The 57,671-nt window shown below is 37.8% G+C and carries 45 protein-coding genes, 1 tRNA gene and 1 pseudogene (1 of these 47 running past the window's edge); 25 read left to right on the top strand and 22 right to left on the bottom strand.

Features of this window, described 5'->3' with window-relative positions; all coding sequences use genetic code 11:
- The 5 genes from pheT to nth all read right to left on the bottom strand — a co-directional run.
- Nucleotides 1–1,571 carry the 5' portion of a phenylalanine--tRNA ligase subunit beta gene (gene pheT, locus ACFIJP_RS02860; RefSeq protein ID WP_375625449.1) on the bottom strand. The gene continues 844 nt to the left of window position 1, outside the view, so only the first 1,571 of its 2,415 coding nucleotides appear in the window; its start codon is at nt 1,569–1,571; its stop codon lies off the left edge, out of view.
- Nucleotides 1,572–1,603: 32 nt separating this feature from the next.
- Complete coding sequence (pheS, locus tag ACFIJP_RS02855) at nt 1,604–2,686, bottom strand: phenylalanine--tRNA ligase subunit alpha (protein ID WP_375625448.1); 1,083 nt, start codon at nt 2,684–2,686, stop codon at nt 1,604–1,606.
- Nucleotides 2,687–2,779: 93 nt separating this feature from the next.
- Nucleotides 2,780–3,181 (bottom strand): 50S ribosomal protein L20, encoded by a 402-nt coding sequence (gene rplT / locus ACFIJP_RS02850; RefSeq protein WP_375625447.1) that lies wholly within the window; start codon nt 3,179–3,181, stop codon nt 2,780–2,782.
- Between the two features lie 33 nt (nt 3,182–3,214).
- A complete protein-coding gene (gene rpmI / locus ACFIJP_RS02845) occupies nt 3,215–3,418 on the bottom strand; it encodes a 50S ribosomal protein L35 (protein ID WP_012754516.1) in 204 nt (67 codons plus the stop codon).
- Between the two features lie 154 nt (nt 3,419–3,572).
- Nucleotides 3,573–4,313, bottom strand: a complete 741-nt coding sequence (nth, locus tag ACFIJP_RS02840) for an endonuclease III (RefSeq protein WP_375625446.1) — start codon at nt 4,311–4,313, stop codon at nt 3,573–3,575.
- 120 nt (nt 4,314–4,433) lie between these two features.
- On the opposite strand from nth, the gene ACFIJP_RS02835 reads away from it, so the two are divergent.
- From ACFIJP_RS02835 to ilvD, 4 genes are all read left to right on the top strand, one after another.
- A complete protein-coding gene (locus ACFIJP_RS02835; RefSeq protein WP_375625445.1) occupies nt 4,434–4,865 on the top strand; it encodes an Hsp20 family protein in 432 nt (143 codons plus the stop codon).
- A 26-nt stretch (nt 4,866–4,891) separates the two neighbouring features.
- Nucleotides 4,892–5,143: a DUF1150 domain-containing protein gene (locus ACFIJP_RS02830; protein ID WP_012754519.1), complete on the top strand. Its 252-nt coding sequence runs from the start codon at nt 4,892–4,894 to the stop codon at nt 5,141–5,143.
- A gap of 676 nt (nt 5,144–5,819) precedes the next feature.
- The gene (locus ACFIJP_RS02825) at nt 5,820–5,972 is read left to right on the top strand and encodes a hypothetical protein (protein ID WP_375625444.1); all 153 of its coding nucleotides are present in this window, start codon (nt 5,820–5,822) and stop codon (nt 5,970–5,972) included.
- Nucleotides 5,973–6,145: 173 nt separating this feature from the next.
- Entirely contained in the window at nt 6,146–7,984 is a 1,839-nt protein-coding gene (gene ilvD / locus ACFIJP_RS02820; RefSeq protein ID WP_375625443.1) for a dihydroxy-acid dehydratase, read from the top strand.
- A gap of 1,060 nt (nt 7,985–9,044) precedes the next feature.
- Here ilvD and mutS read toward each other — a convergent pair.
- Entirely contained in the window at nt 9,045–11,789 is a 2,745-nt protein-coding gene (gene mutS, locus ACFIJP_RS02815; protein WP_375625442.1) for a DNA mismatch repair protein MutS, read from the bottom strand.
- Between the two features lie 195 nt (nt 11,790–11,984).
- Between mutS and ACFIJP_RS02810 the strand changes: the two genes are divergently transcribed.
- Nucleotides 11,985–14,285 carry an NADP-dependent malic enzyme gene (locus tag ACFIJP_RS02810; protein WP_375625441.1) on the top strand — a complete coding sequence of 767 codons (2,301 nt, stop codon included), beginning with the start codon at nt 11,985–11,987 and terminating at the stop codon, nt 14,283–14,285.
- A gap of 67 nt (nt 14,286–14,352) precedes the next feature.
- Here the strand turns inward: ACFIJP_RS02810 and secB are convergent, their stop codons facing one another.
- Entirely contained in the window at nt 14,353–14,829 is a 477-nt protein-coding gene (gene secB, locus ACFIJP_RS02805; RefSeq protein ID WP_375625440.1) for a protein-export chaperone SecB, read from the bottom strand.
- A 142-nt stretch (nt 14,830–14,971) separates the two neighbouring features.
- Nucleotides 14,972–15,466: an FxsA family protein gene (locus tag ACFIJP_RS02800; RefSeq protein ID WP_375625439.1), complete on the bottom strand. Its 495-nt coding sequence runs from the start codon at nt 15,464–15,466 to the stop codon at nt 14,972–14,974.
- 173 nt (nt 15,467–15,639) lie between these two features.
- Between ACFIJP_RS02800 and ACFIJP_RS02795 the strand changes: the two genes are divergently transcribed.
- Together ACFIJP_RS02795 and ACFIJP_RS02790 are read left to right on the top strand one after the other, a co-directional pair.
- The gene (locus tag ACFIJP_RS02795) at nt 15,640–16,332 is read left to right on the top strand and encodes a Tim44/TimA family putative adaptor protein (RefSeq protein WP_375625438.1); all 693 of its coding nucleotides are present in this window, start codon (nt 15,640–15,642) and stop codon (nt 16,330–16,332) included.
- A gap of 52 nt (nt 16,333–16,384) precedes the next feature.
- Nucleotides 16,385–16,975, top strand: coding sequence for a Smr/MutS family protein (locus ACFIJP_RS02790; RefSeq protein ID WP_375625437.1), 591 nt, complete (start codon nt 16,385–16,387; stop codon nt 16,973–16,975).
- A gap of 136 nt (nt 16,976–17,111) precedes the next feature.
- Here the strand turns inward: ACFIJP_RS02790 and ACFIJP_RS02785 are convergent.
- Together ACFIJP_RS02785 and ACFIJP_RS02780 are read right to left on the bottom strand one after the other, a co-directional pair.
- A pseudogene (locus tag ACFIJP_RS02785) lies at nt 17,112–17,432 on the bottom strand (integrase arm-type DNA-binding domain-containing protein); the annotation flags it as partial.
- Between the two features lie 443 nt (nt 17,433–17,875).
- On the bottom strand, nt 17,876–18,409 hold the full coding sequence (locus ACFIJP_RS02780) for a GcrA family cell cycle regulator (protein WP_375625436.1): 534 nt from the start codon (nt 18,407–18,409) through the stop codon (nt 17,876–17,878).
- A 486-nt stretch (nt 18,410–18,895) separates the two neighbouring features.
- Between ACFIJP_RS02780 and ACFIJP_RS02775 the strand changes: the two genes are divergently transcribed.
- Genes ACFIJP_RS02775 through ACFIJP_RS02765 form a run of 3 tightly spaced genes read left to right on the top strand, consistent with a single transcriptional unit; the run spans nt 18,896 to nt 22,080 of the window.
- Nucleotides 18,896–20,110 carry an aspartate aminotransferase family protein gene (locus ACFIJP_RS02775; RefSeq protein ID WP_375625554.1) on the top strand — a complete coding sequence of 405 codons (1,215 nt, stop codon included), beginning with the start codon at nt 18,896–18,898 and terminating at the stop codon, nt 20,108–20,110.
- The gene (argF, locus tag ACFIJP_RS02770; RefSeq protein WP_375625435.1) at nt 20,107–21,042 is read left to right on the top strand and encodes an ornithine carbamoyltransferase; all 936 of its coding nucleotides are present in this window, start codon (nt 20,107–20,109) and stop codon (nt 21,040–21,042) included. Before ACFIJP_RS02775 ends, argF begins: the two co-directional genes overlap by 4 nt.
- Nucleotides 21,043–21,078: 36 nt before the next feature.
- Nucleotides 21,079–22,080, top strand: a complete 1,002-nt coding sequence (locus ACFIJP_RS02765; RefSeq protein ID WP_375625434.1) for an Hsp33 family molecular chaperone — start codon at nt 21,079–21,081, stop codon at nt 22,078–22,080.
- A 1,102-nt stretch (nt 22,081–23,182) separates the two neighbouring features.
- On the opposite strand, the gene ACFIJP_RS02760 is transcribed toward ACFIJP_RS02765, so the two are convergent.
- From ACFIJP_RS02760 to ccmA, 5 genes are read right to left on the bottom strand one after another with little or no spacing between them, the layout of a single operon-like run.
- Complete coding sequence (locus tag ACFIJP_RS02760; RefSeq protein WP_375625433.1) at nt 23,183–23,776, bottom strand: DsbE family thiol:disulfide interchange protein; 594 nt, start codon at nt 23,774–23,776, stop codon at nt 23,183–23,185.
- Nucleotides 23,751–24,002, bottom strand: a complete 252-nt coding sequence (locus tag ACFIJP_RS02755) for a hypothetical protein (protein ID WP_375625432.1) — start codon at nt 24,000–24,002, stop codon at nt 23,751–23,753. Before ACFIJP_RS02755 ends, ACFIJP_RS02760 begins: the two co-directional genes overlap by 26 nt.
- Nucleotides 23,990–24,769: a heme ABC transporter permease gene (locus ACFIJP_RS02750; RefSeq protein ID WP_375625431.1), complete on the bottom strand. Its 780-nt coding sequence runs from the start codon at nt 24,767–24,769 to the stop codon at nt 23,990–23,992. The genes ACFIJP_RS02755 and ACFIJP_RS02750 overlap by 13 nt, the downstream gene beginning before the upstream one ends.
- 46 nt (nt 24,770–24,815) lie before the next feature.
- Nucleotides 24,816–25,481, bottom strand: coding sequence for a heme exporter protein CcmB (gene ccmB, locus ACFIJP_RS02745; protein WP_375625430.1), 666 nt, complete (start codon nt 25,479–25,481; stop codon nt 24,816–24,818).
- An 11-nt stretch (nt 25,482–25,492) separates the two neighbouring features.
- The gene (ccmA, locus tag ACFIJP_RS02740; protein ID WP_375625429.1) at nt 25,493–26,104 is read right to left on the bottom strand and encodes a heme ABC exporter ATP-binding protein CcmA; all 612 of its coding nucleotides are present in this window, start codon (nt 26,102–26,104) and stop codon (nt 25,493–25,495) included.
- A gap of 296 nt (nt 26,105–26,400) precedes the next feature.
- Here ccmA and acnA point away from each other — a divergent pair, with 296 nt between their 5' ends.
- From acnA to gpsA, 11 genes are all read left to right on the top strand, one after another.
- Nucleotides 26,401–29,088 carry an aconitate hydratase AcnA gene (gene acnA, locus ACFIJP_RS02735; RefSeq protein ID WP_375625428.1) on the top strand — a complete coding sequence of 896 codons (2,688 nt, stop codon included), beginning with the start codon at nt 26,401–26,403 and terminating at the stop codon, nt 29,086–29,088.
- 237 nt (nt 29,089–29,325) lie between these two features.
- Nucleotides 29,326–29,592 (top strand): 30S ribosomal protein S20, encoded by a 267-nt coding sequence (gene rpsT / locus ACFIJP_RS02730; RefSeq protein ID WP_375625427.1) that lies wholly within the window; start codon nt 29,326–29,328, stop codon nt 29,590–29,592.
- Nucleotides 29,593–30,292: 700 nt separating this feature from the next.
- Complete coding sequence (gene dnaA, locus ACFIJP_RS02725; protein ID WP_375625426.1) at nt 30,293–31,864, top strand: chromosomal replication initiator protein DnaA; 1,572 nt, start codon at nt 30,293–30,295, stop codon at nt 31,862–31,864.
- Nucleotides 31,865–32,050: 186 nt separating this feature from the next.
- Nucleotides 32,051–33,172, top strand: a complete 1,122-nt coding sequence (dnaN, locus tag ACFIJP_RS02720) for a DNA polymerase III subunit beta (protein WP_375625425.1) — start codon at nt 32,051–32,053, stop codon at nt 33,170–33,172.
- Nucleotides 33,173–33,192: 20 nt separating this feature from the next.
- Nucleotides 33,193–34,326, top strand: coding sequence for a DNA replication/repair protein RecF (recF, locus tag ACFIJP_RS02715; RefSeq protein WP_375625424.1), 1,134 nt, complete (start codon nt 33,193–33,195; stop codon nt 34,324–34,326).
- A 56-nt stretch (nt 34,327–34,382) separates the two neighbouring features.
- A complete protein-coding gene (aroQ, locus tag ACFIJP_RS02710) occupies nt 34,383–34,835 on the top strand; it encodes a type II 3-dehydroquinate dehydratase (RefSeq protein ID WP_375625423.1) in 453 nt (150 codons plus the stop codon).
- A 130-nt stretch (nt 34,836–34,965) separates the two neighbouring features.
- Entirely contained in the window at nt 34,966–35,937 is a 972-nt protein-coding gene (cyoA, locus tag ACFIJP_RS02705) for a ubiquinol oxidase subunit II (protein ID WP_375625422.1), read from the top strand.
- A 75-nt stretch (nt 35,938–36,012) separates the two neighbouring features.
- On the top strand, nt 36,013–38,031 hold the full coding sequence (gene cyoB / locus ACFIJP_RS02700; protein ID WP_375625421.1) for a cytochrome o ubiquinol oxidase subunit I: 2,019 nt from the start codon (nt 36,013–36,015) through the stop codon (nt 38,029–38,031).
- On the top strand, nt 38,028–38,696 hold the full coding sequence (locus ACFIJP_RS02695) for a cytochrome (ubi)quinol oxidase subunit III (protein WP_375619284.1): 669 nt from the start codon (nt 38,028–38,030) through the stop codon (nt 38,694–38,696). Before cyoB ends, ACFIJP_RS02695 begins: the two co-directional genes overlap by 4 nt.
- On the top strand, nt 38,696–39,187 hold the full coding sequence (cyoD, locus tag ACFIJP_RS02690) for a cytochrome o ubiquinol oxidase subunit IV (RefSeq protein ID WP_375625420.1): 492 nt from the start codon (nt 38,696–38,698) through the stop codon (nt 39,185–39,187). Before ACFIJP_RS02695 ends, cyoD begins: the two co-directional genes overlap by 1 nt.
- 399 nt (nt 39,188–39,586) lie before the next feature.
- Entirely contained in the window at nt 39,587–40,594 is a 1,008-nt protein-coding gene (gene gpsA, locus ACFIJP_RS02685; RefSeq protein WP_375625419.1) for an NAD(P)H-dependent glycerol-3-phosphate dehydrogenase, read from the top strand.
- Nucleotides 40,595–42,480: 1,886 nt separating this feature from the next.
- Here gpsA and fabI read toward each other — a convergent pair.
- From fabI to fabA, 3 genes are read right to left on the bottom strand one after another with little or no spacing between them, the layout of a single operon-like run.
- Nucleotides 42,481–43,299, bottom strand: a complete 819-nt coding sequence (gene fabI, locus ACFIJP_RS02680; RefSeq protein ID WP_273787460.1) for an enoyl-ACP reductase FabI — start codon at nt 43,297–43,299, stop codon at nt 42,481–42,483.
- Between the two features lie 48 nt (nt 43,300–43,347).
- Nucleotides 43,348–44,568 carry a beta-ketoacyl-ACP synthase I gene (gene fabB, locus ACFIJP_RS02675; RefSeq protein WP_375619287.1) on the bottom strand — a complete coding sequence of 407 codons (1,221 nt, stop codon included), beginning with the start codon at nt 44,566–44,568 and terminating at the stop codon, nt 43,348–43,350.
- A gap of 57 nt (nt 44,569–44,625) precedes the next feature.
- Nucleotides 44,626–45,135, bottom strand: a complete 510-nt coding sequence (gene fabA, locus ACFIJP_RS02670) for a 3-hydroxyacyl-[acyl-carrier-protein] dehydratase FabA (RefSeq protein ID WP_375625418.1) — start codon at nt 45,133–45,135, stop codon at nt 44,626–44,628.
- A gap of 231 nt (nt 45,136–45,366) precedes the next feature.
- Between fabA and irrA the strand changes: the two genes are divergently transcribed.
- Nucleotides 45,367–45,879 carry an iron response transcriptional regulator IrrA gene (irrA, locus tag ACFIJP_RS02665; protein ID WP_273787458.1) on the top strand — a complete coding sequence of 171 codons (513 nt, stop codon included), beginning with the start codon at nt 45,367–45,369 and terminating at the stop codon, nt 45,877–45,879.
- A 46-nt stretch (nt 45,880–45,925) separates the two neighbouring features.
- Here the strand turns inward: irrA and ACFIJP_RS02660 are convergent, their stop codons facing one another.
- The 4 genes from ACFIJP_RS02660 to ACFIJP_RS02645 all read right to left on the bottom strand — a co-directional run bounded on the left by ACFIJP_RS02660 (nt 45,926) and on the right by ACFIJP_RS02645 (nt 50,939).
- Nucleotides 45,926–46,486, bottom strand: coding sequence for an SH3 domain-containing protein (locus tag ACFIJP_RS02660; protein ID WP_375625417.1), 561 nt, complete (start codon nt 46,484–46,486; stop codon nt 45,926–45,928).
- A 1,620-nt stretch (nt 46,487–48,106) separates the two neighbouring features.
- Nucleotides 48,107–48,340 (bottom strand): 30S ribosomal protein S21, encoded by a 234-nt coding sequence (gene rpsU / locus ACFIJP_RS02655; protein ID WP_012754552.1) that lies wholly within the window; start codon nt 48,338–48,340, stop codon nt 48,107–48,109.
- A 188-nt stretch (nt 48,341–48,528) separates the two neighbouring features.
- Nucleotides 48,529–50,202, bottom strand: coding sequence for a formate--tetrahydrofolate ligase (locus tag ACFIJP_RS02650; protein ID WP_375625416.1), 1,674 nt, complete (start codon nt 50,200–50,202; stop codon nt 48,529–48,531).
- 660 nt (nt 50,203–50,862) lie between these two features.
- Nucleotides 50,863–50,939: transfer RNA gene (locus ACFIJP_RS02645), tRNA-Arg, on the bottom strand.
- A gap of 365 nt (nt 50,940–51,304) precedes the next feature.
- Between ACFIJP_RS02645 and ACFIJP_RS02640 the strand changes: the two genes are divergently transcribed.
- The 3 genes from ACFIJP_RS02640 (at nt 51,305) to pgi (ending at nt 57,417) form a co-directional block, all read left to right on the top strand.
- Nucleotides 51,305–52,441 (top strand): efflux RND transporter periplasmic adaptor subunit, encoded by a 1,137-nt coding sequence (locus ACFIJP_RS02640; RefSeq protein WP_375625415.1) that lies wholly within the window; start codon nt 51,305–51,307, stop codon nt 52,439–52,441.
- Entirely contained in the window at nt 52,441–55,578 is a 3,138-nt protein-coding gene (locus ACFIJP_RS02635; protein ID WP_375625414.1) for an efflux RND transporter permease subunit, read from the top strand. The genes ACFIJP_RS02640 and ACFIJP_RS02635 overlap by 1 nt, the downstream gene beginning before the upstream one ends.
- Nucleotides 55,579–55,752: 174 nt before the next feature.
- Nucleotides 55,753–57,417 (top strand): glucose-6-phosphate isomerase, encoded by a 1,665-nt coding sequence (gene pgi / locus ACFIJP_RS02630; RefSeq protein ID WP_375625413.1) that lies wholly within the window; start codon nt 55,753–55,755, stop codon nt 57,415–57,417.
- The last annotated feature ends 254 nt before the right edge of the window (nt 57,418–57,671 follow it).

Raw genomic sequence — 57,671 nt, 5'->3', positions numbered from 1 at the left:
AGAGCTTGATTTTCAGAAATAAAAGACCATGTTACCGCTTCTTTCATACCACGTTGCACTAAAGCCAAACGTGTAGCACGTGAACGAATTTGTGCGCATGTTAAAATTTGATCTTTTCCTTCTGCGAAGTTTTCCAAAGGAATAGGTTTAATTTTATCTAGCCCATAAATCCTCATGACTTCTTCCACCAAATCGGCTTTCCCCATAATATCAGGGCGCCATGATGGTACTTTTACTGTAACGACATCTCCTTTTCCTTCAACGAAAAATCCAAGTTTTGTTAAAATAGAGATGACTTTTTCAGGCTCTATTTCCAAATTGGTTAAACGTTTAATTTCAGAAAAAGGAAAAACGATCTGTTTGATTTCTTGTTGCTGATAGCCAGCGATCCTCTTCTTAGATACTTCACCACCACAAAGACTTAAGACCAATTCTGTTGCAATCTCAAGCCCTGTTTCCATAAAAGCCGGATCAACACCTCGTTCAAATCGATAACGCGCATCACTGATAAGACCTAATGCTCTTCCTGTTTGTGCAATGTTTTTCGCATCCCAAAGCGCCGATTCAATAATAACACGATGTGTTGTTTCATCACAACTCGTTCTTTCACCGCCCATGATACCGGCAATCGAAACAATCCCATCGTCATCTGCAATGACACAATTCTTAGCGCCCAAATGATAGATTTTTCCGTTCAGTGCTTGAAGCTGTTCTCCTTCACGAGCACAACGTACACACAAATTACCTTTAATTTTATCTGCATCAAAAACATGGAGTGGACGACCAAGGTCAAAACTGATGTAATTGGTCATATCAACAAGCGCATTAATCGGTCTCAAACCAATTGCATTCAAACGCTGTTGCATCCACTGTGGCGATGCTCCATTTTGAACATTGCGAACTTCACGCCAAGCAAAACCTAAACATAATGATGAATCTTGTGAAAAATCTAATGAAATATCGAGAGGTGTTTCAAAGGAAGGTTCAAATTTTGACAAGGATAATTCTTTTAATTTTCCCATTCCGGTGGCAGCAAGATCACGGGCAATACCACGAACACCTGTACAATCAGAGCGATTGGGGGTCAAACCAATATCAATAATCGGATCATCTAAACCAGCATAAGCTGCAAATGAATCTCCAATAGGTGCATCTTTTGGAAGTTCGATAATCCCGTCATGTTCATTTGATAATTCAAGTTCCGCTTGCGAACACATCATCCCAAAACTTTCAACACCGCGGATTTTTCCTACAGATAATGTCACATCGAGTCCTGAAATATAAGTGCCTGGTAGTGCCAGAACACCAACAAGACCTGCACGCGCATTTGGTGCTCCACAGACAACTTGAACAGGTGTAGAAGTCCCTGTATCGACGGACAGAATCTGGAGTTTATCTGCATCAGGATGTTTTATTGCAGTTAAAACTTTTGCAATCACAAAACCTTTTAAAGAAGACCGATCATCAACGTAATCAACCTCAAGACCTATAGCTGTTAGTTTCTCACAAATTTCATCCAAAGATGCATTTGTCTCTAAGTGATCTTTTAACCACGACAATGTAAATTTCATTTTAAAACCTCACATGAAAGCGATGACTAAGATCACATATTTCTATTAGGAAAAAAAGCAGGCATATCAAAGCAACGAAAGCCATAATGGTCTAACCAACGCAGATCGGCATCAAAAAAAGCCCGTAAATCAGGCATACCGTATTTCAACATGGCAATACGATCAATGCCCATTCCCCAAGCAAAGCCTTGATATTCATCGGGATCTAAACCAACATTTTTCAACACATGAGGATGCACCATTCCGCATCCTAAAATTTCCAACCAATCCTGTCCTTCTCCGAATTTTACTTCTGAACCAGAACGATCACATTGAATATCCACTTCCATAGATGGTTCGGTAAAAGGGAAAAAAGAGGGACGAAAACGCATTTTTACAGAGGGAACTTCAAAAAATTCTTTACAAAAGGTTTCATGTAACCACATCATATGAGCAATGGTGGAGGTTTTATCAATGACAAGACCTTCTACCTGATGGAACATGGGAGAATGTGTTGCATCCGAATCCATGCGGTAAGTTTTTCCAGGAATAATGATCCGTATCGGTGCTTTTTGTTTTTCTAGTGTGCGAATTTGTACGGGTGATGTATGGGTCCGCAATAATTTTCGTTCTCCCATTTTATCGACATCAAAAAAGAAGGTATCATGCATTTCGCGTGCTGGATGCCCTTCAGGAAAATTCAATGCCGTAAAATTATAATAATCTGTTTCAATATCAGGTCCCTCTGCAAGAGAAAAACCCAACTTCGTATAAATGACAATAATTTCCTCAATCACCTGTGAAATAGGATGAATGCGTCCCCGTTCTATAGGTGAAGAGCGAACAGGCAAGGTAACATCAACCGTTTCACGAGAAAGACGGGCATCCATTGCCTGTCTTTTCAGAAGATCACGCTTTTGCGCCCATAATTCTAAAATACGATTTTTTAATCCATTAAGAACTGGTCCAACTTTATGGCGCTCGCTAGCATCCATTTTTCCTAATGCTTTTAATTTTTCAGAGATGCTACCTTTTTTACCCAATGCTGCAATACGCACTGCTTCAAGTGCCTGTTCATCACCCGCTGCCTCTAAGGCTAAACAAATTTCTTGTTCCAGACGCTCAATATCGTTCATATTTTTGCCTATTTTTTTAATAAAAAAACCCGCACTCGCAACAGCCAGCACGGGACCTCGAATAAATAAATGCTTTAAGAGAACACGACTGGCTTACTTGACAGCGCCTTCGAAAGCATTAGGTGTCGTATCTTTTAAATATTCCAAAGCCTTTTTTGCCGAGGCAATTAAAGCAGAAAATGCTTCTGTCTCATAGATCGCTATATCTGAAAGAACCTTACGATCAACCTCAATACCGGCTTTTGATAAACCATCAATAAAACGTCCATAAGTTAAACCTTCTGCGCGAACAGCCGCATTAATTCTCTGAATCCACAAAGCACGGAAAGTACGTTTCCTATTTTTGCGATCACGATAAGCGTATTGCTTTGAACGATCAACTGCTGCTTTAGCCGCACGAATGGTATTTTTACGACGACCGTAAAAACCTTCAGCCTGTTTAAGAACTTTTTTGTGCTTAGCGTGTGCTGTCACACCTCTTTTCACACGTGCCATATTATAATCTCCTCAAAATCAAAAGCGTAAGGTTTAAACACCATTCGGCAAATAATGCTGAACGACTTTTTTAGCATCTTGTTCACACAAAACCATTGTTCCACGTGCATCGCGAATAAATTTATTCGAACGCTTAATCATGCCGTGGCGCTTACCGGCAGCTGCTACTTTAATTTTGCCTGACGCAGTGATTTTAAACCGCTTTTTAGCGGATGATTTGGTCTTCATCTTGGGCATTTTGCTACTCCATACATTAATTTATTCAATCAAACATCTTATTCACTCAAGCGGACCAACGCTTGAACAAGCATTTAAACAGCCACGGCATGCCCTGCCGGGCGGTTCTAATAGTGTTTCCATAAGCTAGTATACACAAAATAGCAAGACCGTATTACAAAAAAATCGGAGCTCCATTGCCTTGAAGCTCAACTAAAGGTGCCGGAATAGCATTTGTTTTGATAGCTGCTTTACATAGATCAGCAATAATGCATTGCCTACATTGTGCTTTACGTGCTTGGCAAACATAGCGTCCATGTAAAATCAGCCAATGATGTGCATGACGAAGATAATGGATTGGTATAATCTTTAATAATTTTTTCTCAACAATCTCTGGTGTTTTGCCAGGCGCTAAACCAAGACGATTGCTTAAGCGAAAAATATGTGTATCCACTGCCAATGTAGGCTGACCAAAAGCAACATTCAAAACAACATTAGCTGTTTTGCGCCCCACTCCAGGAAGGGACATAAGTGCTTCACGCGTATCAGGTACTTGACCGCCATAACAATCAATTAAACAGTTGCAAAGTGCATAAACATTGCGTGCTTTTGCTCGCCAAAGACCAATTGAACGGATATGATGTGCTATTTCTTCTTCTCCTAATGCAACCATTTTTTCCGGTTGATCAGCAAGGCGAAATAATTCTTTTGTCGCTTTATTAACGCTTACATCTGTCGCTTGAGCCGAAAGCACAACGGCAACCAAAAGCGTAAAAATATTTGTATAGATAAGATCACTCTTAGGCGCTGGGCGTTGCACAGAAAAACGGCGAAATATTTCTGCAATTTCATTTTCATTATATAATATACCAGATAAATTTCGCACTTTTGACAATTTTATGGTACTTTGAGGCATTGAACTCTCTTAAATCTTCTCTCTTGAAGTTATCATTTACGCTCGCCATATGAGAGGAATGCAGCGAACACTTTTATAGAGTTTGGTCAAGTAAAGCCGTTTTAAAGAGGATACTCATGAATGACACATGTGACACCTTTCTCCAATCCCTTTCTTTTAGGGTTTGAAACCGTAGAAAAAATATTGCAACGTATCGGTAAAGCTGATGAGGCTTACCCAGCCTATAATATTGAACGTTTACATAAAAATGATGATGCAAATCATATCCGGATAACTTTGGCTGTTGCTGGATTTAAGGTTAACCATCTTAATATTTTGCTCGATGATAATCAATTGGTTATTCATGGTAAACAAACAGACAACCAAAATCATCAATATTTATATCGCGGTATAGCTGCGCGACAATTTCAGCGAACCTTTGTTCTCGCGGAAGGGATGCATGTTACAAATGCAGAGTTGAAAAATGGTCTTTTATCAATTAATCTGTATCAACCAAAGTTAAAAAAAGAAATAAAACAGATTCCAATTAAAGTCAGTAGTGGTGAGTCATAAAAGTTAAGGCGTAAAGGAACAGTGAAATGGGAGAACATAAACAGAACTTGTCGTTTCAGAACACATCCTACTCTGATGCGGGACAGATTGCCTATTTAAAAAAAGTTTGTACAGATGATTTGGCTAAAAATTTTCCAGATCTTCCACCAATGACCCCAGGAATTACGATATGGGCTCTCTTTGGTGAAACAGGTTATCCTATCATTTTATCCGATGAGCGTTCTATCGCTCTTGCTGGAGCCAATGAGCATGAACTACAAATTGTAACTCTGCACTAGATTATCTTACGAGAAAAAGCTGTACTCTTTATAAATTCTATCTGTTTTTTCGTAAAGGGTGTAATGTGAGTTATAATGAGATAAGTATTGGTTTATATTCATAATTAATTTTTTACAACTGGAATGAGAGTCCCGAATATCATAAGGTTCTCTCATTTTAGATCCTCTTGTATTAAAACAATTAAAGTCACTTGCTTGTATGTCACACGCAGGGAAAGCCATTTAGATAAAAACGCTTGAAGGAAGGAATAAAAATATCTCTTGTTAATTGTCTTAATTACCAAGGATGTTCGCAATATTGGGGATGAAAAAATGTATGATGGTGTCAGTTTGCTTCTTCATAAATGTGAAGATGTCCCTTATAGATTTATATTATTCACGGGGGCTGTTATACCATTCATGGGCGCTATCGTGAAATGGGCTCGAGCGCATTGAAAGATGTTTCTTTAAAATGAGTACATGAAGGCTATAAAAGTGTATTTTGTTTGGGGTGTTCTGTTCTTCCTAAGGGGAGTAACTCCATTGAAGAGTGTAAAAACAAAAGCATGAGATAATGCGTCATCATTATTAAAAAGATATTGCTATGAATGCTTTTGAAAAGTGTAAAGCTGAATTGTAAGGAGATGATAGATTTTTACATGATGCTTTTATATTCTTTCCAAATTAGGCTGTCTTCTTGTTCCAGAAATTACGCAAACAGATAGATGCAATATACTTACCAAATCTGGCCAAATCTGGCATACAAAAATCTGGAACAGTTCGTGCCACACTGAAGCGTTTTGATATTTGTCTCAAACGTGGAATTGCACAGGGATTAGATGTTGATTAACAGGTAATAAGAAAAACAAAGGCTTTATGAAAAAGTTTATGCAGAGCTTTTAATTTTGTGCTTCAAATGCCTCAGTACAAGGTATTTTTCTCTTTTGAATATTAAAGCTCTTGTTTTTATAATGAAGTTACAGCACAACAAGCAAAATGGAATTATTTGAGGGGAAAAAAATAATGCCTTCTTACCGTTCAAGAATATCGACCCACGGGCGTAATATGGCAGGAGCCCGCGGACTTTGGCGTGCAACAGGGATGAAAGATACTGATTTTGGTAAACCCATTATTGCGATTGCGAATTCTTTTACACAATTTGTACCAGGGCATGTCCATTTAAAAGATCTTGGGCAATTAGTCGCACAACAGATAGCAGTTGCCGGTGGTGTTGCGAAAGAATTTAATACCATTGCTGTAGATGATGGAATTGCGATGGGGCACGATGGAATGCTCTATTCTTTGCCCTCACGTGAAATCATTGCTGATTCTGTAGAGTATATGGTTAATGCACATTGTGCGGATGCACTTGTCTGTATTTCTAATTGTGACAAAATTACGCCTGGTATGTTAATGGCTGCTTTACGGTTGAATATTCCGACAATCTTTGTTTCTGGCGGTCCTATGGAAGCAGGTAAGATTAAATGGAAGGATCAAGATCTAAGGGTTGATTTGGTCGATGCCATGGTCGCAGCAGCTTCAGAACAGAATTCAGAAGAAGAAGTTGCTGAAATGGAGCGTGCTGCTTGTCCTACATGTGGTTCTTGTTCAGGAATGTTTACAGCCAACTCCATGAATTGCTTAACGGAAGCATTGGGGCTTTCGCTTCCCGGAAATGGATCAATGTTAGCAACACATGCAGATCGACGGATGCTTTTTGAAGAAGCTGGAAAACAGATTGTTGCATTGGTTAAACGTTATTATGAAAAAGATGATGAAACAGTCTTGCCGCGCTCTATTGCTTCACGCAAGGCTTTTGAAAATGCAATGACCGTTGATATTGCTATGGGGGGATCAACCAATACAGTACTGCATCTTTTAGCCGCGGCGCAAGAAGGTGAAGTGGATTTTACCATGACGGATATTGATCATCTTTCACGTCGTGTTCCTGTTTTATGTAAGGTTGCTCCTGCTGTCGCGAATGTACATATGGAAGATGTTCATCGCGCTGGTGGTATTATGGGGCTTTTAGGTGAACTGGATGCGGCAGGACTCATTGATACGTCAACTTATACGGTTCACGCAAAAACAATGAAAGAAGCTCTTTACCGTTGGGATGTGAAACAAACTAATGAACCAACAGTTCGTACATTTTATCGTGCTGCTCCTGGTGGTATTCCAACACAGACAGCTTTTAGCCAATCTTGTCGCTATGAGACCCTTGATCTTGATCGTGAAAAAGGTGTGATTCGCGATAGGGAACATGCATATTCACAAGATGGAGGATTGGCAGTTCTTTATGGAAATCTTGCAAAAGATGGCTGCATTGTAAAAACAGCAGGCGTTGATCAATCAATCTTAACTTTTAAAGGTCCGGCAAGAATTTTTGAAAGCCAAGATTCAGCTGTTTCAGCTATATTAACTGATAAGATTAAAACAGGTGAAATTGTTTTAATCCGTTATGAAGGTCCACGTGGTGGACCTGGAATGCAAGAAATGCTTTATCCAACAAGTTATCTCAAATCTAAAGGATTGGGCAAGGTTTGTGCACTTGTTACAGATGGGCGTTTTTCAGGGGGAAGTTCAGGGCTTTCGATAGGACATATTTCACCAGAAGCTGCTGAAGGAGGAGAAATTGCGTTGGTAGAGGAGGGGGATATCATAGAAATTGATATTCCAAATCGTAGAATTCATATGTTGGTGGATGATATTGAGATGAAGCAGCGCCGTGCTAAGATGGAAGCAAAAGGAAAAGGTGCTTGGCAACCGATTGAGAAGCGTCAGCGTAAAGTTTCAAAGGCTCTCAAAGCCTATGCAGCGATGACCACATCTGCTGCAAAGGGTGCAGTACGTAATATTTGATGAGATGAATGACGCGTCTTATAAAAGAGAGATAGTATTCTGATTTTTTGCATCTTTTGCACGATATTCTAAGCTAATTATTTTATGAGTTTATGAACTTAACAGAATATTTCGAGTCATGATGAGTATGATTAAAAAGCTATCAATACAACTAAAAGCTGCTGAGGATTGCTTATTTTAGCAGCTAGGTAAGACAGATAAAGATAGATATGGTATGATTACTTTTCATATCATATTCCAATTTTATGCGAAATTACGATTTCTTGTTACTCATATTTATGAAAGATATTTATTGTAGTGGTGGCATTATCTTGCAGTACCGTAAAACACTGTCATTTAGAGCTGTGATATATGGTATTCTTCTTAATATATTTAAGTATTTTTTTAGTGTGTGGTGAATATTCTTAAACTTGTTTATCAAACTTTGAGTTTAAGTGAATCACATGACTAGGAAGTCAAGGTAAATCTCTTAGAATCTGGACTGTTTGCAGACTTGATTCGAATGAAAATCCTTATCCTTTGAGGTGCGGGAAGGAGTTCAAAGGATGTTTAGGAAAATAAAATGCTGCTGCGATATATCTGATTATATGATTCATATGAAAACAGTAAAAGAGCTCTTTATAACTTAAAATGTGAAGAAAATGCGAGACCCATTATCTGTGAAGTTATTATGCAAAATGGAGTGGCATCCCAACACCGACAGCTTTAAACTAAAACTGTTGCTATGATAACAATAATATTGATTATGAAAAAGCATAATTCATTAAATATTGCGTATTTGCAAGGTGGAGGAGATTTCATGACAATCTTTGCAAAAAACGACTATCTTGTAAAAATATTCGACATTGACCAATTTTTTGTATACGGGCCAATATTGATCTAAGGAAATATGAAATATAATACATAGGATTTTGCCTCTATATGCATTACACTTATCAAAATATATTGTGTAGAAAAGCGATGGGAATACGGTAAACAACAGTTTATGCTGTGGCATATCAAAAAGGGATACTTTATCTCCTATTAAGAAAGCTTTTTAATAAAAAATAACATCCGTTTTCTATAAAGGGTTGCTCTTTTCAAGCTGTTTGAGGTGGTAAATTGCTTCTAAAGCTTGTTTAGGAGAGAGTTCATCGGGATGGATATTTTTTAAAGCTTCGTGAAGTACACAATGTTTGTTTCTTGCTTCATTGATGGGAGATGTTGCTTTAAGAGAAAAGAGCGGTAAATCATCAATGAGTTTATGTCCTTTTCCAGCCATTTCACCTTGTTCTAATTGATGGAGTACATCTGTTGCTCGTGTAATAACTGCTGGGGGAAGTCCAGCAAGCTTTGCGACTTGTACACCATAGGAACGGTCAGCAGCTCCTGGTGTGACCTCATGAAGAAAAACTACATCACCATCCCAATTTTTGACTTTCATGGTTACATTATGCAGTCTGTCAAGTTTTTCGGTAAGTGCAGTCATTTCATGAAAATGGGTAGCGAGAATAGCACGACAATGGTTAACTTCATGGAGATATTCAACGGCAGCCCAAGCAATAGAAAGTCCATCAAAGGTTGATGTCCCACGCCCTATTTCATCAAGAATAACAAGGGAATGGTGGCTAGCATGATTGAGAATCGTTGCTGTTTCAACCATTTCCATCATAAAGGTTGAGCGTCCCCGTGCAAGGTCATCGGAAGCCCCAACACGACTAAACAAGCGATCAACGACACCAATATGTGCTGAACTTGCTGGAACGAAGGACCCCATTTGCGCCATAATAGCAATAAGAGCATTTTGCCGCAAAAAAGTTGATTTTCCTCCCATATTAGGCCCTGTCAACAGCCAGATTGCTGCATATTGCTGATTTTCTTGCACAGAGAGATCACAATCATTGGCAATAAAAGGTTCTGCTGCTTGTTTGCGAAGTGCTTGCTCGACGACAGGATGGCGTCCTGCTGTGATACGAAAGGTAAGTGAAAGATCAATTTTAGGGCGGCAATATCCTTGTTCTTCAGCAAGATATGCTAAAGCGACAGAGACATCTAAAATAGCAAGTGCTTCAGAGGCTTTACGAATAAAATCAACTTGTTCGGTAATTTCATGAACGAGAATATCAAAAATCTCTAGTTCAAGTGTTAATGCGTGATTGGCGGCATGGGCAATACGGCTTTCAAGGTCAGCAAGCTCTGTTGTCGTAAAACGCATAGCATTTGCCATTGTTTGCCGATGAATAAAACGTGCTTTAGCTTGTGGATTATTTGTAAGAGCAGATGCTTGTGTACTGGTTACTTCAATGAAATAACCTAGAATATTATTATGCTTTATTTTAAGCGTCTTAATATCTGTTTCTTGAGCATATTGCGCTTGAAGTTCAGCAATAACACGGCGCGATTCATCACGTAAAGCACGCATTTCATCGAGCTCTTTATGATAATTTGAACGAATAAAACCACCATCACGTTTAAGGAGCGGGAGATCATCAGCTAATGCTTGTTCTAAATGAAAATATAACGCTGTGGGTAAGTTTGAGAACATCTGTTGTACATCACTTATTTCTTGAGGCAGAAGCTCATTATCAAGAAGTTGATGCAATTCACGAATGATTTCAAAGCCGCGCTGGATTGTCGCCATATCACGGGGACCTCCTCGTCCAAGAGCCAAACGTGAAACGGCGCGGGGCATATCTGGTCCCCCTTTTAAAATAAGCTTTATCGCTTCTGCAAGAGAAGGATTACGTAGAAAAAAATCGATAGAATCCAAACGCGTATCAATAGCTGAAGGAGTGGTGAGGGGAGCAATAAGGCGGTCAATAAGAAGGCGTGATCCTCCTCCTGTTACAGTGCGATCAATAGCTTTTAATAAACTTCCATCCCGTTGACCTGATGTCGTACGAATAAGTTCAAGGCTTAATCTGGTTGCGGCATCAATAAAAAGAGTTGCACTTTCATTTTGGCGCTCAGGCTGCATGAGGGGAGGACGATGCGTTATTTGTGTTTTTTCGATATAACGAATAGCAGCTACAATTGCAGAGAGTTCGGAACGTGAATAATCAGCAACACCTTCAAGAGTTGAGAGTTTAAAATAATTGCAAATATCGCGTTCAGCGGTTAGTGCATCAAAGAGACAAGCAGGTTGAGGTGAAATGATACGGTCAAGAACATTAAAAAGTGATTTGTGAGATTTATCATGAAAGAATGAATCAGCAACAATGATTTCTTGTGGATCCACACGCATAATATCTGCTAAAAGTTTTTCTTGGCGGCTTTCTGTTACACGAAATATGCCTGTTGAGATATCAATCCAAGAAAGAGCAAATTCCTCTCCATCGCTAGTTTTTATACGGGAAAGTGTCATCAAATAATTTGCGCGTGTTGGATCAAGGAGTTTTTCTTCTGTTATAGTTCCAGGTGTTACAAGGCGAACAACATCACGCCGAACAACAGATTTTGAGCCACGTTTTTTTGCTTCAGCAGGATCTTCTATTTGCTCACAAACAGCAACTCGGTAACCACAAGCAATCAGTTTTTGTAAATAATCATCAGCAGCATGAACGGGAACACCGCACATAGGAATATCTTGTCCTAAATGTTTTCCGCGTGCTGTGAGTGTGATTCCTAAAGCCTGAGCAGCTTCAATCGCATCATTAAAAAATAATTCATAAAAATCCCCCATTCGGTAAAAGAGAAGAGAATCATGATGTACGGCTTTGATTTCTATGTACTGCTCCATCATAGGTGTCAGACGTTCTTGAGAGGAAGCAGATGAGGAGGCAGGCTGTGGAATTAAATTATTTTTATGGTTGTCTTTTTTATCCATTTGTATGAGGCCTGTTTCCTTTAAGTGAAGTTTTTACTCTTTTTTGTTTACTTCAATATCTATTTATCTCTAAATTGCAACGCATCATCAGATTTGCTAAGGCAAGAATAGCGATTTCTAATATATGAATCAAATTTAATGACTATACGCATTATCAAGCAAAATTTACACTGTTTTTGGAGAAAATAAAGTGAGATGAAAGAGAGCGAGCAGGATCAGAAAATGTCTCAAACTGTTTACAGTGCGAGCGAACGAGAAGCTCTAGATTTTCATAGTCGTGGTCGACCAGGAAAGCTTGAGATTGTTGCAACAAAGTCTATGGCAACACAGCATGATTTAGCACTTGCTTATTCACCAGGTGTTGCAGTTCCAGTTAAGGCAATTGCTCAAAATCCAGCGTTAGCTTATGATTATACAGCAAAAGGCAATCTTGTTGCTGTTATTTCAAATGGAACCGCTATTTTAGGGTTAGGTAACTTAGGAGCCCTTGCCTCTAAGCCGGTCATGGAAGGCAAAGCAGTGCTGTTTAAGCGTTTTGCGGATATTGATTCCATTGATTTAGAAATTGATATAAACGATACAGAAAGTTTTATCAATTTGGTGCGTCATTTAGAACCTTCTTTTGGTGGAATTAATCTTGAAGATATTAAGGCGCCAGAGTGCTTTATGATTGAAAGCCGCCTACGCGAGGTGATGAATATACCTGTTTTTCACGACGACCAACATGGTACAGCAATTATTGTTGCTGCTGGTGTTCTCAATGCTTTGACTTTAACAAGGCGCGATATGCAAAATACGCGGTTAGTCTGTAATGGTGCTGGTTCTGCAGGGATTGCTTGTATTGAACTGATTAAAGCGATGGGCTTTCGTTCCGAAAATATCATATTATGTGATACAAAGGGTGTGGTCTATGAAGGCCGCAAAGAGGGAATGAATCAATGGAAATCTGCGCATGCTATTCAAACAGATAAACGTACGCTTATGGAAGCAATGGAAGGAGCAGATATATTTTTTGGGGTTTCTGCTAAAGGCGCTCTTACTCCTGAAATGGTAAGATCCATGGCACCACAGCCGATCATTTTTGCTATGGCTAATCCTGATCCAGAAATTACGCCGGAAGAGGTTATGCAAGTGCGTCATGATGCCATTGTCGCAACAGGGCGTTCCGATTATCCAAATCAGATTAATAATGTTCTCTGCTTTCCTTATATATTTCGTGGTGCACTTGATGTGCGTGCAAGAGTTATTAATGAAGACATGAAGATTGCTGCGGCAAAGGCTCTTGCTAATTTAGCGCACGAAGAAGTGCCTGACAGCGTTGCAGAAGCTTATCGTGGAAAGCGATTAAAATTTGGTCCTAATTATATCATCCCTGTTCCTTTTGATCCGCGTTTATTAACGGTTGTTTCAATAGCGGTAGCAAAAGCAGCAATGGAAAGTGGTGTTGCGCAAAAGAACATAGATGATTTAGAGGCCTATGAGCGCGATTTGAATGCGAGACGTGATCCTACTTCCTCGATGATGCGTGGGATTTATAATCATGTTCGTCAAGCGCCAAAACAAATTGTCTTTGCAGAAGGTGAAGAAGAGCAAGTTATGCGGGCGGCCGTTTCCTATGTTCATCAAAAATTAGGACAAGCGATTTTGGTTGGTCGTGAAGAGCAAGTAAGAGAAGCGGCTGTTATCGCTGGAATTGATCTGGAGCGTGAAGGTATTTCTATTATGAATGCTAAGCTTTCTTGCCGTACAGATGCTTATGCGAATTATCTTTATAAAAAGATGCAGCGTCAAGGCTGGCTGTTGCGTGATTGTCATCGTCGTATCAATAATGATCGCAATTATTTTGCTGCGTGTATGGTGGCACTAGGAGATGCTGATGCAATGGTTACAGGGGTGACACGCAATTATGAAACAGCGCTGATCGATATACGTCGTGCGATTGATGAAAAACCAAAAGAACGATTGATTGGTATTTCAATGGCTATTTGCCGTGGACGAACTGTGTTTATTGCGGATACAGCCGTTTATGAAAATCCTAATGCTGAAGAACTTGCGGATATAGCGGAACAAACCGCTTCGTTTGTACGTGGATTTGGATATCAACCACGGGTAGCATTTCTAGCATTTTCTACGTTTGGTTATATGAAAGGGCAGATCATACAGCAAATTCAGGATGCGATTAATATTTTGCATGAACGCAAGGTTGATTTTGAGTTTGATGGAGAAATGAGCGCTGATGTGGCACTCAATTCCAAATTGATGCAGCAATATCCATTTATGGGATTAACAGAGCCCGCTAATATTTTGGTTATGCCTGGATATCACGCGTCTTCCATTGCAAGCAAAATGTTACAAGAACTTGGTGGAGCAACCATCATTGGTCCTATTTTAATTGGATTGGAAAAATCTGTCCAAATTGTACCGTTTAGTGGAAGCGATACAGATGTTGTCAATATCGCAATGGTTGCGGCTTATCATGCCGCAAAAGTCGTCTAAAGAAAAAAAGCCCCTAATATACCAATAATATATTAAGGGGCTTTATGATAGCAAAAGAATAAATTTTTTAAGAGGGTTGTATTTGATTGTCGTTTTGTTCTTCAGCGAGACGCTTTTGGAAGAGGGCTGCAAAATCAATAGGATCAATCCATAAAGGTGGAAAACCACCATTTTGAGTAGCATTAGATATAATTTGGCGAGCAAATGGGAATAAAAGACGGGGACATTCAATAAAGACCAATGGCATAACATGTTCTTGTGGAATGTTTTTAAGGTGGAAAACACCACCGTAAATCAGTTCTACATGAAATAAGGTTTCAGTTTCATCATTGGCTTTGACGGAGAGAGACAAAACGACATCATAATTGTCATCACCAATTGGGTTAGCATTGACGTTAATATTGATATCAATTTGTGGTGATTTTTCACGTGTACGCAATGAACGAGGAGCACCCGGGTTTTCGAATGATAAATCTTTTAAATATTGAGTTAATACAGCAAAAACCGGCTCTCCACCACTGTTATTCATTTCATCTTCGGCCATACGACGAACCTCTCTCATTATAATATGTATATTTATTTTAGATCTAAAGACCAAACTGGTTATCACGCCTTGCAAAAGGTTGCAAGAAATGCGCTCTTTATCTTGAATATTTTTTTAGTTTGTTACAGGTTTTTTAGGCATTTCAATGGTTATCATCATTTTTGCGCCATGGAGATTCTGTCGTATCATAAATTGTGTAATCTTCTGCGTTAAGATCAATTATTTTTTCAGCGTCATTTTTTCTTTTAGTATTGAGATTCATTTTGTTTTGTAATGATGTAAAAAAATGCCAAACAACAGAGCGAATTGGTTTAATAAGAAGTAATATTCCCAAGAGATCACTTACAAAGCCAGGAAGAATAAGTAAAATTGCACTAAACATGATGAAAACATCATTAATAATATTATTCTCTAATGTGCGTCCTTGGATAAGTTCAGTTTGTATGTTTTTTAAAAGGCTAAACCCTTGAACTCGCAATAAAACAACCCCAACTATGGCTGTGAGAATAACCAAACTCAAAGTTGCTAAAATACCAATTTCTTGACCAACAAAGATAAAACCAGCGATCTCGATTAAAAGACTGCAAAGAAAGATAACAACAAAAAAACGAGGATTTATAGAATAAAATTTTATCACATGCAAATTTCCTTCTGGATGAGTAAGGGGAGAAATTCTTAAGAGCACTCCATTTAATATAAAATCTATAAAAATATTTGAATGGTAGGATTCCTTATTTTACATATTTATTGATAAATGGTATTGACTGCAATGTTTATTAGAGATTTAAGCTTTGGAGATTGACAGCGCCCATGGAATTTGACGTTATACTTGTCATAGCTCTTGTCGTTATGGTTGTTATTTTTGTGCAGCTCCGTAATGTATTAGGGAAACGAATTGGGTTTGAAAAGCCCCCCTTTGATCCTTATTCACGTCGTTCTAAAAAACAGGTTGAAGCAGAAACGACTGATAATATTGTTTCGTTCCCTCATCAGAAAAATTCACAAAAAGACGACTTTAGTGAAATTGATAAAATTGCACCGGAGGGGAGTATTTTGAATAAAAATTTGCGGGAATTGCATAAAATTGATCCTCAATTTTCTCCTCAATTTTTTATAAAAGGTGCACAAATTGCTTATGAAATGATTGTAACAGCTTTTGCCAAAGGTGATCGCAATCAACTTAGAAGCTTGCTTTGTCAGGATGTTTTTGAGAGCTTTTGTACGGCTATTGAGCAACGAGAAAAAAATAAAGAGAGAATAGAGTTCACTTTTGTTGGAATTAATAAGATCGAATTTGTTGCGGCGGCAATACAAGAAAAGGATGAACTTCTAACGATACGTATTGTCAGTGAGATGATTTCTGTTACTTATAATGAACAGGGCGAGCGTATAGACGGTGATCCTGATGCTATTGTAGAAATCAGAGATATTTGGACTTTTGTTCGCAATAGTTTATCATCAGATCCAAACTGGAAGCTTTTTGCTACAGAAAATGAAAATTAAAATACTTTTTGTTTTTCTTCCATAAGCATTCAATGATTTATGAGAAATTAAAATGTCCTCAAGTAAATGGAGACAAAAAAGAGATTTATTGGCTTCACAAGATCGCCTTTTATGGGAGATGGTTTGTCGTACGATAACACCGCTTCACGGTAAGATGCTCTCTTCTACTTCAGAAACTATTGCAAATATTAATGATAAAAAACAGCCAGTAACTCAAATCTCCTCATTGTCTCAGGAAAATCAACAACCCTCGACAATTATTAAAAGCGAAAAGAGGGCAGTTACACAAGCACAAAAGATTCATTTCTTTGATCATGTTGCACATCGTAAAATTTCCCAAGGTCGTTATCCTCTTGAGGCGCGCCTTGATCTCCACGGTTATATGCAGGAAGAAGCTTATTTTTTCTTAAAAAAATTTCTACAATCCTCTCAGCAGAGAGGATTACGTTATGTCCTTGTGATTACAGGAAAAGGACGATCCGTTGGGAGCGATGGAACTTTGTATAGATTTGTTCCGTATTGGTTATCAACACCAGCTTTTCGATATTATGTCCACGCGTTTGAGCAAGCAGGGCGTCAACATGGCGGAGAAGGTGCACTTTATGTTTGGTTGCGCCGTTTTGTGTCGGGAAAAGGAAAGTGATGTTATTGTGGTCGTTCTAGGTTTAATATTTATTTATACGTAATAATTTATTGTTTTCGTATATTTCGTAAGAGTCTTGAATACAATATCCCCTTATTTATAATTTTTTATAAATAATTATAAATATATCATTTTACATTCTACGTATTGCTTCACGCTTTTGTTTATCGCGTTCTTTAATGGAGCACATCCCTCACGCAAAACAGAATGACATTGTTGCATATATTCACAGGCTTGTTTTAAAGAAACATTTCTCAACGCTCCCAAGCCTATTTTGCGACAGCATCCGTGAAGGGTATAACGATAAATCCATTAAGCACTCCTATCTTTATACTTAATAAAAGAGCAAGATGGCATCATCACACACTTTGCTAGCTTCCAATGTTGCGACACCCCTTGAAGCCCTTGTTCCTTGAAAGCATTTATAAAAGGCATGCTTTTCTTTAAGTGTTTTTATTCTTCGCAGCTCTCATCTTGCTCGTGACGCTTAAACGAAAGATTTTGATTGATTCAATATAAGAGGCTTAAAATGAAAGAGATATTGATGGGTCTCATTTAGGTTGCAACGCGATAAATTATTTTTATAAACCACAGCATTACTCTATTAAATACATGAAGAATAAAAACATGAGAAATTATCTTATTCAAAAGATATTGCTATGGATAGTGTTAAAAGTAGTGCAACTAAATTAAAGAGAATCTTGAAAATAAACAGGAATATAACTTTACAATACACAATTGTGCAATAGCGCCAAAAGATACAATTTCGTTGAATAGTTTCATGAAGAAATTTTTTCACTCATTAAAAGCTTTATTAAATTTCTTTCTCATAATAATTCGATAATTAAAATTTAATAACGAAGCGCAGAAGGTTTAGAATATGAGATTCAGTCGAGGATATTACACTCTTATCCGACGTCTTTCAGATATTGGTTGAAATGCTAGCTTAGCATGAAAGGCACAATAGGGGCTATTTTCATCAGAATCTGCACCACAAAAATGAAAATCTGCTGATAATGGATCGCCAACCGGCCATCTACATGTATTTTCACTCAATTGTAAAAGATTAAGTTGACGTGATATAGGCACAACTACATTGGATTTTGTGGACATATCAACTTCTTTTACATCTTCTGCTACAAATTCTGTCTTTAAAACTGGTTCTTCAATACCTACAGATGATGTGTTTATTGGCGATACCGTGGATGTGTTGCGACGCACACGTGGAGATGATGGGCTGCTTCCCACGGGGGTTTTTTGCGTATGCGCACTTCCTTGTGGTGTTTTACCGCGTCCTGGCAACTTTAATCGGTGTACTTTGCCGATGACTGCGTTTCTGCTGACCCCACCTAATTGAGCAGCAATTTGACTTGCACTTAACCCTTCACTCCAAAGCTTTTTAAGAAGCTCAACGCGTTCACATGTCCAACCCATACCAGCACTCCATTCCGATCACGTCACTAAGATGCTCTCCCCCTTTGCATCTTCAAATGTTTTAATAATGTTTTCACTACGCTGAATGAAAGAATTTTACACTCTAAGCGAGCATAAGAAAATCATCCAACCTTTGGACTTACAAACCAAAACACATCATCTTGCTTATTATATAATAAATTACAATATGCACTCACTCTATGACAAGAGTCTTTACCTCTTGGAGAGTTTATTTAGAATGTTTTCCCCAACTTGCAAATCAATCATAGGTTAAACTTTTACTTTTGTTTAAGGATTTTTCCAAAAATGCTTATTTGTAGAACCTTCATTGACTTTTTTTCAATTGGTGTAATGATCTATTCCATAGGTGTAATCATTAATCGTAATGAAATGTTGAAAGCACCGTAACGAAATGTACCATGTTATTTTATTTGTAGTGTTGCTTTGTATATATATTGAAAAGGTTAAAATATAAAGGAAATTATGATGGATTCCGTCTCTATACAACCACTTTATGAATGCTTCGCACGACGAGATTTGCATTTTGAACAGGGGCATGGTGTATGGCTTATTTCCGATAAGGGAGAACATTATCTTGATTTCACATCTGGCATTGCTGTTAATGCATTAGGGTATTCACATCCAAAATTAGTTGATGCGCTCAAAATGCAAGCTGAAAAACTTTGGCATGTTTCTAATATTTTTCAATCCCCTGAACAATCAGCTCTTGCTACGCGGCTTTGTGCAAATAGCTTTGCGGATAAGGTTTTTTTCTGCAATTCAGGCACTGAAGCATTGGAATGCGCATTCAAAACGGCGCGTCATTATTACTATGCTGCGGGTCATTCAGAACGCATTGAAATAATTACTTTTGAAGGGGCATTCCATGGACGTACACTTGCAGCACTTGCTGCGACTGGGCATGAAAAATATCTTGAAGGCTTTGGACCTAAAGCTGGTGGATTTATTCAAGTACCTTTTTGTGATGAAATCGCTTTGCGTAACGCTATTAATAAAAATACCGCCGCTATTCTTATTGAACCTATTCAAGGAGAAGGAGGAATACGAACGGTCCCTCATGAATATTTAAGATTTTTGCGCAAAATATGCGATGATAATGGTCTGTTATTGATTTTGGATGAAGTCCAAACGGGTATAGGACGAACAGGAAAGCTTTTTGCTTATGAATGGAGTGATGTCTTTCCTGATATACTTACCCTCGCAAAAGGATTAGGAGGAGGATTTCCATTAGGTGCTTGCCTTGCAACTGATAAAGTTGCAAAAAGCATGACACTTGGGACCCATGGTTCAACCTTTGGAGGAAATCTTCTTGGAATGGCTGTAGGAAATAGTGTTCTTGATATTTTGTTAGAGCCAAATTTTCTCAACCATGTTCAGCGCATGGGGGATAAACTAAAAAGTGGACTTTTGCACATTCTCAATATCTATCCTGATATTATCTGCGCAGTTCAGGGGATGGGCCTAATGGTGGGTATTCAGTGTGTTGTGCCTTCAAATCTTGTCGTTAATGCTTTAGAAAATGAATATCTCTTAAGTGTTGCTGCCAACAACAACGTTGTGCGCTTATTGCCTCCTCTTATCATTAGGGAAGAAGAAATAGATGAAAGTTTGCATCGTATTGAAAAAGCAATAGCTTATCTTTCGCAAGTAAACAAAGAAAGACAAATATTACACACATGACAAATGCTCTTCGTCATTTCACGGACTTATCCATTTTAACGCCAGCAATAGCGCGCGCACTGATCGATTATGCAAAAATCCTTAAAGCGTCTTTTAAAGCAGGGAAAGGTTCAAAACCTTTTATGGGTAAAACACTTGCGATGATTTTTGAAAAACCATCCACACGAACCCGTATTTCATTCGATATCAGTATGCGCCAGCTTGGGGGAGATACAATCATGCTCACGGGTTCAGAGATGCAGCTTGGTCATAGTGAAACTATAGCTGACACAGCTCGTGTTTTATCCCGTTTTGTGGATATCGTGATATTACGAACAACAAAACATCAACGTATGCTCGAATTGGCACAATATGCACAAATTCCTGTCATTAATGCCCTTACAGATGATACACATCCTTGCCAAATTTTAGCAGATATATTAACCTATGAAGAGCATCGGGGGCCAATTGCTGGCAAAATATTCGCGTGGATGGGGGATGGTAATAATGTGCTCCATTCCTTAATTGAGGCCGCAGCTCTTTTTGATTTTCATTTGCGTATTGCTACTCCAAAGGGCAGTGAACCACAAGAAAAATTTATACATTGGGCACGTGAACGAGGAGCACACCTTACACTAACTCATAGTCCCCAAAAAGCAGCTCAAGATGCTGATTGTATTATGACCGATACATGGGTCTCCATGGGACAAGAATTTCGTGCTCGCAGTCGTTCTATTTTTCAGCCTTATCAAGTCAATGAAGCTCTCATGAAATTAGCAAAATCTGATGCTCTTTTTATGCATTGTCTTCCTGCTCATCGTGGTGAAGAAGTGGTTGATTCTGTGATTGATGGACCGCACTCCGTTGTTTTCGATGAGGCTGAAAATCGTCTTCATGCTCAAAAAGCAATTCTTTCTTGGTGTTTACAAGATGCGTTTTTCTCTCCACAATAGCTCCTCTACAACAAATTATATAAAAAAGGCAAAGCTATGAGTAAACAAGCTAAAGATGAAGCCTCTCTCGACAACAACTTCTTGCATGAAGATGATACTGTTATTCCCTTTCAAGTCGAAGAACTTGATATCCGTGGACGTGCCGTACAACTTGGGGAAACTTTAAATTCTATTCTTAACAGACATCAATACCCTGAACCGGTTTCTTATCTTCTAGCAGAAGCTTTACTTTTAACTGTTCTGCTTGGAACTTCTCTAAAGCTTACGGGAAAATTTATTTTACAAACTCATTCCGATGGACCGGTTAATATGTTGGTATGCGATTTTTCGCCTCCTTCCAGTTTACGTGGATACGCTCGTTTTGATAAAGAACAGCTTAAACAAGCCATAGACAATAATCAAATCTCTTCAGAAACCCTTTTAGGGAAAGGCACTTTAGCCTTCACAATTGATCAAGGTCCCCATATGCAACCCTATCAAGGGATAGTTGCATTAGATGGATCAAATTTACAAGAAGCTTCTCGTATTTATTTTGATCAATCAGAACAAATTCCTACCGATATCCGTTTGGCTGTTGCTATATTAATTAATCGTGACCAACAAGGAAAAACGCAGAAAAGCTGGCGAGCTGGAGGTATTTTGATCCAACTTTTACCTCAAGAATCCTCTCATCATAAAATAGATGTCTCTCATCAAAAGCGAGAAGAAACGAAAACCCACACCCAATTGGATAACCAATGGCAGGAAGCTAAAATACTCATGGCAACGATTGAAAGTTCAGAATTAACAGATCCCCAAGTTGGTAGTAAACAGCTCTTGTTCCGTCTTTTTCATGAACAAGGTGTTAGAGTTTTTAATCCTTTTTCTCTTGTCGATCAATGTTCTTGTTCACACGAAAAAATTAAAGGAATCCTAGAAGGATTTTCTATTGATGAACGCAATAAAATGGTTAAAAATAAATATATTTCAGTCACATGTGAATTTTGCTCAAAAACGTATTGTTTTACACCGCAAGATTTTTTAGAAGAAAAAACATAATCAAATATTTTTCATAAAAAAATGATGATTGCAACAAAAGCCTATTTTATTTGCGTTATAAAAGTTTACCCATAAGCTCATATAAACTTCTAGAATATTTCTTGTCTTAGAGTTTTTTAATGTATACGAGTGATCTTTCTGTTGAAATCAGTAATCACGTCACAGAGTGCTTAAAAAAGAGTTCTCTGTAAAATATATTTTCTCCTCTCGAAAAAGCTTCTTGTTTATTTTTTTCATCTCAAAAGCCTATTTCTTACAATGAATTCTTTTATAATATTCATTGATAGATTGATCATGTACTCATAACTTATCTTTTCTGTTAAATGAGATTTTTTGATTATAGTCATATTTGCTTACTCGAATTTATCTTATTAAGAGTCAAAAAAGCTTATTAGTTATAATCATAAGATAAATTATCGAAAGAATAAGAATGTATAGACTCAATATGGAATTTATGGAGTCTATTACGAACAGATAGTATAATGGGAATAAATATACCAATAACGCTGCGAAGGAATGGATTTGTTATTTTATAAAGATGAAAATAGTGGTGAAGTCCCCTCATAACAATGTGCATTTCAGATAAAAAAGCGGAGACAGAACACTATATGATTTTGAAAATAATAGTTGGTTTCTTTCACTAATCTAACGATGTTTCTATAACAATATTGTTTTGTCCAAATAATCAAAAATAAAGCTCCTAAACAGATATTTAATCGATAAAAAAATGAAAACTACTTAAATTTTTGTCATACTTGGGAGGTTTGCTCTACAGATATTTCTTTGCACATGTTTTTGAATCAACAATGGTAATGCTCTTGTCAAATTTTCCTAAGAAGAATGAGGATCCATATAAATAAAATAGCATACATAGCATGATAAAACGTTATGTTTTTACAAACCTGCATTATTATATTTTTCAACTTAAAATATTGCCAATTATTTTCACGTTTAGACAATTCATAAAAGGTATTTTTAGTCTTTATCTTAAATGTTTTTTTGATTCAACATATAGAAATTTTAAAAATCTCATAGTATAGGGCATTTTCATTTAATAGATAAAAATGGTAAATTATTATTTATAAATCAATATGTTGATATTTTATTTTTCTTCTGTCATGAGCGCTTGTTCAATTTTTGGTAGAATTTTTTTTTGATAAATTTTCCATGTTAAGGGACCAACATGTTTGACAATAATGATGCTCTCTTTATTCAAGAGAAAGGTTTCTGGGGGTCCATATATTCCCCAATCAATGGCTGTATATCCTGAAACATCAAAGCCAATAAATTTAAAAGGATTACCAAAATTGTTTAAAAAGCGTAGGGCGTTTGTTTTGTTATCTTTATAATTAATACCAATCAGATCAAAACGTTTATCTTGTGCAATTTTCATAAGAATAGGATGCTCTTCGCGGCATGGCAAACACCAAGAGCCCCAAAAGTTAACCAATGTGACACGTCCTTTAAACTGTTTTGAATTGAGATAACTTTCTTTATCAAGAAGAGGAAGATGAATATTGGGAGCAGATTTTTCAGCTAATGCGTTTGGGAGAAGAGAAGAATCTTGAAGGTATTTTTTATCCATAAAGTTGAAAAAAAACACCATGAGAAGAAGAAAAAGCACAAATGGTCCAAAAAAAACAAGCAGAACAGGCAAAGATATATTTTTTTTAAGTTTTGGAGGGATGTTTTTCATTATACTTTTCTTTTTGTGGCAGCTCTTTTTTGTTTAGCTGTTGGAGAATTTTTTTTTGGTATAGGGCTTTACAAAGAATATATCCAATAAGACATAAGAGGGATATTGCAGAAAGCACATAGCTTAAAACAACAATTTGCTCGTGTTTAAGGGTGCTAAGGAAAAAATCAATTTTCTGAGATAGATTTCCTAAAAGTCCGCCCTGGATGCCATTTAGGTCGAGCATGATGAAGAGTCCTGTTGTTGTGCACGGCGGGATTTTTTAATCTGAAGTATTCGGATATAATGACTATTGATTTCATTTCGCATAGCCATCAAATAGAGCGCAATAAACATAAAGATGAAACAAAATAGCATTGTTATAAGAGGCCATAACATAGCATTGTCGATTGTTGATCCTCCAGCACGTAACAATGATGCTGGCTGATGCAATGTATTCCACCAATTAACGGAAAATTTAATAACAGGGATATTAACAAATCCAACAAGTGTAAGAATTGCAGTAGCGCGAGCACCTTTTACTTGGTTTTCAAAAGCACGTCCGAGCAGGATAATGGAAAGATAGATAAAAAGCAGAATTAAAACTGATGTTAAACGTGCATCCCAGACCCACCATGTTCCCCATGTAGGTCGCCCCCAAAGTGCTCCTGTCATGAGAGCCAAGGCGGTAAAAATTGCCCCAATAGGCGCCCCACATTTAAGGGCCGCATCAGCAAGATGATATTTCCAAATCAGATTTCCTAATGCTGCTGCACTCATCGTTACATAACAGAATGTAGACAACCACGCAAAGGGTACATGAAGGTACATAATCTTAACAGTAATGCCTTGTTGATAGTCATCAGGGGAATGCATCACCAGAATAAGCCCTAAAATAAGGAAACACAATGTTATACCGGCCAACCAAGGTAAGACGACACTGCTTATTTTCATAAAAAGGATAAAACTTTCAGGGAGTGACCTGATTTTATATGGACGAGATAGTTCATTCATGAAATTCATAATAGGCAGAGTTTTTCAATGCGGCAATCATCTTTTATTATTCTGATAAAAGTTTAAGCGTTATCGCAGCAACAAAAGAGCCAAAGAGACTCAAAAGAAGTGAAAAAGCGCTGAGAAGAGCCAAGGACGTGAGAAAAGAAATATTTGGATTTATTGGGGCTGTAGCAGTCGAAACACCAAAAATCATAATTGGAATGATCCACGGCAAGATAATGATAAAAATAAGCAGAGTACTGTGCAACAATGAGGTTGCGAGTGCAGCACCTATGGCGCCAATAAAAATAATGGCTGGTGTTCCGCATAAAAGGGTAAGTATTGTTGTAAAAGTTATTGCTACATCTAAATGGAGCATGAGGGCTAAAATAGGTGTAGCAAAAATAAGAGGAAGCATTGTTCCTACCCAATGGGCAAGACATTTGGTAAAGACAATTAGTGTAAAACTTTGTCTTTTTCCTGAAAGGATAAATTGGTCGAGATTACCATCATCGCGATCGATTTGGAAAAGTTTGTTCAGATTGAGGAGTCCTGCAAGAAGGGCTCCAAACCACAATATACCAGGCCCTATTTGTGCAAGAATTTTGGGATCTGGTCCAATGGCAAAGGGGGTTATGACAACAAAAGCGATAAAAAACAATAGTCCTGTTAGTGAAGAGGCTTGTGGCGCTAATAATAGTTTAAGGTCACGCCAGAACAGTGCTTTCATTTTATTTTCTCCTAGAGAGGTAAAAATTTTTCCAGAGCGATTTTATGGTTTTCTGGAATACCTAGGGAATTATGAGTTGCAGCGATAATCATACCACCTTGATTGAGATGACGCTGGAAAATACGAGCAAGGAGTTTTTGAGCATGGTTATCAAGCCCAGATATTGGTTCATCTAAAATCCAAAGAGGACGATAGGAGAGCAAAAGGCGAGCAATAGCTACGCGTCTTTGTTGTCCAGTTGATAGAGCTTTAAAGGGTAAATGTTCAAGGTTAGAAAGACCAATATCGGCAAGAACCTCATGCACAAAGCGTAAATGTTGACCGTAAAAATCTGCCCAAAATTGCAAATTGTCAATGACAGATAAGAGAGGTTTCATAGCATTTTGAGGACCAAGATAATGACACGCAGTTGCAACAGGGTATATTTGATCATGGTCTTTAAGTATTATATGACCTTCAGCAGCTTCAAGAAGACCGACAATGATTCGGAGTAATGTAGACTTTCCGATACCATTAGGACCGGTGATTGTCATCAGTTGCTGTGAAAATAAACAAAAAGAAAGACCTTTAAACAGAATTTCCTCGTTTCTGTAAGCGGCTAAATCTTTGCCTGATAACACCATGTGATTACCTATTTTGTTTTTATTTTCATATTCTTTATTGCATTATAGAATAAAAAACACATTTTTTGTGCAATTGTACCTAGAATAGTTCTAGAAATAGTTCTATAAGGGATACCTTACATCAATATCTGGTGTAAAATGGTTTCTGGCGCTGATTTCCGCATTTGCCTATGAGAGGTGGAGGGGGAAATGGATAGCGGAGGTGATAGCGTCTGCGCTCAAGCTGCGACCTTGAATCGTAGTTTGTGTTGTTCATTCCTGGAAATTGGGTGGTTATAGTATGAGGGTGGACAGTCATGACTCAAATTGATAGCTTTAATTGTCGCAGAGTATTAAATGTTGGTGGCAAAGAATATACTTATTATAGCTTGATCGAAGCGGAGAAGAATGGGCTTGAAGGTGTTTCTCGTTTACCGTTTTCGATGAAAGTTATTCTCGAAAATTTATTGCGATTTGAAGATGGTCGCACAGTTAAAAAAGAGGATGTCCTCAATGTTGCTAAGTGGTTAAACGACAAAGGGAGCGCTGGGGCAGAAATTGCTTACCGTCCTGCACGTGTTCTTATGCAGGATTTTACAGGTGTTCCAGCAGTTGTTGATCTTTCTGCAATGCGTGATGCTATGGTTAAACTTGGCGGTAACGCTGAAAAAATCAATCCTCTCATTCCCGTTGATCTCATCATTGATCACTCAGTTATTGTTGATGCTTTTGGCAATTCCATGGCTTTTAAGGAAAACGTTGAGCATGAATATGAACGCAATGGTGAACGCTATCGTTTCCTTAAATGGGGGCAGCAAGCCTTTCAAAATTTTCGCGTTGTTCCTCCAGGAACAGGGATTTGTCATCAGGTTAACCTAGAATATTTAGCACAATGTGTATGGATGAAGAATGAAGAGGGCTGTGAGACGATTTATCCTGACACCTGTGTGGGAACTGATTCGCATACGACTATGGTGAATGGTTTAGGGGTTTTAGGTTGGGGTGTTGGTGGTATTGAAGCAGAAGCAGCAATGTTAGGTCAACCTGTTTCTATGTTGTTACCTGAAGTGATTGGTTTTCGTCTAACAGGTAAACTTAAAGAAGGTGTAACAGCCACCGATCTCGTATTGACGGTGACTCAAATGCTACGCCGGAAGGGTGTTGTCGGTAAATTTGTTGAGTTTTTTGGTCCTGGTTTGGAGCAGATGACGCTTGCTGATCGGGCAACGATTGGAAATATGGCACCTGAATATGGAGCGACGTGTGGTTTTTTCCCAATTGATAAGGAGACAGTGCGTTATCTCAATATGACAGGACGTGATGAAAATCGGATTGCCTTAGTAGAAGCTTACACCAAAGCACAAGGGATGTGGCATGACGAAATGGTGGCTCATCCCATTTTTAGTGATACAATTGAATTGGATATGGGAACTGTTGTTCCTTCTATGGCTGGTCCTAAACGTCCTGAAGGACGTATTGCATTGGAAAACGTTGGGCAGGGTTTTGAGAAGGCATTGGTCGAAGACTATAAGAAGACTTCTGAACAAGATAAGCGTTATCAGGTCGAGGGTGAAGAATATACGCTTGGTCATGGTGATGTGGTGATCGCTGCGATTACGTCGTGTACGAATACATCGAATCCAAGTGTTCTTATTGCAGCGGGTCTTTTGGCACGAAATGCTGTGGCAAAAGGTCTCAAGAGCAGGCCATGGGTAAAAACTTCTCTTGCACCTGGTTCACAAGTCGTTGAAGCTTACCTTCAAAATTCGGGTCTGCAAAAAGATTTAGATGCATTAGGATTTAACTTAGTAGGATTTGGGTGCACAACATGTATTGGGAATTCTGGTCCTTTGCATCCAGCTATTTCCAAAACGATTAATGACAATGGTATAGTTGCATCTGCAGTTCTTTCAGGAAATCGTAATTTTGAAGGGCGTGTTTCCCCTGATGTGCAAGCGAATTATTTAGCTTCACCACCGTTAGTTGTTGCACATGCGCTCATCGGGACGGTGTGTAAAGATTTAACCCAGGAACCTCTTGGTGAAGATTCAAATGGCCAACCCATTTATTTGAGAGATATTTGGCCAACTTCTCAAGAAATACAGGAATTCATCGAAAAAAATGTCACGCGTAAGGTTTTTGCTGAAAAGTATGCAGATGTTTTTAAGGGAGATGAAAATTGGCAAAAAGTTCAGATTCCTACGGGTTCTACCTATTCTTGGGATGAGCAATCCACCTATGTACGCAATCCACCTTATTTCGATGATATGCAGAAAACACCTGATATCTTACCAGATATTAAAGATGCACGGATTTTAGGTTTATTTGGTGATAAAATCACGACGGATCATATTTCTCCTGCTGGTTCTATTAAAGCAGCTTCTCCTGCCGGAAAATATTTAATGGATCATGGTGTTAAAGTGGCTGATTTTAATCAGTATGGAACGCGTCGTGGGAATCACGAAGTTATGGTGCGTGGGACCTTTGCCAATATTCGCATTCGTAATTTCATGTTGGGAGAAAATGGTCGAGAAGGAGGTTATACGGTTCATTATCCGTCAGCGGTAGAACAAGCCATTTACGATGCGGCAATGGCGTATAAACAAGAAGGTACTCCACTCGTTGTTTTTGCTGGTATTGAATATGGCAATGGATCATCGCGCGATTGGGCAGCCAAAGGCACCAATCTTCTTGGTATAAAAGCAGTGATTGTACAGTCTTTTGAAAGGATTCATCGCTCTAATCTTGTTGGTATGGGCATTGTTCCCTTTGTCTTTGAGGAGGGTGTAAGTTGGACATCTTTAGGCTTAAAGGGAGATGAAAAGGTGACAATTGAAGGAATTCATAACTTGAAACCTCGTCAAAAGACAGTAGCGAAAATTACTTTTTCTGATGGTACGATAAAAACCGCTCCGTTATTATGCCGTATTGATACTGAAGATGAGCTAGATTATTTGCATCATGGGGGGATTTTGCAATATGTCTTGCGTAAGTTAGCCGTTTAAATTCTTTTATTTGTTAAGGAATGTCTATTATTAAGCTATAAAGCTGCGGATCAAAGAGTTTGGCTTCGTTTTTTTATGACTATCTTTGAAAATCTAATTGACGTTAGCTTTGGGATTGCGCTATAAGCCACACAGTTATAGGCAGCTTTATAGTTTTGCTTGGGTTGAATTTATTTATATTGGTAGAGTTGTTCTTTAGACTCATTTTACCAAGGTGTTGAAAGAGAGATTATATTTATGGCGAATACACCTTCTGCTCGAAAAGCGGTGCGCAAGGTTACGGCGCGCACACAGGTTAATAGGGCCCGCCGTTCGCGCGTTCGTACCTTTATACGTAAGTTTGATGATGCTTTAGCGGGTGGTGATAAGGCATCTGCAGAGATTGCATTTAAGAATTTTGAGCCTGAAATTATGCGTGCGGTTTCTAAAGGAGTTTTTCATAAAAATGCTGCTGCGAGGAAAGTATCGCGTTTAGCTAAACGTTTGAAGGCTCTCAGCGTTTAAGCTTTTTCTCCTTTATTGAGAATCAAGCCAGTATCCATGAGGATGCTGGCTTTTTGTTTATTATTTCAAAAAGTTTCTATCGAAAATAAGAATCGATAATGATTCTCCTCTTGAAAAAGGAGAGAAAGTTTATAGGAGGGGTATGGTTATCCACAAGCTTTGTGGATTTTTACCGAGTCTTTTTTGTCAAGCATTTTATTTTTTTTTTAAAATCTGAAGAGATTCTTTAATTGTTGGTAAATTTAGAGAAAAAAAATGAATTGAATCAATATTTTTTTCATTCCTCATTGATACAAGCATTTTTTTCGGGTTTTTTGATTTTATTTTGACCTCTTGCATTTTACCTCTGCTGTTTTGTATGGTTCTTATGAAGACTAAAAAGCATGAAGGGGTCACACCAGCACATTGTTCTGTATTTTGTTGAGTACAAGATGTTTTGACTTAGGCTTTTTGAAGCTTTTGTGCTGGGGAGGTTTTCTGACGATTTTTTAGTTTTCTGAATAGATATGTTTACCATTTTAGAAGGGTGGGTCATATCATGAGTGCAAGTAAATCTTATTGGTCATCTTTGTTAGTGGGGTTGTGGTGAGGCTATCCTAGGGGAGGGTGAGTAATCTTATTTGGGGTAGGGCGTTTTGCCTTCGCTAGATTTATTTTAGCTGTTTGGCAGGACAGAATTTTATTTTTATCAGGATGAAAGATGGTGGATAAATTGAACTCTAAAGCTAGTTCCTTTAAAAGGGTTTCGGTGAATATCCTGTCGGCAGAGAACATAATAAAGAATAGGATGACAGAGAGTGATGAGGACGTTTGTAGAAATGCTTTTATAGGGCATTCTATTGTTTCAGAGGAGGAAAGTGCGGCGGCTTTTATACGTGTTATGGCGCAATTAAAGGTGCAGGTTGGTGTTGAGGCTTATACCAGTTGGTTTGGACGTGTGAAGCTTGCTGAATATAGCCATACTCTTGTAAAGCTTTCTGTTCCTACAGCTTTTTTACGTTCATGGATTAATAATCACTATGGTTCTCTTTTGACTCATTTATGGAAACAAGAGAATTCAGCAATTCTTCGTGTTGAAGTTATTGTTCGTGGTATGGAACGCGTTTCAAGAGACGTCGTTTGTAAAAGAAGTGTTCCTTCTGCTGTGCTAGAGGAGCAAGCGACTTCATCTTTTGTTGAAAGTTGTGCAGAGCATTCAGTTAAGAGTTCTCAAACGGGAGTTTTTGGATCTCCACTTGATTCTCGCTATACTTTTGAAAGTTTTGTTGAGGGGGCTTCTAATCGTGTTGCTTTAGCAGCTGCGCGTTCAATTGCGGAGGGGCATAAAAGTGCTTTGCGTTTTAATCCTCTTTTTATTCACGCATCTGTTGGTTTAGGAAAAACACATTTGCTTCAAGCAATTGCTGCTTCTGCATTGAAGCGTTTAACGTCTGCGCGTGTTATTTATTTAACTGCTGAATATTTTATGTGGCGTTTTGCAACAGCTATTCGTGATAATGATGCTCTTTCTTTTAAAGAGCAGCTTCGTGATATCGACCTTTTGATTATTGATGATATGCAGTTTTTGCAGGGTAAGTCGATACAACATGAGTTTTGCCATTTGCTTAATATGTTGCTTGATAGTGCAAAACAAGTTGTTGTCGCTGCAGATCGTCCGCCAGCAGAATTAGAATCGCTTGATCTTCGCGTTCGTTCTCGTCTTCAGGGAGGGGTAGCTCTTGAAATTGAAGCACCAGATTATGAAATGCGTTTGCAAATGTTGCGCCAGCGGTTGAAGGTGGCACAACAAGATGATGGCATGGTATCAATTTCTGATGATATCTTGGAATATATTGCGAAAACGGTTTTAGGGTCGGGGCGTGATATTGAAGGTGCATTTAATCAGCTCTTGTTTCGCCAATCTTTTGAGTCTGATTTATCTTTAGAGCGGATTGATGAGTTATTAGGTCACTTGACACGTCCTGGTGAACCTAAGCGTATTCGGATTGAAGAAATTCAGCGTACGGTAGCACGTCATTATAATGTTTCTAAACAGGACTTGTTATCTAATCGTCGAACACGTACGGTTGTGAAGCCACGGCAAGTTGCAATGTATTTAGCAAAAGTATTAACTCCTCGCTCGTTGCCAGAAATTGGGCGTCGTTTTGGTGGACGTGATCATACAACAGTTTTACACGCTGTGCGTAAAATTGAAGATTTGGTTTGTGGTGATCAGACCTTGGCTAAGGAACTTGAATTGCTTAAGCGTTTGATTGGAGAACAGGCTGTATAGTGTTTATCGTTTCTTTCTTTGGAGAAACTTTAAAGAATTTAATGAAAAGATTTATTTTCTTCTTATGCAGGAGTGACTTGCCATTTTAAGAGAGGTTTAATAAAGTCTAGCAGGCGATTCTTTGAAGAGGATCTATTTTAATGCTAAGGAATTCTTATAGTTTTTAGTAAATCATACGGGGCTTTTATGCGTATTACAGTTGATCGCAGTCAATTTCTCAAGTCTCTTGGTCGGGTTCACCGTGTGGTAGAGCGCCGTAATACTGTTCCTATTTTATCGAATGTGCTGATTGATGCAGAAAATGGTCGTGTGCAGTTAAAAGCAACAGACCTTGATTTAGAGGTTACGGAATCTTTTGCAGTTAATGTTAAACAAGCTGGAGCAACAACTGTTCCAGCACATTTGCTCTATGATATCATTCGAAAACTTCCTGATAGCAATGAAGTTGTCTTATCCGTCGATGAGAATCAAGCAGGCACAATGTCTGTTGTTTCGGGTTGTGCACATTTTCAGCTTCAATGTCTTCCGAAGGCAGATTTTCCAGAGTCGCTTCCTGGGCAGTTTGGTTATCGTTTTTCTCTATCGGCATCAAGCTTAAAACATTTACTTGATTGTACGCAATTTGCTATTTCTACTGAAGAAACCCGTTATTATCTTAATGGTATTTATTTACATGTTATTAATGATGGTGTTTTGAAATTGCGTTTGGTTGCAACTGATGGTCATCGTTTGGCACAAGTTGAGATGGAAGCTCCTTCAGGAGTTGAGGGAATGCCCGGTGTTATTGTTCCCCGTAAAGCTGTAGGAGAATTGCAAAAACTTCTTTCAGAAGAAAATGATAGCGATGTATGTATAGAGCTTTCAGAGACAAAGATTCGTTTTTCTGTAGGTTCTGTGATTTTTACATCAAAATTAATTGATGGAACATTTCCGGATTATCAACGTGTTATTCCTCTTGGAAATGATAAAGAATTAATTGTTAATAGGCAGGACTTTTCTTCTGCAGTTGATCGTGTTTCAACGATTTCAAGTGATCGGGGGCGTGCAGTTAAATTAACGATTGAGCATGGACAGTTAAGGCTTGTTGTTAATAGCCCAGATTCGGGCAGTGCAGAAGATCAATTATCAGTAACTTATGCATCTGAACCGCTTGAGATAGGATTTAATTCACGTTATCTTTTGGATATTGCTGGGCAGCTTCCAAGTGACGAGATGGTTTTTATGTTGGCTGAGGCTGGAGCACCAGCTCTGATTCGTGATAATGATGATGCGGATGTGCTCTATGTACTAATGCCTATTCGCGTTTAGGGGCAATTGTTTTGCAATGTATGGCCAGTCATGTGCACAAAGTGGCAGTGAGGCAGCTGAAGCTTTTACGTTATCGCAATTATCCTTTTTTCAATATTCATTTTTCTGGTCAGCATGTGGTTTTTACCGGCCATAACGGTGCTGGTAAGACGAATCTTTTAGAGGCGTTATCTTTTCTTTCTCCTGGTCGTGGTTTGCGGCGTGCTGCTTATTCTGACGTTAGCTTTGTAGATGGTGGCGGTGGAGGATTTGTTGTATTTGCGCGTCTTGAATGCGCTCTTTATGGCGAAGTAAAGATTGGTACAGCTTTGGAGGTTAGCGATAACAGTCGAAAAGTCCATATTAATGGTGTGAATGAGTCGGGTGATTGCCTAACAGATTATTGTCATATTAGTGTCCTAACACCGTCTATGGATGGTCTTTTTACAGGTCCTTCGCTTGAGCGCCGTAGTTTTTTGGATCGTATGGTTTTGGCGATTGATCCCTTGCATAGGCGCCGCATAGCCGATTATGATAGAGCTATGCGCGCACGTAATCGTTTATTTTTAGATGGAAATGAAGATTGTGCTTGGTTTGATGCTTTAGAAAAGCAGATGGCAGAACTGGCGACAGCTATTTCTGCGGCGCGTGTTGATGTTATTCGTCTTTTAAATGATATGTTTACACAAATGCCATCACAGATACCTTTTCCACGAGCTTTTTTGCAAATTGATGGTTTTTTGGAAACAGCTCTTAGTGAAATATCAGCAATTGAAGTTGAAGAGCAATTTTGTGATCGATTACGGCATAATCGCGCAATGGACCGTGCTGCTGGTCGGACGTTAGAAGGACCACATCGCGCAGATTTGCAGGTTTTTTATGCTGATAAAAATATAGAAGCAACATCGTGTTCAACAGGTGAACAAAAAGCGCTGCTGACAGGTTTAGTTTTGTGTCATGCTCGTCTAACAGGTATGATGTCGGAAAAAGCCCCCATTCTTCTTCTTGATGAAATGGCTGCTCATCTTGATTCGCACCGACGTGCTGCTTTATTTGATATTCTTGATGATTTAGCTGTACAAACATTTATGACAGGAACAGATCGTCTTTTATTTGATGACTTAAAAGGACGCGCAGAATTCTTTGAGATTAAGGATGGGGCTTTATTGTCGTAAAAACATGCTAAATATTATTTTTAAATAAGTGATAGGTCTAAAAGAAAAGGCATGCTATGTCTGAGATGATAACGATTTTAAATGGTCCTAATTTAAATTTTCTAGGTCAACGTGAGCCAGAAATTTATGGAACTGAGACTCTGGAAGATATTGAAAAAAGATGCAGAGAATGGGCAAAAAAAAATGATATCATAATAAATTTTTATCAAAGTAATTGTGAAGGGCAGTTGGTAGCATGGATACAAGAAGCAATAGAGGCAAGTTCTGGATTGATTATTAACCCAGCGGCTTACAGTCACACATCTGTTGCACTTCTTGATGCCCTAAAAATGTTTTCAGGGCCAAAAGTAGAAGTTCATTTATCTCATATTTACCAGCGTGAAGCTTTTCGTCACTACTCTTATACATCTGCAGGTGTAGACGCTATCATAACTGGGTGTGGAGGTGATGGATATTGGTTTGCACTTGAATATATTGCAAAACAATTAAGCAAAACAATTAAATTGTGATAGGTAAAGAATAAGCGTTTGATAAGAGTAATATAGGCATTGAATTCACTTGATAATTATTTTCAAATCTGTACAATACGAGGTATATATTTATGACAATTTTTGGTGCATATGACGGGGGTAAATAGAGATGAAAAGCTTTGTTCGACAATTAGAAATGCTTGTGATTTTAGGGGGAGCACTGCTTTTATCTGGTTGTAAAATTGATGTTATACAGCCATCAGGTTATGTTGCACGTCAACAGCTCATTTTGATAGTTGTTTGTGTGGTGGTGATGCTTTGTGTTGTCATCCCAGTTATGGTGAGTGTGGTATTTTTAGCTATAAAATATCGTGCATCGAATATGAAAGCGGACTATTCTCCTGATTGGGCGCATTCAAATAAAATTGAAGCGTTGATGTGGGGTATTCCAATTGTAATTGTAATGGTTTTAGGTTCATTAACAGCTTATTATACTTATAAGCTGGAACCTACAAATCCTCTCCCAGTGGAAGTTGTAGGTGAAGGAAAGCCATTACAGATAGATGCCGTTTCTCTTGATTGGAAATGGCTTTTTATTTATCCTGAATATGGTGTTGCATCGATTAATGAGATTTATGCACCTGAAGGGCGTCAAGTTTTATTGCAATTGACGTCAGAGAATTCTGTCAATGCTTTTTGGGTCCCCAAACTGGGTACAGTTCTTTACGCTATGCCGCAGATGAATGCTAAGTTGCATTTGGTCGCTGAAGAGCAAGGAGTATTCAAAGGAACCTCAGCAAATTACAGTGGTGATGGTTTTTCGAGTATGCGGTTTAAGTGGCATTCTGTGTCTTTGCAGGACTTTGAGGATTGGATTGTAAAAGCTCGGGCTAATGGTCGAGTACTTGATCGTGCATCTTATCGTCAACTTTCTATTGCGCCTCGTATGGGTGATATTGCTGCGAAGAAAAAAGATGCTGAAGTTCGTTATTTTGCACCTGTGGAGAAGCGCCTTTACTATCGTGTTGTTAATCGATGTGTCGATGAAAATACGGTATGTAATGAGGATTTAATGAAACGTGCTGCTTCTCAGACGCTATGGGGTGCACTATGTTCAGTATTTGATCCTGATGTTATTTAAAGAATCAGTAAAGAAAGAGCCCTTTTAACATAAGGTTTCTTTTAAACTTGAATTTCATTTGAAATGGGTTGAGAAATGTTTGGAAGACTTACAGATCCTACGGCAGGTGCTTTTCATGCACTTGCACATGAGCCGATCGTTTTATACACGTGTATTGCGATTGTTGTGGTTGGTTTAATTGCTGTTGTTGCTCTAACAGCACTTGGGTGGTGGGGGATTCTATGGCGAAATTGGATTACAACTGTTGACCATAAACGCATAGGCATTATGTACATAGTTCTTGGAATTATTATGCTTGTTCGCGGTTTTGCGGACGCACTCATGATGCGAACACATCAAGCTTTAGCTCTTGGGAGTGAAAGTGCAGGTTATTTGCCACCTGACCATTTTGATCAAATTTTTTCGGCGCATGGCACTATCATGATTTTTTTCATGGCTACGCCTATTTTATTTGGTCTTTTTAATTATCTTATACCGCTTCAAATTGGTGCGCGTGATGTTGCTTTTCCCTTTGCAAATAATCTAGGTTTTTGGATTACGGCTGCAGGGGCAATATTGATTAACATATCCCTAGGTGTTGGGAATTTTGGTCGTGGTGGCTGGTTGATGTATCCACCTTTTACAGAATTGCAAACGAGTCCAGATACAGGGGTAGACTATTATTTATGGTCACTTCAACTTTCTGGTATAGCGACAACAATGGGGGCGGTCAATTTTGTTGCGACTTTGATTAAGATGCGTGCTCCTGGGATGACGATGATGAGAATGCCTGTTTTTTGTTGGAGCGCTTTTGTTAGCAATGTCCTTATTTTAGTTATTTACCCTGTCTTAACTGTAGCATTTGCACTCTTGGCATGCGATCGTTATTTGGGCATGAATTTCTTTTCTAATGTTGGTGGCGGAAATCCGATGGTATGGATTAACTATGTTTGGGTTTTTGGTCATCCTGAGGTTTATGTTTTGGTTGTTCCTGCTTTTGGAATTGTTTCTGAGGTTGTATCAACTTTTTCTTCAAAACGCCTCTTTGGTTATACTTCGATGATATGGGCCATGTTGGTTATTTTGATTCTTTCGCTTCTTGTTTGGGGACATCATTTCTTCACAATGGGTGGCGGTGAAGCTGTGAATACTTTCTTTGGTATTGCGACAATGATTATTGCTGTTCCAACAGGTGTAAAAGTCTTTAATTGGCTGCTAACTATGTATAAGGGGCGGATTCGCTTTGAGCCTCCAATGCTTTGGTGCATGGGAATGATTTTTACATTTGTTGGTGGTGGATTAACTGGTGTTTTGTTATCTATTGTGCCAGCTGATTGGCAGTTTCATAATTCGTTGTTTTTGGTAGCGCATTTCCATCATACAATTATTGGTGGTGTCGTTTTTGCGTACTTAGCGGGGATTGCATTTTGGTTTCCAAAAGTTTTTGGTTATAAACCAAATCGAGCATTGGGTATTGCATCTTTCTGGTGTTGGTTCATTGGTTTTTACCTTGCCTTTTTCCCAGTCTATGCACTTGGTTTAATGGGTGGGACGCGTCGTCTCCAGCATTACATGGAACCTAGTTGGCAACCGATGTTTATGATTGCTGCATTGGGTGCTTTTATTATTTTGCTTGGTATCCTTTGTTTTGTGCTGCAAGTTGTTTTGGCGATTTGGTACGGTATTAAACATAAGGGACGTTTACCTGTAACATTAAATGATTCTTGGGGTGATGCACGGACCCTTGAATGGTCTATCTCTTCACCGCCTCCTTCTTACAATTTTGCAATAGTTCCGAAAATACAGTCTGATGATGCTTATTGGAATATGAAGAAAAGTGGTTATCAACGTCCTACCAGTGGATTTACAAAAATTCATATGCCGTCCAATACATCGGCTGGAATTATTGCGGGATTTTTCTCATTAGTTATTGGTTTTGCGCTTGTCTGGCATATTTGGTGGCTTGTTGCGGTCGGCTTGATTGGTTTTATTGCAACGCTTGTGTGTCATTCATTAACAGGTGACCATCATGGTTATTATATTCCGGCTGAAGAAGTACAAAAAACTGAAGATGCCTTTACAGCTGTTCTTAAAGAACAAGGAGTGACAGTATGAGTGCAGTAACAATGAATAAAGTGAGTGCTGTGGATGAACATCACCACGATAATAGTTCGGTAATGACGTTTGGTTTTTGGGTCTATATTCTCTCAGATTTGATCCTGTTTTCGACACTTTTTTCAAGTTTTGCTGTTTTTTCTGCTTCTTATGGTGGTGGTAAGGCGGGCAATGAGTTTATTGATTTAAAATTTGTTTTGGTTGAGACTGCTTTCTTGTTGTTTTCATCCGTCACTTATGGTTTTACAATGGTACAAGCACATAAAAATAACATCAGTGGTGTGCGTTTATGGATGGCTATTACCTTTGTATTTGGGTGTTGCTTCATTGGTATGGAACTTTACGAATTTCATGAACTTTTGGGTGAGGTCTTTTATTACGATCCAAATGCTTATGCTGGTATTGATCCTGCGACGGGTTTACAGCTTTTTGGACGGGAGATTCTCTCTGCTTATTGGTCAGCATTTTTTGCTTTGGTTGGCACCCATGGACTTCACGTAAGTGTTGGTCTTCTTTGGATGGTTGTGATGTTTTTTCATCTTCGTCGTAATGGCTTGGATCAGAACAATAAAACACGTTTAGCATGCCTTTCCATTTTTTGGCATTTACTTGATATTGTATGGGTTGGTGTTTTCACCATGGTTTATCTATTAGGAGCGTTGTGATGAGCATGCAAAATGAAACACATGGTCCCAGTACTGGTTCCTATTTGGTCGGCTTTATTCTGGCTGTATTTTTCACCCTAGGTTCTTTTGTTCCTGTGATGTATGGAATGATGGAAAGTTGGGCCGTTAGTACAAAAGTTGTGTATCTTATTGGGATGGCTATCATTCAGATTATAGTACAAATTGTTTTCTTTTTGCACTTGAACTCTGGTCCAGATGCCAAGTGGAATTTAAGCGCATTGTGGTTTGCTGCTATTTGCGTTTTTGTTATTATTGGGGGAACTTGGTGGGCTATCTCTCATTTGAATTATAATATGATGGGTGGTTCAGGACGTGTTATTGAACCGGAAATATCAAGTAGAGATGGTTCTTCAGTATCTGAGCAGTTATCAAACAAAGATATATTCCGTAAGAAAACAGCCAGAAAAGATACAGGGCTCAGAAATGCCTATGGAGCAGGGGGGCTAAGTACGCAGTCTCCTGTGGAGTAGTTGTTAGAAATATCTGTGGGAGCTGATGCGGCATGTATCAGCTCTTACAAGAAATTCGTAGGATATTAAAGAGAGGGGTAGGTACAAGATATCAGTGGAATGAGTATCATGATTTTGAATGTACTTTTATTTTAAAAGAGAAATTCCATGGAGTATTTAGTCAAGCCTTAATTTTTGAGATAAATAGCTGTTTGTAGGATATACAAAAAGTGATATTTATACAATTTACTACAAAAAAAGAGAATGTGAGAAACAAGTTTTTATGTTGTGTGAGATAAAAGCTACGAGGCGGTAACGTTTTTATGATTTACAGGATTTATATTAAAGATAGCATTAAAGTTATTTGTAATAATAATATGCCATTGAAATCAAAAATTTAGAGAATAATCAGAAAACTTAATGAAAACCGTTGCAATGACAGTTATTGGTGCTGGTTCTTTTGGTACTGCATTAGCGATTGCTCTTGCCCGTAATGGTCATAATGTTTTACTTTGGGGATATAAACCCCAACATATCAAAGAATTACAAGAACAACGTTGTAATAAAGTATATTTACCCGATATTCAATTTCCTGAAAATTTATTACTTGAAGCTTCGCTTGAAACTGCAATAGTAGCAAGTCACAATATATTAATCGCTGTTCCAAGCCATGTATTTCATCAAGTTTTGTATAACATTCAGCCTTATTTAGATCAGCATTCACGTGTTATTTGGGCAACAAAAGGTTTAGAACATGGTACCGGACGTTTCTTACAAGAGGTTGCTCGTGAGATTTTAGGTGAAAAAATTCCTTTAGCTGTTTTTTCTGGACCAACTTTTGCTCAAGAACTAGCTGTTGGTTGGCCTACTGCAATGACGATAGCAGCTTCTGATGTTGAGTTTGGTAAAGAATTGCAGCAACTTTTTCATTGTGACAAAAGTTTTAGAGTTTATAAAAGTTCAGATATGATTGGCGTTCAATTAGGGGGAGCAGTTAAAAATGTTATTGCTATTGGTGCAGGAATATCAGATGGCATGGGATTTGGGGCAAATGCACGAATAGCTCTCATCACACGAGGACTAGCTGAAATCAGTCGTTTAGGAGGGGCTATGGGTGCTGAGCTTTCCACATTTATGGGAATGACAGGCTTAGGTGATCTGGTTTTGACATGTACTGATAATCAGTCGCGTAATCGCCGTTTTGGAATACTTCTTGGTAAAGGAGTAGATATCAAAGAAGCGGAAAAACAAATTGGTCAGGTTGTGGAAGGGTACTTAAATACCAAGGAAGTACATACGTTGGCGCAACGTATTGGGATAGAAATGCCCATTGTAGAACAAATTTATCAAATTCTCTATTGTGGTAAAAACATAACTGAAGCGGCGAACGCATTACTAAGCCGTACTCTTAAGGATGAAATACAATGATATCCTGTTTTTTTAAATAATTCCAATTGTAAAAAATAGAAACATGCTATGATAGGCATATAAAATAGATTGTATTGATGGTTGTATAAGACAGTCATATTCTAGGAAACTATAGATTCATATCATTCGATTCTTTATGAAACATGGATGAAATATAAAAGTTTTGGCTTTTGTCTAAAAACTATCTCTTTGAAAATAAATTATCGTTTCCACTTACACATGTTTATGTAATATAATGAATTTATGCAATGTAATGAACAAGATATTTTGATTTTCTCTTAAATTCATCTCACAATGATATTTGCAAACAGAATAATACAAGACTCATTAGGTGGAAGCATCTTATTTATTAACGTATAAGCTAAAAATATCATTGCTATTATCCAATTTTCAATATTATTTGCTGCGTGTAACAGCGTTTATATCTCGATAGGGGCAGGGATATCGTGTGTCTCTGTTTGTGTAATTCTTTAAAACAAGAAGACAATCTAATTTGGGAAGAAGATGAAATTTTAAAGATGAAAACCAGTTTCCATTTCTACCATCATTTTTAAATTCAGTTTTACGCTATCTAAAGCATATCTTTTAAATAATGGAGATTACCTCACACCTTGATGTGTCAGGTAAAATAGAACGCCCAAAATAAAACACTATTGCTGTTGTATATTTACGCGCTTGTTTTAAAGAGACCTCTCTTAAAACTCCCAAGCCCAATTCGCGACGGTGACCGTAAATAGTGTAACGATAAAGCCATTGTGCACGTCCCCATCTTTATGTTTATGAAGGAGGAAGCCGAGCATCATCACACATCCTACCTTGAGACAGCTCTTGGCACTTGAGCCTGTTCCGTAGAGATGTTTACGCCTTTTATTTTCTCACATGTCAATTTTGTTTTTTATATGCAAGAAATGACTTTTGGAATTATAAATTTGAAAATCTAAAATTGAAAAAATGTTATTGTACTTATTTGTGGCTGTCATTTAAACTGAAAAAATAATGTGATTATAAAGATAAAAAATTGATTTATATGAATAATTCATTTTATTTTTGTATTGAATTAATTAAAAATATGTGTTTGCTTGTCACAAGCGGGTTAGTATGTGGATAAAAATTATTAAAAATACTTCTAATGAATCATCTCAAGCATCAAGGGGTGTTTCAACATTAGAACATGGCAAGTAAAATGATGGTGTCGGTTTGTCATTTTTATAAACATTAAAATGGTGGAGCAAAAAGGATTTATGTACTTCACGGGGATTTTTATACGTTCTACAGATACCATTGTGAAATGGAATTGCGTGTATTGAGAGATATCTTTTAAAAAAATGCATGAAGGAGCAACAGCCGTAGTGTTTTTGGGCGTTCTATTCTACCTGATATATCAGAGAAATGCTTTCATTAAAGAACGAGAAAATAAAGGTGTGAGGTAAAGCGTAACCTCCCTTATTTAAAAAAATATTGTGTGGGTGCTTTTAAAATTGTAAAGCCTCATTAAAGAATAATAGTCAGATTAATGATTGATTTCTTTACGCCTTCATATTCTTCCTAAATTAGATTGCCTTTGCGTTTCAAGAATAAATAAAACGGTAGGCAATATTTTTTTCAATCTGGTATACAAAAGCTGAAGCTAAGGATTTTAATAATCCCCTAATCTCTGTTTCACACTGCGAGGGCTGGGGATTGATTTATAAGCAACAGCAAAAGCGTATGCTTTAGTAAGGTAAATAACGTCATAAAATACAAAATTTATCAACCATGGATTGAAGAAATATTCCGGATTTTTATGAAACACTTTGCAAAACAAGGTATCTGGTTTTGTATTAGACTTATTCTTATAAAGACCTGCACACGTGCCTTACGTCATATTTTTCTAAGTGCGATGATTTTTATCCTTCCTGAGTATCATCACTTTTTTTCAGCTCTTCAAGTATTGGCATAGACATGATGTTATAGCCTGAATCAACATAATGGATTTCACCTGTAACACCTGATGATAAGTCAGAGAGTAGATAAAGAGCAGATTTTCCAATTTCATGAATATTTACGGTACGACGTAATGGGGCATTACGGCGTTGATGTGAAAATATTGCACGTGCAGCTGCAATACCATTACCTGCTAAAGTTCTAACAGGACCAGCGGAAATCGCATTGACACGGATATTTTGAGGACCAAAGTCCGCTGCTAAATAACGTACCATAGCTTCTAGAGCTGCTTTAGCAACACCCATGATGTTATAATTAGGCACAACTTGCTGTGAAGCACCATAGGTAAGAGTTAAAAGTGTTCCTCCATTGGGCATAAGCCTACCCGCGCGCTGGGCAATTTCAGTAAAGGAATAAGCTGAAATAACCATCGTGCGTTGGAAGTTTTCACGTGTTGTAACATCAACATAACGTCCTTTTAGCTGAGTTTTATCTGAAAAACCAATGGCATGGACAATAAAATCAATAGTTTTCCATTCTTTTTCAAGTTGCTCAAAGACGTAGTCAATATTTTCAATTTTTTCAACATCACACTCTAGCACTAATTTGCAGCCAAGTTTATCAGCTAGAGGCTGAACACGTTTTCCAAAAGCATTCCCTTGATAAGTCAATGCTAATTCAGCTCCTGCTTGTGCGAGCTGACAGGCAATGCCCCAAGCAATTGAATGGTCATTCGCAATCCCCATAATAAGGCCACGTTTGCCCTCCATCAAACCTTTCATATTATTCTCCGTAAGACCGTACTTTTTTCAATTACTAAGAACGTGTGTTTATTCATAGCGTTGGAAAACAAGCGTTGCATTGGTACCGCCAAAGCCAAAAGTATTTGACAATACGGTATTCAGTTGTTGATGATCACGTCGTTTACGAACGATTGGCATATCAGCAAAAGCTGGATCAAGTTCTTCAATATGGGCACTTTCACAAATAAAATTATGCTGCATCATTAACAGTGTGTAGATTGCTTCTTGAACACCAGCTGCACCCAAGGAATGACCAGTCAGAGATTTTGTGGCAGAAATTGGCGGGCATTGATCACCTGCTCCGAAGATACGGCGGATCGCTTCTATTTCAGGAGGATCACCAACAGGTGTTGCTGTTGCATGGGGATTGATATAATCAATCTTATTTTTGACGGTCGCAAGTGCCATGCGCATGCACCGTTCTGCTCCCTCACCCGACGGAGAGACCATATCGTATCCATCGGATGTAGCGCCATAACCAACAATTTCTCCATAGATTTTTGCACCACGCGCTTTAGCGACTTCTAGTTCTTCAAGAACCAAAACGCCAGCGCCACCAGCAATAACAAATCCATCACGATTAGCGTCATAAGCACGCGAAGCTTTTTCTGGTACATCATTATATTTGCTGGACATAGCACCCATAGCATCGAATAAAACAGATAATGTCCAATCCAGATCTTCGCAACCACCAGCAAAAATGCGATCTTGTTTTCCATATTGGATTGTTTCATAAGCATTGCCGATACAATGATTGGATGTAGCACATGCGGAAGAGATTGAATAGTTTACGCCCTTAATTTTAAAAAAAGTTGCAAGTGTTGCGGATGCCGTGGAACTCATCACTTTAGGCACAACAAAAGGACCGATGCGTTTTGGACCTTTTTGGCGTGTAATATCAGCAGCCTCAACGATTGACTGAGTTGAAGCACCTCCAGAACCCATAATAATACCCGTGTGTTCATTCGATACTTCATGCGGTTCTAGACCCGCATCAGCAATTGCCTGATCCATGGCGATGTGATTCCATGCTGTTCCACGCCCATGAAAACGTAGAGCACGTCGATCTACGAGTTCTTCTATATTAATATCAGGTTTGCCGTAAACTCTGCTACGAAAGCCTAATTCGGCATATTGAGGTGCGTAAGAAATTCCGGATTTTGCTTCACGTAAACTGGTTAAAACAGCTTCAGGTCCATTTCCAATCGCGGAGACAATTCCCATTCCAGTTACAACAACTCGACGCATTCATACCTCCTCGTTCCATACAGAATAGTGAAAAGTTCTTTCTGACGGAAATAACGTTCAATCTTCTTTGAATAAAGCAACGCGTAAATCACTCGCCTTATAAATAGTCTCTCCATCTGCTTTTAGCCACCCATCAGCTATTCCTAAGACTAAATTTCCACGCCGAATACGCTTAAAATCTATTTCATATTCAAGAATTTTGGTTTGTGGAGTTACCATCCCTGATAACTTTACTTCACCTGTTGATATCGCTCTTCCTTTTCCTGGTTCGCCTAGCCAACCAAGAAAAAATCCTGTCAATTGCCACATACCATCCAGTCCGAGACATCCTGGCATGACGGGATCGCCTATAAAGTGACAATTAAAGAACCACAGGTCTGGTGTAATGTCAAATTCGGCGCGAACCATTCCTTTATCGTATTTACCATCAGTTTCACTAATTTGAGTGATTCGATGAATCATTAACATTGGCGGTGCTGGCAATTGCGCATTACCTTTACCAAACATTTCGCCGCGAGCGCAGCTTAGAAGCTCTTCATAAGTGTAGCGAGACTTTTGTTCAGCCATTGTTACTCCATTTATTTGCATATATTTTTATTTCTGCGCTTTTCCCAACCTACTTTTAGAGCAAATTTTAAAGAGAGGGAAATGATTTTATATCATTTTTAATGACAAAAGGCCTTTTTTATGTATTCTACACAGGTAATTATTTAAAAATGGAATACAAGATTACACCATACTATTCCCATTTTTTTGTATTTTGATCTTATTTAGCAGGAATATATTTGGGTTTGTAATATGTCAGTGAGTGCAGACGATTTAGATATGAATGAAGAGCAACAGTTCACAAAAGAGTGTGGAAAAATTGTGCAATATTATTCCATTTCTATGTTAGAAAAACGTTTGCGTCAGAATGGTTTGCGTCCAACACGTCAGCGGTTGGAACTTGCGCATATGATTTTTTCTCAAGGAAATCGTCATATTACTGCTGAAGAGCTCTATGAGGAAGCGGGGAGGGCAGGTGTGCCTGTATCTTTAGCAACGGTTTATAATACGCTTCATCAATTTACGGAAGCGGGATTGTTACGGATTATTGCCGTAGAAGGCTCAAAAACTTGGTTTGATACCAATACCTCTGATCACTACCATTTTTATATAGAAGGCGAAAATCGTATTCTTGATATTCCTTACAATTTGGAAGAAGCTCCCATTATTAGAAATTTGCCTAAGCCACCAGAAGGTATGGAAATTTCACATGTTGATTTGATCGTACGATTAAAACCCAAAAATCAATCTTGTGATAGGCAGTGAGGATATTCAATGAGGAATAAAAATTAAATTTGATGAGTTTGAGCATTCACCAACCTTTTACTTTTTCATCAGGATAGATTCCCCATAACTGGGGTTGCTGAAGCCATCCGCGCGTATTATTAATGTTTAGTTCGCACCATTGTCCATCACATTGGCGGATATTGCCAATGACATTAGGTTCTACTTCTGCCACAAGCTCTGCGTTTTCGGTGGGGTTTTTTCGGAGCATCAGCCTTTTTGTTTTATCTTTTTGCCATGGAATAGTTATAGCAGTTCGCTTTCCCGATAAAAGCGATTGATACACCCACCCCTCATCGCCTTCTGCATCACGAATTTTGCGCCATTGATCATATTCTTGAATGATTTCAATAGGCAAGCCCTTCTTTTTGTAGGTAAAAATGATAGAATAGTTGCTTCCTGGTCCGACGCGCACATTAACGCTGGTGGGTTTAATCGAAGCAAATCGCGGAAGTGGTAAACCACTGGGCCCTAAATTTTGATTAAATGTTTGTGCGTGCAACAAATGAGGTGAACCCAATACAATGACTGTTGCTATTAAGATACATGATGCGAGCATTGAAACGCGAAACCAACGAGAATTTTGCACACTGAACTCCTTTATTTCGTCATATATTGGAAATTTAAAATCTGAAATATAAGACTAAAATTATGACATATCGCTCGTTAAAGAGATCTAAACAATGAAAAAATTGTTACGAGAATAGCAAAATAAGGAAAACAAAAGTTTGTATTTTTTAGTGCTTATCTTGTTTATAAGGGGATAAATATAAATAAACACTGGATTTTTATGCAGCTGTACGCGTTATAAAACAGTAAAGTATACTGGGTCCATAGCAATTTTTGTACAGGAAATTAGGGCTAAAGTATTGCATCTCTTTTCTGAGTTTGTTTCTCGAAGTAAAAGTACATGTATGCATATTATGAACAAAGAGCTGTTCAGTAAAGGGGGTATCATGTGGCTTGAAAAGAAGTTTTGAATGGACAAAATAATACGATGAATAAAACAGTTAAGCTTAAAAATATGAGAAAAATTATGAAGTAGATTGATATATGAAGGGCTGATTTTAACAGGACAGTTTTTCGTGATAATCCATTTTATAAAATTTGCTATACTATAATTTCATGCCATGATAATGCTTATCGGTATGGTAGATAAGCTCGATCCATTATACCTTTACGAGCTCTCAATGTTACGAAGTTCTTATTATTTATGGCGTTCATAAGAAGCATTTTTATTTTTTTCTTAAATAGCTTTTATTCTATTTGCATACTAACCCTGCTTATGATGTACAAGAAATAATCTTGATTGATTCAATATAAGAAGGTGTTGAGAAAATAAGAAGGTGTTGAGAAACTTCACGTTATTCAGAATTATTACTTAATATGAAAAACGATTACTTATAACGATAAATCAACGCGTTAAAAACTTTAACTCGTTATTTGAGTTGTAAATATATTTCCATTAAAAATGGTAATAAAAGGCACATTCATCCATATTAAAATACAGTGTTTTCTCTGTTTATTGTTAATTTTCTTTTTCTATAACTCAGTATAGAAGAAAGTTGAATGAAATAGAGGGGCTTATTCGATACACTTATGGGGGTCATTACATAAGTGATGAATAGAAGAAATTTATCAAGAAAAAAGAATCTGTAGTGCAGTGGTTGAAATTTGTCATCGTTTAGAGAGACAGAGTCAAGAGATATAAAAAGTTATGGAATTATATCGTTTTATTACATAACTGAAGGGAAAGAGGATTATGCATTTGATATCATATTTTTACACACAATCGCATATTGCGATAGTTACTTTTGTTTTGCAATCTGATCTAGGATGTTCCAAAGATGTAGAATATTTAATGAAAAAAAAGAAAATCATCATGAAATTTGTACATAAGAAACAGTTATTTAAGAGATATCCGAAATGAGAAAAATTATAGCGAAAAGTGATAATAAAACACCCTACACTCAATTCACATAAGAACAAGTCGCTTAAATATCTAAAGCGTAATTTGTTATCTGTTTTTTGAAATATAAGAATGAAAAAACCACCCCTATGACAGAAACCTTATTATTTTCAGATAACTAACATATTAGATAACATTGTACACAAAAAACCATACACAAGCAATTTATTGCAACCGCCTATGAAGATAAAATTTTCTGGAAGCTTATTATCTACTGCTTACGCAATTGCATAAAGTATATTACTTTACCGCAACAGTTCGTCCGTTACTAACAAAACCTTCTCTTTGCGCACGCTTACGAGCAAGCTTACGTGTACGACGAATAGCTTCAGCTTTTTCACGAGCACGCTTCTCAGATGGCTTCTCATAATAACTACGCATTTTCATTTCACGGAAGATACCTTCACGCTGCATCTTTTTTTTCAACGCACGGAGCGCTTGGTCAACATTATTATCACGAACGAGTACTTGCACTATCTATCCTGCTTTTTTCAGTGTCATAAATGATAGGAAAAACCTACGTCCTTTTAAAGGCATATCCAAAAGGACAAGCACCTATATCATATAAATAAGACATTTGTCTATATCGCTTTTTAAAATTCTATTCTTTTTGCAATAAAACACTTTATTATAATGAATGATAAAATTTTACGGTTATAAATTTATGAAAGTCCTTGTATTTGATCATTTTCGTCAAGATGAATTTTTTCAGCCGTGGGATAATGGGGTAGTCCCGGCATGGTCATAACATCTCCACAAATGACAACGATAAAGCCGGCCCCAGCACAGAGACGAACTTCTCGTACGGGAATTTCAAAATCAACTGGAGCACCATATTGTTTAGGATCAGAAGAAAAAGAATAAGGTGTTTTTGCCATACAAATAGGGTAGGCGCCAAAACCTTCTTTTTCCCAAGATTCAAGTTGTTTGAGAATAGGGGCTGAGATGATGGCGCCACGCCCACCGTATAGCTTTGTTATAATACAATTAATTTTTTGAACGAGTGGAATATTATCTTGATATAAAACTTTAAAATGAGAATCTTTTTCTTCAATCAAGGTAACAAGTTCTTGTGCAAGTTCTATAGTGCCTTTTCCACCTTGTTCCCAATGCTTACAGATAATAGCTTTGTGTCCAGTTGTTGCAACTATTTTTTGTAATGTTTTTATTTCAGCATCGCTATCGCTGTCAAAATGATTGATAGCCACAACACAAGGCATACCGTAGTGCTCCATATTCTTTATATGTCGTAAAAGATTGGCTGTTCCTTTTTCTAAAGCGGTGATATTTTCTTCTGTCAGGTTATTTTTATCTACACCACCATTCATTTTTAATGCACGAATAGTTGCGACGATCACTGTAGCATTTGGTACAATACCTGCTTGCCTACATTTGATATTGAAGAACTTTTCTGCTCCAAGATCTGCTCCAAACCCTGCTTCTGTGACAACATAATCAGCAAGTTTTAAAGCAGTTTTTGTTGCTATAACTGAATTGCAACCATGAGCAATGTTGGCAAAAGGTCCTCCATGAACGAGAACAGGGTTATTTTCAATTGTCTGTACGAGATTGGGTTGTATAGCATCTTTGAGAAGAACTGCCATTGCACCTTCTGCATTGAGATCAGAAACGGTGATGGGCGTTTTATCATAACGATAAGCAACAATAATTTTTTTGAGTCTTTGTGTAAGGTTTTCTAAATTTTCAGAGAGACAAAGAAGTGCCATAATTTCTGACGCAACAGTAATATCAAAACCTGTTTGGCGTGGAAAACCATTTGTTATGCTCCCCAATGAAATAACAATATCGCGCAATGCGCGGTCATTCATATCAAGAACGCGTTTCCAAACAATGCGACGTGGATCAATGTTTAGAGTATTTCCCCAATAAAGATGATTATCTATCATTGCGGCAAGAAGATTATGAGCAGCTGTAATAGCATGAAAATCACCGGTAAAATGTAAATTAAGGTCATCCATTGGAACGACTTGCGCATAACCACCACCAGCAGCACCACCTTTTACACCAAAACAGGGACCTAAAGACGGTTCTCTCAAGGTAGCTATTGTTTTTTTACCAATAAGATTAAGAGCATCACTTAGTCCAACTGTTGTTGTTGTTTTGCCTTCTCCGGCAGGTGTGGGGTTGATAGCTGTGACGAGGATAAGTTTACCATCTGGATTTTTATCAAGCGATTTTATGTATTCAGAAGAAATTTTAGCTTTATCATGGCCATAGGGAATGAGATTTTCATGTGAGATACCAATTTTTTGTGCAATTTCAATAATATGCTGCTTTTTAGCAGTGCGAGCAATTTCAATATCTGTTTTAGGCATGGAAAAATTCTTTAAACTTATCTTTTATTAATGTTCGAGATCTGTACCCCATGGATTAATTAGAAGAATTCATAGAGAACAGAAAGTGTTAGGATATCATAGAAGTCGATGACATGCTATGCAAGAGATAATGCTAAAGAAGCACGAGAAGAGTTTCTTTGCTTTTAAGCAGTAAAAATATGTTTAATTCAATTAAAAATATCTCGAAAATAAGCTTTGGTTTGCAACAAAATGTCTAATGACATTAATGGATACCATAAGTGTTTTATGGCGGCACATCTGAAGTCCCTATTAAGATGGGATTGCTAAGAATAAAATATCCAGAAACATCTAGTTATGGAAAAATTAGAAATAAGCACGCAAAAAATTATCTAACTGATTAAAGAGTATAATCCGGAAGAGACTAAAAACAAGCGCATAGATCGAAAAAAGAAAACAACACACGCTGCTCATGAAATCGTTATGATTATTAGCTAATAAAAGCACCTTGAGGCTGAATTGAAGGACTCATAACATCCTATTCTAGCAAAATGGCTAAAGAAACGACTCACAACAGAATGAAATAACAAAATACAAAAAAACAAAGATAGGCAAAAATAAATCACAAAATAAAGAATTTAATTTAAAGAGCCTGAATTTATAAGAAGATATTTTGATAGATGGCGCACCCGAAGAGATTCGAACTCCTGACCCCCAGATTCGTAGTCTGGTGCTCTATCCAGCTGAGCTACGGGTGCATACATTTCAATTTTTACATTGTCTAAGACAGAGGTTTCCTAATCGTTTCATTAAAGAAATGCAAGTGAAACTTGGATAGTAATAAAAAAAAACTCTTTTTTATGAGATATTTTAAAAAAGGATATAATATATTATGGTTTCAGTTAGTTTTGATATAATCATTTTTTGTTGTGACCGTACAAAGCAATATGAACGATAGTTAACTTGACGTTTTAATCTATGAAAGATAGTCAAGCAAAGATGAGATGTGTTTTTTGCGGTGGGGGGGTAAGATATATACACCCGCTGTTTGGTTTTTGTGTAAAACGCCGATATTACTATTGAAAACTATTTCAGATGAACATGACACAGCAAGGGTGGATGTATGGCGTTATTAAAAAAGAGCTTTCCGTTGGTGTTTTTAATCGTCGTTTTAACGGTTACTTATTGGGCTGGAAAAAAGAGTGCAGAACAACCCATTTCTATGGTGGATAAAACAAGAGTATCGTATAAAGCCTCAAAGGGAAAAATGGGAAGACCACCGGCGAATGTTGTCGTTGATCTTGTGAAAGTTCAAGATTTTTATGAACAACTTAACGTTCTTGGGAGTGGAAAAGCTCTTGCAGAAGTCGAGCTTACCCCTTTATCCTCAGGTGTTGTTGATAAGATTTTTGTATCAGCTGGTACAAAAGTACAAGTCGATGATGTGATTGCAAAGCTTGATTCTAAAAAAGAGGAAATAGAGGTTGCAAAAGCAAAAGTACAACGTGATAATAATGCATTAACGCTTTCGCGCATTCTTAAATTACGCTCCAGCAATACAGCAACGGAAGTTCAAGAAATTACAGCACGTTTAGAGTTGGATAACGCAAATTTAGTTTTGCGTAATGCTGAATTAGATCTCGATCGGCGAACAATTCGTGCACCGATTCCTGGAGTTGTTGGTATTTTTCCCGTTGATGTGGGGAATAACGTGACCCTTAATACTGTAATAGGCCGTATTGAGAATAGAGAACGTATTTTGGTCGATATATGGGCCCCTGAACGATATGTGTCGCGCATCCATAAAGGAGATGAGGTAACGGCAACATTAACTGCGCAGCCAGATAAATCGTTTGTTGGTCATATTTATGCGATTGATAATATTGTTGATCCAGAAAGTCGCACGCTTCATGCTCAGGTTGAAATCAATAATGAAAAAGATACGCTCATGTCTGGTATGTCCTTTAATGTTGTATTGCCATTTCATGGTGGTTCTTTTCCTGTCGTTAATCCTCTTGCGGTTCAATGGAATAGTAAAGGGTCATTCGTTTGGCGTGTGAGAGAAGGAAAAGTAGAGTCTATTCCCGTATCAATTATTCAGCATAAAGCGGATCAGGTTTTCGTGAAAGCTCCCCTAGAAAAGGGTGATCAAGTTGTCATTCAAGGGGTGCAAATGCTTTATCCAGGAAGTAAAGTAACTATTGATGATCCAAAGTCCCATCAACAGCAATTATCAGCAGTTTATGGAACGGATATATAATGAGCCAAGAATTGAGCACAAAACAGCCTATGTCAAAGGTAGAGCAAGGTGGTCTCATTGCCTTATTTATTCGCAGACCGGTTTTTACTTTTGTTTTAAATGCTATGATCATCATTGCAGGATTTGCAGCATGGTTGAATGTTGATGTAAGAGAATTACCCGATGTTGATACTCCAGTAACAACGATTGTGACGATGTTTTCTGGTGCGTCAGCAGAAACCATTGATCGTGAAGTAACAAAAATTATAGAAGATGCGGTTTCTCGTGTTTCAGGTGTTAAGACAATTTCTTCAACATCTTCTTTTGGACGCTCTCGTGTGCAAATTAATTTTAATGTCGGTGTTGATTTGAATGTAGCGGCATCTGATATTCGTGATGCTCTGTCTCGTATTGCTTATTCTTTACCAAAAAATGCAGATACCCCTCTGATCATTAAAGCAGATTCGAATGCTGCTGCTATGATGTATTTGGTTGTGACGTCACCAACAATGAGTATTGATGATTTAACAACGATTGTAAATGATCAGATTGTTGATGCAATTTCTGCTGTTGATGGTGTTGGTGATGTACAGGTTGATAGTGCTCGCACAAAGATTTTTCAGATTGATATAGATCAAGCAAAACTTGCAAGTTATGGATTAACTGTAGCAGATATTTCACGTGTTCTTGCTGATATGACAACGGATGTGCCAGTAGGATCATTACGCAATTCTAAGCAAACTTTAGTTGTCCGTGCCACTGCACGTCTAACAACACCAGAATCTTTTGAACAAGTTGTTTTAAAGCCTCATGTGCATCTTGGTGATGTTGCGCATGTTACTTTATCGCCGGATATAGAAACAGTTATTCTTCGTATCAATGGAAAGACAGGTATTGGATTAGGTATCGTGCGGAAAGCACAATCCAACACGCTTAATATTTCTCAAGGTGTAAGAGTCGTTGTTGATAATCTCAAAAGTATTGTTCCTTCTTCTGTACATATAGACGTTATTAATGACGATGCAATTTTTATTAAAAGTGCTCTTCATGAGGTTGAGGTTGCGTTGGTCATTGCTATTTTGAGCGTTATTTTAGTCATTTTTCTTTTTCTCAGAGACATTCGTGTAACACTGATACCTGCTTTATCTCTTCCTGTTGCCTTGATTGGTACCATTGCAGCTATTTATCTTGTGGGATTTTCATTGAATATTCTCACATTTTTAGGACTTGTTTTAGCAACAGGGCTTGTTGTGGATGATGCCATTGTTGTTCTGGAAAATATTGTTCGATGGCGCAATATGGGGTTAGGTTCCAGAGCTGCAGCGGTGTTAGGAACACGTGAAGTTTTTTTTGCTGTTGTCGCAACAACATTGACTTTAGTGGCTGTATTTGTTCCTATTTCCTTTCTTCCTGGGCAAGTTGGAGGGCTTTTTAGAGAATTCGGTTTTGTCTTGGCAATTTCTATTTTGCTTTCTTCAATTGTTGCTTTAACGCTTTGTCCCATGTTGGCTTCACGTTTTCTCAAAGAACATGTTGAGGAGAAAGAGGAAAAGTCCCATCATTATTTTACTTTTTTATATAAATTAGGTACTTTTTTTCATAAGGCATATACTTACAGTTTGCATAAGTGTTTAGAAAAGCCTTGGTCTGTTGTTTTTGCTTCACTTATTTTTGCGGGTCTTTGTGTTGGAGGCTATATGAAGCTGAAACAGGAATTAACGCCAGCAGAAGACAGAGCTTTTATCTTTTTGGTTATTAATGGACCACAAGGTATTTCAACACAATATTTGAACGAACAGGTAGAGCAAATTGAAGCAAGTCTACAGCCATTACGTGATGCAGGGGAGATTGCTAACAGTTACTCTATTGCGGGTATTGGTGGTTCACCCAATACTGCTTTTTTGCTTTTATTGCTTTCATCTTGGGATGAACGTTTACGTAGTCAGCAAGAAATTGTGAAAGATGTTAATGCAAAGGTTAGACAGTTTCCCGCAGTTTTTGTGTTTGCTGCGGAGGGAAATTCTCTAGGTGTGAGAGGAACTGGGCAAGGATTACAATTTGCAATTCTTGGCAACGATTATGCAACACTACAACCCATTGCTGATAAGCTGGTGAGTGCTTTACAAGATGATCCGCGTTTTATTCGACCACGTCTTACTGTTGATGCAACACAACCGCAATTTTTTATTGAAATCAATCGAAAAAAAGCCTCCGATTTAGGGATTGATATCACCAATTTGGGCGATACATTACAAGCAATGTTGGATGGTAAAAAGATTGGTTCCATTAACGTGGATGATCATTCTTACGATGTTAAATTGATATCGCGTAAAAATTCTATGAAGAGTCCTAGTGATTTAGAAAATATTTTCTTAAAGACTAAAGACAATCGATATGTTCCTTTATCGGTTATTGCGCATTTACATGAAAAAGCTATCGCTCCCCAATTAAAACGGGAAAAACGCATGAGCGCTGTTATTTTAAGCGCAAATCTTGCTCCAGGTATCGCTTTAGGAGAAGCTTACCAAACTGTACAGAAAATTGCTTCTCCTTTGTTATCAAGAGGAACCTATTTGGTTCCCTTAGGGGAAGCAGAAACGCTTAATGAAACATCTTCCAATTTTATGATTGTTTTTGGCATTGCTTTTTTGATTATTTTGTTGATTTTGGCTGCTCAGTTTGAAAGTTTTATTTCAGGATTCATTATTATGGCTACGGTCCCATTAGGGATTGGTTGTGCTGTAATTGCTATGCTATTAAGTGGTGTGAGTCTTAATATTTACAGCCAAATTGGACTAATTTTGTTAATTGGCGTTATGGCAAAAAATGGTATTCTTATTGTGGAATTTGCAGATCAATTGCGGGATCAGGGAAGAAGCGTGCGTGAAGCTGTAGAAGAAGCAGCAAATATTCGACTTCGTCCAGTTTGTATGACAATGATTTGTGCCATTTTAGGAGGTATTCCTTTGGTTTTAGCCAAAGGTGCTGGCGCAGAAGCTCGTATAGCTTTAGGTTGGGTTATCGTTGGTGGCTTAGGTTTAGCAACTATTTTTACACTTTATGTCACACCGGTTGTTTATCTTTTTTTTGGGCGTTTTATCAGACCAAAAGCAGAGGAAGATTTACGCTTAACAAAAGAACTCAATCAAGTTAAATGATGCATTTGATAGAAAAGATTTGAAAGTTTACTCTTGCGGATCTTATCCTTTTATTTTGTATATTCCTTCATTTTTATGTGAGCAGTGAAAATAGCGAGCAATAAAGGAGACGCTTTCTGCTTTGTTATTGTTTGGGCATAGATTTCATTATCAATAACCGTATAGGATGAGCTTATGGGAGATAGCTTTTCGATTCGAAATGAAAAGGCTTTTGAATCCACATTAAAAGCTTTAAGAAACCATGCGGTAAAGGATGGGGTCTATGATATTCGTCGGCATTTTGTAGAAGATGAACAGCGTTTTTCCCATTTTTCCCTCAGACTTGATGATCTTCTTTTTGATTTTTCAAAATGTGGTGTGACATTTAAAACATTGCAACTTCTAGATGATTTAGCTGTCGCAGCAGATGTGTTAGGCCGGCGTGATGCAATGTTTTCTGGTAAGGCGATTAATACAACTGAAAAACGCTCAGTTCTTCATATTGCATTACGTTTACCTGCTGATGAAATTTTCATGTTGGATGGTCATAATCTTATTCGCGATATTCAAGACGTCCTTGAAGATATGGAAAGATTTTCTGAAAAGGTACGTGATGGCAGCTATAAGGGAAACAGTGGCGAGAAAATAAGTGATATTGTCAATATTGGTATTGGTGGTTCTGATCTTGGTCCTGCCATGGTCACATATGCTTTAAAACCTTATCATGATGGTCCACAGTGTCATTTTGTTTCTAATGCTGACAGTGCCCATATTTCTGATATTCTCTCTATTTTGGACCCAGCAACAACGCTGTTTGTCATTGCTTCTAAAACTTTTACAACGGCTGAAACAATAGTAAATGCTCAAGTTGCACGTCAGTGGATTTGTTCACATTTAGGAGAAGAAGCCGTTGGGAGGCATTTTGTTGCTGTCTCAAGTGCGCTTGATAAAGTGGCAGAATTTGGCATAGATTCCACAAGAGTTTTTAAGTTTTGGAATTGGGTTGGAGGACGTTATTCAATTTGGTCAGCCATTGGACTTGTTGTCATGTTTGCAATAGGTGGTGGAAATTTTCGCCAATTTCTCAATGGTGCTTTGCAAATGGACCAACATTTTAAAACTATGCCTTTGCATAAAAACATTCCTATTCGTTTTGCTCTTTTAGGGTTCTGGCATCGTGTTATTTGCGGTTATTCATCACGTTCTATCATTCCCTATGCACAGCGTTTAATACATTTTCCAGCTTATTTACAACAGCTTGATATGGAATCAAATGGTAAGCAAGTTTCGCTGGATGGAAAACCATTAAGTTTTTCAAGTGGTCCGATTGTTTGGGGGGATTCAGGAACAAATAGTCAACATGCTTTTTTTCAACTTCTGCATCAAGGAACAGATATTATTCCTGTAGAATTTATTTTATTTATAAAAGGGCATGAGAAAAATTTACATTCTATGTATGAGATGTTGCTAGCAAACGGTTTAGCACAATCAAAAGCATTGATGAAGGGGCGTAGTATTGAAGATGCTCGGCATATTCTGATAAAAAATGGAGTTGATGAGGCTGAAGCAGATCATTTAGCACTTCATAAAAGTTTTAAAGGAAACCGTCCCAGCATTACGCTGGTTCAAGATTTATTAACACCTTTTGCACTCGGTCGTCTTATTGCGCTTTATGAACATCGTACTTTTGTTGAAGGGATTTTAATGAATATTAATTCATTTGATCAATGGGGTGTTGAACTTGGTAAAGAATTAGCAAACGAGTTACTACCAATTCTTCGTGGCGAAAGTAAAGCGGATAATCGAGATAGTTCAACATTAGGGTTGCTAGCACATATTCAAGAAAGACGTACAAAATAAATATAATTTGACAGTAGGTTTTGTACTAACTAAACAAAAGTAGAATGAGAGAGAAATATGAGATAATTCTGCAATTTTACTATGCATTCTCTTATTATCTGAACTAGATTTATGTAAAATAAAACAAAAAAGTGAAAAAATTGTAAAAATGAGAATTTATTCGCACAAACGATAAAGAGCTTTGAAAAGTCTTGAAGACCTTTTGAAAAATGGATTGGTACAAAACCTGCTGATAAACTACACTAGGTAAAAAC

This window comes from Bartonella sp. MU37NMGALS, from assembly GCF_042194015.1.
Taxonomy (GTDB): domain Bacteria; phylum Pseudomonadota; class Alphaproteobacteria; order Rhizobiales; family Rhizobiaceae; genus Bartonella; species Bartonella grahamii.
This window is presented reverse-complemented; position numbering and strand designations above follow the sequence as displayed.

What these genes read in the sequence shown, in the direction of transcription:
- ACFIJP_RS02695 (WP_375619284.1), top strand. Translation starts at nt 38,028, where the DNA reads ATGAGTGCAGTAACAATGAATAAAGTGAGTGCTGTGGATGAACATCAC.
- irrA (WP_273787458.1), top strand. Translation starts at nt 45,367, where the DNA reads ATGTCAGTGAGTGCAGACGATTTAGATATGAATGAAGAGCAACAGTTC.
- rpmI (WP_012754516.1), bottom strand. Translation starts at nt 3,418, where the DNA reads ATGCCCAAGATGAAGACCAAATCATCCGCTAAAAAGCGGTTTAAAATC.
- recF (WP_375625424.1), top strand. Translation starts at nt 33,193, where the DNA reads ATGGCCAGTCATGTGCACAAAGTGGCAGTGAGGCAGCTGAAGCTTTTA.
- fabB (WP_375619287.1), bottom strand. Translation starts at nt 44,568, where the DNA reads ATGCGTCGAGTTGTTGTAACTGGAATGGGAATTGTCTCCGCGATTGGA.
- rplT (WP_375625447.1), bottom strand. Translation starts at nt 3,181, where the DNA reads ATGGCACGTGTGAAAAGAGGTGTGACAGCACACGCTAAGCACAAAAAA.
- rpsT (WP_375625427.1), top strand. Translation starts at nt 29,326, where the DNA reads ATGGCGAATACACCTTCTGCTCGAAAAGCGGTGCGCAAGGTTACGGCG.
- ACFIJP_RS02810 (WP_375625441.1), top strand. Translation starts at nt 11,985, where the DNA reads ATGAAAGAGAGCGAGCAGGATCAGAAAATGTCTCAAACTGTTTACAGT.
- pgi (WP_375625413.1), top strand. Translation starts at nt 55,753, where the DNA reads ATGGGAGATAGCTTTTCGATTCGAAATGAAAAGGCTTTTGAATCCACA.
- ACFIJP_RS02750 (WP_375625431.1), bottom strand. Translation starts at nt 24,769, where the DNA reads ATGAATGAACTATCTCGTCCATATAAAATCAGGTCACTCCCTGAAAGT.
- ACFIJP_RS02765 (WP_375625434.1), top strand. Translation starts at nt 21,079, where the DNA reads ATGAGTAAACAAGCTAAAGATGAAGCCTCTCTCGACAACAACTTCTTG.
- fabI (WP_273787460.1), bottom strand. Translation starts at nt 43,299, where the DNA reads ATGAAAGGTTTGATGGAGGGCAAACGTGGCCTTATTATGGGGATTGCG.
- ccmB (WP_375625430.1), bottom strand. Translation starts at nt 25,481, where the DNA reads ATGAAAGCACTGTTCTGGCGTGACCTTAAACTATTATTAGCGCCACAA.
- ilvD (WP_375625443.1), top strand. Translation starts at nt 6,146, where the DNA reads ATGCCTTCTTACCGTTCAAGAATATCGACCCACGGGCGTAATATGGCA.
- ACFIJP_RS02795 (WP_375625438.1), top strand. Translation starts at nt 15,640, where the DNA reads ATGGAATTTGACGTTATACTTGTCATAGCTCTTGTCGTTATGGTTGTT.
- ACFIJP_RS02755 (WP_375625432.1), bottom strand. Translation starts at nt 24,002, where the DNA reads ATGCTCGACCTAAATGGCATCCAGGGCGGACTTTTAGGAAATCTATCT.
- ACFIJP_RS02760 (WP_375625433.1), bottom strand. Translation starts at nt 23,776, where the DNA reads ATGAAAAACATCCCTCCAAAACTTAAAAAAAATATATCTTTGCCTGTT.
- ccmA (WP_375625429.1), bottom strand. Translation starts at nt 26,104, where the DNA reads ATGGTGTTATCAGGCAAAGATTTAGCCGCTTACAGAAACGAGGAAATT.
- ACFIJP_RS02650 (WP_375625416.1), bottom strand. Translation starts at nt 50,202, where the DNA reads ATGCCTAAAACAGATATTGAAATTGCTCGCACTGCTAAAAAGCAGCAT.
- gpsA (WP_375625419.1), top strand. Translation starts at nt 39,587, where the DNA reads ATGAAAACCGTTGCAATGACAGTTATTGGTGCTGGTTCTTTTGGTACT.
- dnaA (WP_375625426.1), top strand. Translation starts at nt 30,293, where the DNA reads ATGGTGGATAAATTGAACTCTAAAGCTAGTTCCTTTAAAAGGGTTTCG.
- ACFIJP_RS02635 (WP_375625414.1), top strand. Translation starts at nt 52,441, where the DNA reads ATGAGCCAAGAATTGAGCACAAAACAGCCTATGTCAAAGGTAGAGCAA.
- aroQ (WP_375625423.1), top strand. Translation starts at nt 34,383, where the DNA reads ATGTCTGAGATGATAACGATTTTAAATGGTCCTAATTTAAATTTTCTA.
- ACFIJP_RS02830 (WP_012754519.1), top strand. Translation starts at nt 4,892, where the DNA reads ATGGGAGAACATAAACAGAACTTGTCGTTTCAGAACACATCCTACTCT.
- pheS (WP_375625448.1), bottom strand. Translation starts at nt 2,686, where the DNA reads ATGAACGATATTGAGCGTCTGGAACAAGAAATTTGTTTAGCCTTAGAG.
- fabA (WP_375625418.1), bottom strand. Translation starts at nt 45,135, where the DNA reads ATGGCTGAACAAAAGTCTCGCTACACTTATGAAGAGCTTCTAAGCTGC.
- ACFIJP_RS02835 (WP_375625445.1), top strand. Translation starts at nt 4,434, where the DNA reads ATGACACATGTGACACCTTTCTCCAATCCCTTTCTTTTAGGGTTTGAA.
- ACFIJP_RS02775 (WP_375625554.1), top strand. Translation starts at nt 18,896, where the DNA reads ATGGATTCCGTCTCTATACAACCACTTTATGAATGCTTCGCACGACGA.
- acnA (WP_375625428.1), top strand. Translation starts at nt 26,401, where the DNA reads ATGACTCAAATTGATAGCTTTAATTGTCGCAGAGTATTAAATGTTGGT.
- ACFIJP_RS02640 (WP_375625415.1), top strand. Translation starts at nt 51,305, where the DNA reads ATGGCGTTATTAAAAAAGAGCTTTCCGTTGGTGTTTTTAATCGTCGTT.
- cyoB (WP_375625421.1), top strand. Translation starts at nt 36,013, where the DNA reads ATGTTTGGAAGACTTACAGATCCTACGGCAGGTGCTTTTCATGCACTT.
- argF (WP_375625435.1), top strand. Translation starts at nt 20,107, where the DNA reads ATGACAAATGCTCTTCGTCATTTCACGGACTTATCCATTTTAACGCCA.
- cyoD (WP_375625420.1), top strand. Translation starts at nt 38,696, where the DNA reads ATGAGCATGCAAAATGAAACACATGGTCCCAGTACTGGTTCCTATTTG.
- ACFIJP_RS02790 (WP_375625437.1), top strand. Translation starts at nt 16,385, where the DNA reads ATGTCCTCAAGTAAATGGAGACAAAAAAGAGATTTATTGGCTTCACAA.
- dnaN (WP_375625425.1), top strand. Translation starts at nt 32,051, where the DNA reads ATGCGTATTACAGTTGATCGCAGTCAATTTCTCAAGTCTCTTGGTCGG.
- mutS (WP_375625442.1), bottom strand. Translation starts at nt 11,789, where the DNA reads ATGGATAAAAAAGACAACCATAAAAATAATTTAATTCCACAGCCTGCC.
- nth (WP_375625446.1), bottom strand. Translation starts at nt 4,313, where the DNA reads ATGCCTCAAAGTACCATAAAATTGTCAAAAGTGCGAAATTTATCTGGT.
- secB (WP_375625440.1), bottom strand. Translation starts at nt 14,829, where the DNA reads ATGGCCGAAGATGAAATGAATAACAGTGGTGGAGAGCCGGTTTTTGCT.
- ACFIJP_RS02780 (WP_375625436.1), bottom strand. Translation starts at nt 18,409, where the DNA reads ATGGGTTGGACATGTGAACGCGTTGAGCTTCTTAAAAAGCTTTGGAGT.
- cyoA (WP_375625422.1), top strand. Translation starts at nt 34,966, where the DNA reads ATGAAAAGCTTTGTTCGACAATTAGAAATGCTTGTGATTTTAGGGGGA.